Origin of the sequence: Pseudomonas sp. PDM15, from assembly GCF_014851565.1 — a bacterium.
Taxonomy (GTDB): Bacteria; Pseudomonadota; Gammaproteobacteria; order Pseudomonadales; family Pseudomonadaceae; genus Aquipseudomonas.
The window spans coordinates 1-56145 of sequence record NZ_JACVAA010000005.1; the positions used below are offsets into that span (position 1 = coordinate 1).

Below are 56145 nucleotides of genomic sequence, written 5' to 3' on the forward strand. Positions count from 1 at the left end.
CGCCTACGCTGATCCAGACCGCCGAGTTCGACGTGCTGCGTGACGAGGGCGAGGCCTACGCGCGCAAACTGGACGCCGCCGGCGTCACCGTCACCGCGGTGCGCTACAACGGCATGATCCACGACTATGGCCTGCTCAACCCGCTGGCCCATGTCCCGGCCGTGCAGGCCGCCATGCGCCAGGCTGGCGCCGAGCTGAAGCAGCACCTGCAGCAGTAAACGGCAGGCGGAAAAAAGAAGCCCCGGCATTGCCGGGGCTTCTTCTATTTATACGGGCAGATCAGAACTGCAGATCGGACAGGCGCCATACATCGAAGGCGGGAGTCTCGTAGGGGTGGGCCTTCTTCATGGCCTTGACCACGTCGTGGATAAGCTCGTCGGCCACCACCATCTCCACCTTCCACTCCGCCACTTCCTCGCTATGGCCTGGCTGGCCGATGAAGGGGTTGCTACCCTCCAGCGGGCGGAATTGGCCCTTGCCCAAGGTCTGCCAGCAGCAGCTGTCGTACTGTCCAATGCGTCCTGCACCTGCCGCGAATGCCGCGACCTTGACTTCTTCCAGATGGCTTTCCGGTACATAGAAACAGAATTTGTACATCCAGCCCCTCCGAGCATCGACGAATACAGCGACCCGAGAGCCGCACTGCCAAGGCAATAATGGCATTTTGCCTCATCACCCGCACGTGGCCTAGTTCGCAACTGTGCATTGGAGTTCGTCGCGGGCAAATCGTCCATTTCCAGGCTAGAGCCATTGGCCATAAGGCGAAGCGGGTTAATCACCCTTGGCGAAGCGGCGCCAGCGCGCCTTCAGGCCTTGAGCCGGAGGGCTGTGACTGCCGTCGCAATAGGGCATACGCCGCGACTGCCCACAGCGACAGAGCAGCACAAACTGCTGACGCACGGGTTCGAGCAGCAACCCTTCGGCGCAGCCGGCAGAACAGTCGGGAAGCACGGGTGAGCGCCCGCAGCGGCACAGCAGATGAGTCTCGCCAGGGTTGACCTGACGTACTTCGGGGAGGGAGTTATCTTCGGAGCCTGACATCGCCAGCCTCGTCGAGAAGCCCTCCCCCGCAGGACGCGGGAGAGAGCATGCGCTGCGCTATCAGTCGACCCAAACGCGGGCGTTGCGGAACATGCGCATCCAGCCGCCGTCTTCCTGCCACTCGTCCGGGCGCCAGGAGTTCTGCACGGCGCGGAAAACCCGCTCCGGGTGCGGCATCATGATGGTCACGCGGCCGTCGCGGCTGCACAGACCGGTGATGCCGCGCGGCGAGCCGTTCGGGTTGGCCGGGTAGTTCTCGGTGACCTTGCCGTAGTTGTCGATAAAGCGCAGAGCCACGGTGCCGGACAGATCCGACTCTAGCAGCGCCTCCTCGCTCTCGAACTCGGCGTGGCCTTCACCGTGGGCGATGGCGATCGGCAGGCGCGAACCGGCCATGCCCTGCAGGAAGATCGACGCCGACTCCTGCACCTGGACCATGGCCACGCGGGCCTCGAACTGCTCCGAGCGGTTGCGCACGAAGTGCGGCCAGAACTCGGTGCCCGGGATCAGCTCGTGCAGGTTGCTCATCATCTGGCAGCCGTTGCACACGCCGAGGGCGAAGCTGTCCTTGCGCGCGAAGAAGGCGGCAAAGCCATCACGGGCACGGCTGTTGAACAGTGCCGACTTGGCCCAGCCCTCGCCGGCACCGAGCACGTCGCCATAGGAGAAGCCACCGCAGGCCACCAGGCCCTTGAACTGCTCCAGGCTGACGCGGCCGCTGAGGATGTCGCTCATATGCACGTCAATTGCGGAGAACCCTGCGCGGTCGAAAGCCGCGGCCATTTCCACCTGGCCGTTGACACCCTGCTCGCGCAGCACCGCGACCTGCGGCCGCACACCCTTCTTGATGTAGGGCGCGGCGATGTCCTGGTTGACGTCGAACGACAGCTTGGTCGACAGGCCCGGGTTGTCCTCGTCGAGGATCAGGTCGAACTCCTGCTCGGCGCCCTGGGCGTTGTCGCGCAGGCGCTGGATCTGGAAGCTGGTCTCGGCCCACTGGCGCTGCAGCATGCGGCGCTCGCCGCCGAATACCGGCTCGCCGTTGAAGCTGATGGCCACGTCGCTGCCGTTGACCGGCTGGCCGATCACCGCCACGCAGTCGTCGAGACCGGCGGCGCTGAACTGGGCGAGAACTTCCGGAGTGGCGTCCTGGCGCACCTGGATCACCGCCCCCAGCTCCTCGTTGAACAGCACGGCGGCCAGTTCGGAGGCCTCGTCGGCCAGCCCGTCGAGGAACAGGTTGAGACCACAGTGGCCGGCGAAGGCCATTTCCAGGGCGGTGGTCAGCAGGCCACCGTCGGAACGGTCGTGGTAGGCCAGGATGTGGCCATCGGCGTTGAGGCCCTGGATCACGGCGAAGAAGGCCTTGAGGTCTTCGGCGTCGTCGACGTCCGGCACGGCCTGGCCGAGCTTGGCGTAGGTCTGCGCCAGGATCGAGCCGCCCACGCGGTTCTGGCCGCGGCCGAGATCGATCAGGATCAGATCGGTCTCGCCCTTGTCCAGACGCAGCTGCGGCGTCAGGGTCTGGCGAATGTCGGCGACCGGGGCGAAGCCGGTGATCACCAGCGACAGCGGCGAGGTCACGCTCTTGTCGACGCCCTCGTCCTGCCAGCGGGTCTTCATGGACATGGAGTCCTTGCCCACCGGAATGGTGATGCCGAGCGCCGGGCACAGCTCCATGCCGACCGCTTTCACGGTGTCGTACAGGCGCGCGTCCTCGCCCGGGTGGCCGGCGGCGGCCATCCAGTTGGCGGACAGCTTGATGTCGGAGATCTTCTCGATACGCGAAGCGGCCAGGTTGGTGATGGTCTCGCCCACCGCCATGCGGCCGGAGGCCGGCGCGTCGAGCAGGGCCAGCGGCGTACGCTCGCCCATGGCCATGGCCTCACCGGTGTAGACGTCGAAGCTGGTGGCGGTTACGGCGCAGTCGGCCACCGGCACCTGCCACGGGCCGACCATCTGGTCGCGAGCGACCAGGCCGGTGATGGTGCGGTCGCCGATGGTGATCAGGAAGCTCTTGCTGGCCACTGCAGGGTGGCGCAGCACGCGGCTCACGGCCTCGTCGATATCGACGCTGGCGGCGGCGAAGTCATCGCCCTGGTCCGCCTCGCGGGTGACGCTGCGGTGCATGCGCGGCGGCTTGCCGAGCAGTACCTCCAGCGGCATGTCCACCGGCTTGTTGCCGAAGTGGCTGTCGGACACGGTCAGGTGCGGCTCGGCGATGGCCTCGCCGACCACGGCGAACGGGCAGCGCTCGCGCTCGCAGATGGCCTTGAAACGCTCGAAGTCGGCGGCGTCCACGCTCATCACGTAGCGTTCCTGCGACTCGTTGCACCAGATTTCCAGCGGGGCCATGCCCGGCTCGTCGTTCGGTACGGCGCGCAGCTCGAAGCGACCGCCACGGCCGCCGTCGTTGATCAGCTCCGGCAGGGCGTTGGAGATGCCGCCGGCGCCAACGTCGTGGATGAACTTGATCGGGTTGTCGGCGCCCAGCTGCCAGCAGCGATCGATGACTTCCTGGCAGCGACGCTCCATTTCCGGGTTGTCGCGCTGTACCGAGGCGAAGTCCAGGTCGGCGGAGCTGGCGCCGGTGGCCATGGAGGAAGCGGCGCCGCCGCCCAGGCCAATCAGCATGGCCGGGCCGCCGAGCACGATCAGCTTGGCGCCGACCGAGATCTCGCCCTTCTGCACATGGTCTTCACGGATGTTGCCCATGCCGCCGGCGAGCATGATCGGCTTGTGGTAGCCGCGCACTTCTTCGCCACGCGGCGAGTTCACGGCCTGCTCGAAGGTACGGAAGTAGCCATTCAGGGCCGGACGGCCGAATTCGTTGTTGAACGCGGCGCCGCCCAGCGGGCCCTCGATCATGATGTCCAGCGCGGTGACGATGCGCTCGGGCTTGCCGTAGGGCTTCTCCCAGGGCTGCACGAAACCGGGGATGTTCAGGTTGGAGACGGTGAAGCCGGTCAGGCCGGCCTTGGGCTTGGCACCGCGACCGGTGGCGCCCTCGTCGCGGATCTCGCCGCCGGAGCCGGTGGAGGCGCCGGGGAACGGGGCGATGGCGGTCGGGTGGTTGTGGGTTTCCACCTTCATCAGGATGTGCACCGGCTCGACGGTGGCGCCGTACTCGCGGGTATCCGGATTGGGGAAGAAGCGCCCGGCCGTGTGGCCGACGATGACCGAGGCGTTGTCCTTGTAGGCGGACAGCACGCCATCGCTGTGCATCTGGTAGGTGTTCTTGATCATGCCGAACAGCGACTTGTCCTGGCTCTCGCCGTCGATGTCCCAGCTGGCGTTAAAGATCTTGTGACGGCAATGCTCGGAGTTGGCCTGGGCGAACATCATCAGTTCGACGTCGTGCGGGTTGCGGCCCAGCTCGGTGAAGCTCTTCACCAGGTAGTCGATCTCGTCCTCGGCCAGGGCCAGGCCCAGCTGGACGTTGGCCTGTTCCAGAGCGGCGCGGCCACCACCCAGAATATCCACGGCGGTCAGCGGCTTGGGCTGGGCGTGGCTGAACAGGCCGGCGGCGTCTTCCAGGGTACTCAGCACCAGCTGGGTCATGCGGTCGTGCAGCAGGGCGGCAGCGGCCTGGATATCGGCCTCGCTCAGCTCGCCGCTGACGTAGTAGGCCACACCGCGCTCCAGGCGCTCGATCTTGGCCAGGCCGCAGTTGCGGGCGATGTCGCTGGCCTTGCTCGACCAGGGCGAGATGGTGCCGAAGCGCGGAATGGTCAGGAACAGCTTGCCGCTGGGCTCCTGCACCGGAACGCTCGGGCCGTACTTCAGCAGCCGGGCCAGTACCTGCTCTTCATCGGCGGTAAGTACTCCGGTGACTTCGGCAAAATGCGCGAACTCGGCGTACAACCCGGTCACGGCGGGGACCCTGGCGGTCAGTTGCGAAAGCAGTTTGCCGTGACGGAAGGCGGAAAGAGCGGGCGCGCCGCGCAGGATCAACATGGAGAACAGCCTCTGAGAAGGGGGTGTACTTCGAACCTGCCACGGGCCCCCGGGAGCAGGTTCTTTGAGGCCGTGCATTCTAGCCTAAAGCACCCGCCGACGGCACCCTGAGCACACAGGATCCGGCGCATCTAACAGAGCGCCGAAATACTGTCGAGATATGGCACCCGTTGGGCTTTGCGTATACTGCGCCGATGTTTGCCCACATTGTGTTGCGCATCCGCACGACCGCCTGCTTGTTGGCGACCGCGATCTTCCTGCTGCTCGCGGGCTGCGATGCTTCTCCGGAAGCGGCGCAGCCCAGCACCCTCGAGCGGGTACAGGAGGAGGGCGTGCTTCGCGTGATCACCCGCAACAGCCCGACGACCTACTTCCAGGACCGTGCCGGCGAGACCGGTTTCGAGTACGAGCTGGCCAAGCGCTTCGCCGACAATCTGGGCGTCGAGCTGAAGGTCGAGACCGCCGACAACCTCGACGACCTGTTCGTCCGCCTCAACCAGAGCAACGGCCCGGTGCTGGCCGCCGCCGGCCTGGTCGCCAGCGAAGGCCGCAAGGCCCAGGCCAACTTCTCCCGCGCCTATCTGGATGTCACCCCGCAGATCATCTATCGCGATGGCCAGCGCCGCCCCAGCCGCCCCGAGGAGCTGATCGGCCGGCGTATCCTGGTGCTCAAGGGCAGCAGCCACGCCGAACAGCTGGCCGAACTGAAGAAGACCCTGCCCGAGCTGCAGTACGAGGAGTCCGCCGATGTCGAGGTGGTCGACCTGCTGCGCATGGTCGACGAAGGCCAGGTCGACCTGACCCTGGTCGACTCCAACGAACTGGCGATGAACCAGGTGTACTTCCCCAACGTGCGTGTCGCCTTCGACCTCGGCCAGGCGCGCAGCCTGGGCTGGGCGGTGGCGGCCGGCGAGGACGACAGCCTGCTGCGCGAGGCCAACCACTTCCTCGCCCTTGTCGAGGAGAACGGCAGCCTGCAGCGCCTCAAGGAGCGCTACTACGGCCACGTCGACGTACTCGGCTACGTCGGCGCCTACACCTTCGCCAAGCATTTGCAGCAGCGCCTGCCGCGCTACGAGCAGCAATTCAAGCAGGCCGCCGAGAAGCACAAGGTGGACTGGCGCCTGCTGGCCGCCATCGGCTACCAGGAGTCCCTGTGGACCGCCGACGCCACCTCCAAGACCGGCGTGCGCGGCCTGATGATGCTGACCCAGGCCACCGCCCAGGCCATGGGCGTGGTCAACCGCCTGGACCCTAAGCAGAGCATCGCTGGCGGCGCCAAGTACTTCACCTTGGTGCACAGCGGCCTGACCGAGGAGATGAGCGAGCCGGACCGCACCTGGTTCGCCCTGGCCGCTTACAACATCGGCATCGCCCACCTGTCGGACGCCCGCAAGATGGCCCAGGCCGAAGGCCTCAACCCGAACAAGTGGCTGGACGTACAGAAGATGCTGCCGCGCCTGTCGCAGAAGCGCTGGTACAGCAAGACCCGCTACGGCTACGCCCGCGGCGGCGAGACCGTACACTTCGTGCGCAACGTGCGGCGCTACTACGACATCCTCAACTGGGTGACCCAGCCGCAGCTGGAAGGCGCCCGCGTCGCCGAGAGCGGCCTGCATGTGCCGGGCGTAAACAAGACCATTCCCAAGGAAGAGCCGACTCAGCTCTGATCGGCCGAATCAGCGATCCCCTGCCCGCCGTGCCTTGAAGAAGGCACTGAGCATTTCCCCACACTCCTGCGCCAGCAACCCTCCCTCGATCAGCACGCGATGGTTGAGGAAGTCCTGGGTGAAGAACTGGCCGCGACTGACCGCCACTCCGGCCTTGGGCTCGGTGGTGCCGTAGACCACCCGGGCGATGCGCGAATGCACGATCAGCCCGGCGCACATGCTGCAGGGCTCCAAGGTGACGTACAGGGTGCTGCCAGGCAGGCGGTAGTTCTGCACGGCCTGGGCGGCGGCGCGGATAGCCACCATCTCCGCGTGGGCGCTGGGGTCTGAGGTACTGATCGGGCAGTTGAAGCCGCTGCCGATCACCCCGCCGTCCTGCACCAGCACCGCGCCCACCGGCACCTCGCCACGCTCGGCGCCCTGCCGGGCCAGCTCCATGGCCTGGCGCATGAAACGCTCGTCGTGGCTGCGGTCGATGATCTTCGGTTGGCGCATCAGACCACCTCAATGGCGGCCATCAGGCCGGTTTCCATGTGATCGATCACATGGCAGTGGAACATCCACACTCCTGGATTATCGGCGACGAAGGCGATGCGCGCCGTCTCGTTCTTGCCCAGCAGGTAGGTGTCGGTGAAGTACGGCACTATGTCCTTGCGGTCCGAATCCAGCACCTTGAAGCTCATGCCGTGCAGGTGAATGGGGTGCTGGTACTGGGCCATGTTGCGCAGCACGAAGATGTAATGGCCGTCCTTCTTCAGGCTGGCAATGGGGCGGTCGGCACAGGCCTTGTCACTGATGTCCCAGGCCTGGCCGTTGATCTGCCAGTAGCGATAGCTGCCGCCGCGCTGTACATCGCCGGAGAGCATGGCCGCCCATTCGAAGTTGAAGCGCAGGGTCTCGGCCTGGCTCAGGTCCGGCTCGCTCACCGGGTTGGCCGGCAACGCCGGCGGCCAGCCCGCGGGCGCCTCGCTGCTGGCAATGCTTCTGATGGTCGCCAGGCGCAGCGGCCCGTTGCGCAGCGGCAGTTCCTGACCCGCAGCCGGCACCTTCAATGCCAGATCGATGCGCATGCCCGGCCCCAGCCAGTAGTCCTTGCCCAGCGCGCGCGGCGCCACGGGGTTGCCGTCCAGTGCATAGATGCGCGCCTCACCGCCCGGCAGGTTGAGGCGATAGGTGATGGTGCTGTCGACGTTGATCAGGCGCAGACGCACCACCTGCACGGCCGGCAGTTCGATGGTCGGCAGCGGTTGACCGTTGATGGTCGACAGACGGCCGCGGGTGCCCTCGCGGGCTGCCTGGCGCGGCACCAGGAACTCGGTGAAGGCGCCCTGCTCGTCCACATGCCAGGTCTTCAGGCACAACGTGCGCTCATGAACGAAACCGCTTGGCTCGCACTCCTCGACGATCAGCGGGCCGACCAGGCCGCGGCCCAGCTGCTCTGTGCTGGAGGTGTGCGGGTGATACCAGTAGCTGCCGGCGTCCGGGCAGATGAAGTCGTAGTCGAAGTACTCGCCGGGTTTGACCGGCAGCTGCGAGACATAGGGCACGCCGTCCATGTCCAGCGGTAGGCGGATGCCGTGCCAGTGGATGGTGGTGTCGACGTCCAGCCTGTTGATGAAGCGCACCCGCAGGCGCTCGCCCTGTTTGCAGCGCAGCTCCAGGCCGGGCGCCTGGCCGCCATAGGCCCAGGCCGGGGTCTGGTGGCCCGGTACCAGCTCCAGGTCCAATGGCGCGGCGATCAGCTCGTAGTCGTGGGTCGCCACGTTCTCCGGGCGCCCCAGCCAGTAGCGCACGCCACCGGCGCCGAGGCCGGCGACGCCCAGCCCCGCCAGGCCGGCAAGTATCTGTCTGCGGGTAAACGACATGCGCCGACGACTCCTGAGAAAGCGGGCCGACCATCTGGCCCTGAAACGACATAGTTTCTCATTAACTGCAGGCGCTGTGTGCAGCCAGAGCCCTGGAACGCGCGGCCGATTGCCGCAACTCTCTGTGCAGGCCACGGGTCTACCGGCAAATCCCAAGTGGAGCGCGCAGCATGCCCGAAGGCCCCAGCATCCTGATTCTGCGCGAGGAGACCGAGCGCTTCGCCGGCCAGCGCATCCTGCGTGCGGAGGGCAACAGCAAGGTCGACCTGCAGCGCCTGCAAGGCCAGCGGGTGAAGGCCCTGCGCAGCTGGGGCAAGCACTTCCTGATCGAACTGGAGCACGTCGTGGTGCGCATCCACCTGCTGCTGTTCGGCAGTTACCGCATCGACGAGCGCAAGGATGCCGCGCCGCGCCTGAGCCTGGGCTTCGCCAATGGCGAGCTGAACTTCTATGGCTGCTCGGTGCAGTTCCTGCAGCCGCCGCTCAGCGAACATTACGACTGGCGCTGCGACACCCTTTCCGATGACTGGGACGCCGAGCTGGCCCTGGTCAAGCTGCAGGTGATGCCCGCCACCCTGGCCTGTGACGCGATCCTCGATCAGCAGGTGTTCGCCGGCGCCGGCAATATCTTCAAGAACGAAGTGCTGTTTCGTATCCAGGTGCACCCGCTGAGCCCGCTGGGCGCCCTGCCCGCCGACAAGCTGAAGGAACTGGTGAGCGAGGTGCGCCAGTACGCCTTCGACTTCCTCGCCTGGAAGAAGGCCTTTGTGCTCAAGCAGCACTGGCAGGCGCATCGGCAGAGCCGCTGCCCGCGCTGCGCCATCCCGTTGAGCAAGGCCAAGCTGGGGCGTACCCAGCGCCAGAGCTATTACTGCGAGCAGTGCCAGCGGCGCTACGCCTGAACCAGCAGCCACACACCACAGCCGATCAGCAGCGCGCCGCTGATGCGGCGCCAACCGGCGCCCAGGGGCAGCGCCTTCTCCGCCAGCACCAGCATACTGAGCAGCGCCATGCCCCACAGGCTCATGGCACCAAGCACCAGCAGGATCAGCATCAGCGCCCAGCAGCAGCCCAGGCAGTAGAGGCCGTGGTGCAGGCCGGTCAGCCAGGCGCCGCCCAGCCCAGGGCGGGCATTGTGCTGGAGGAACTGCAGCGGACTCTGGCAATGCTCGAGACAGGCAGCTTTGGCCCGACTCAGCTGGTACAGGCCGGCCACCAGCAGCACCAGCCCGCCAAGCGCAGGCGGCAGGCGCAGAGTCATGGGCTCGAGCACAGCGACGCGCTCGCCGAGCGCCTGAAGCCCCGTCAGCAGCAGGGCGAAGCCGCCCCACATCAGCCCGTAGGCCGCGCAGAACAACCAGAGCTTGGCCACGCGCTGGCGATCCCGCTGCAGGCAGCGGCGATACAGCAGGATCATCGGCAGGGCCGCCGGCAGCATCATCGCCTGCATCATCACCAGCCACATGAGCAGGGCCAGCAGCCCTTCCCCGGACAACCACTGGGTCGGCGGCATTTGCATGTCGCCCATGGCCTCCATCAGCGCCACCTGGCGTGCCTGCCAGTACCAGGCCAGCGCGCTGAGCAGCAATACGCTGGCCGCGGCGACCAGCGCGCCCCAGTCCAGCCGGCTAGCCGCGGATGATGCCATTGGGCCCCATGTGCAGGTCATAGAGCATGGCGTTGCTGCCGGAGTGCTGCAGGGCGATGGCGCCCGTGGTGCGGAAGGTGGCGCTGGCGCAATCCGTCTCGCTGAACTCGAAGCCTTCGGGCAGCACCACCCGAGCGCGGTGTATCGAGCCATCCACCGGGTTGCGGATCGGCTCGGCGCGGCCATCGATCTGGCCGGGCACGCGGATGCTGGCGGTCAGGGCGACGCGGTCGGTGCGCACCTCGACCGGCAGGAACTGCGGCTCATGCATGGTCTCCACCGTGCTGGCGAAGATGGCGAAAAAGGCCGTGGGCTCCTGCTCTTGGCCGCTGAGGATGGCCAGCAGCGCCTGGCGCTGGGCCTCGCTGGCCCGCTCGTCGATGAACGCTTGGCACTGGCCGTGGCCCTCGTGAACGGGCCCGGGCCAGGCGAAGGTGCAGGCCACATGCAGATCATCCAGCGCAACGTCGCCGAAGTGCCCCTCGAGGATATGGAAACCCACCGCCGCCTCGCAGGTGCCGTGGGTCGGCAGCGCGTTGAACTGGCAGGGGCAACCGTACGCGCAGTTGCACAGGTCAACGCCTGCACCGCGCAATCGCCAATCGACATGGACCATGACTCCATCCTCGCGAATGAGCGCATCACCCCTTCAGCTTGGTCCGGGGTGAGCCGCCTCGTTAGATGGAATCGGCATCGCGCCGGGGGCTCTGAGAGACAGGCCCTATAAACGAAAGGACAGCAACGAAAAGGGCAGCTTGCGCTGCCCTTCCGGTCACTCCCACTCGATGGTGGCAGGCGGCTTGCTAGACACGTCGTAGGTGACGCGGGAGATGCCGGAGATCTCGTTGATGATGCGGTTGGACACCTTCTCCAGCAGCTCGTAGGGCAGGTGCGCCCAGCGTGCGGTCATGAAGTCGATGGTCTCCACCGCGCGCAGGGCGACGACCCAGGCGTAGCGACGGCCGTCACCGACCACGCCGACCGATTTCACCGGCTGGAACACCACGAAGGCCTGGCTGGTCTTGTGGTACCAGTCGAAATTGCGCAGCTCTTCGATGAAGATGTGGTCGGCCAGACGCAGCAGGTCGGCGTATTCCTTCTTCACCTCGCCGAGGATGCGCACGCCCAGGCCCGGGCCCGGGAACGGGTGGCGGTAGACCATGTCGTAGGGCAGGCCCAGCTCCAGGCCGATCTTGCGCACCTCGTCCTTGAACAGTTCGCGCAGCGGCTCGACCAGGGAGAACTGCATGTCCTCCGGCAGGCCGCCGACGTTGTGGTGGGACTTGATCACGTGGGCCTTGCCAGTCTTGGCGCCGGCCGACTCGATCACGTCCGGGTAGATGGTGCCCTGGGCGAGGAACTTCACGTCCTTGAGCTTGGTGGCTTCCTCATCGAACACCTCGATGAAGCTGCGGCCGATGATCTTGCGCTTCTCTTCCGGATCGCTGACACCGGCCAGGCGACCGAGGAACAGCTCTTCGGCGTTGGCGCGGATCACCTTGACGCCCATGTTCTCGGCGAACATGGCCATCACCTGGTCGCCTTCCTTGTGGCGCAGCAGGCCGTTGTCGACGAACACGCAGGTCAGCTGGTCGCCGATGGCCTTGTGCAGCAGGGCTGCGACCACCGAGGAGTCGACGCCGCCGGACAGGCCCAGCAGCACCTTGTTCGAGCCCACTTGGGCGCGCACGGTGGCGATGGCGTCTTCGACGATGTTGGCCGGGGTCCACAGGGCTTCGCAGCCGCAGATGTCGAGGATGAAGCGCGAGAGGATGCGACCGCCCTGCTTGGTGTGGGTCACTTCCGGGTGGAACTGCACGCCGTAGTATGCACGGCTGTCGTCGGCCATGGCGGCGATCGGGCAGCTCGGGGTGCTGGCCAGGATGTGGAAGCCGGCAGGCATGGCGGTGACCTTGTCGCCGTGGCTCATCCACACGTCCAGACCCAGCACGCCGTCGGTGTCCACATGGTCTTCGATGCCGTCGAGCAGGCGGGCCTTGCCGACGATGTCGACACGGGCGTAGCCGAACTCGCGCAGGTCGGAACCTTCCACTTTGCCGCCGAGCTGCTCGGCCATGGTCTGCATGCCGTAGCAGATGCCGAAGATCGGCACGTTCAGATCGAACACCGCCTGCGGCGCGCGCGGGCTGTTCGCTTCATGCACCGACTCCGGGCCACCGGCGAGGATGATGCCGCGCGGGGCAAAGGCGCGGATGTCGGCGTCAGCCATGTCGAACGGATGGATCTCGCAGTACACGCCGATTTCGCGCACGCGGCGGGCGATCAGCTGGGTGTACTGAGAACCGAAGTCGAGGATGAGGATGCGGTGGGCGTGAATGTCGTGGGCCATGGCCGTCTCTCGTAGCGGAAGTCACAAATGACACGGGGCTGATCAGTCAGCCCCGTGTCGATTCATTGCAGTGGATTAACCCACGCGATAGTTCGGGGCTTCTTTGGTGATCTGTACGTCGTGCACGTGCGACTCGGCCATGCCGGCGCCGGTGATGCGCACGAACTCCGGCTTGGTGCGCATTTCCTCGACGGTGGCGCAGCCGGTGTAGCCCATGGAGGCGCGCAGGCCGCCCATCAGCTGGTGCACGATGGCGCTCATCGCGCCCTTGTACGGTACGCGGCCTTCGATACCTTCCGGCACCAGTTTCTCGGCACCGGCCGAGGAGTCCTGGAAGTAGCGGTCGGACGAGCCCTGGGCCTGGGCCATGGCGCCCAGCGAGCCCATGCCGCGGTAGGCCTTGTAGGAACGACCCTGGAACAGTTCGACTTCGCCAGGGGCTTCTTCGGTACCGGCCAGCATGGAGCCGATCATCACGGCGGAAGCGCCGGCGACGATGGCCTTGGACAGGTCACCGGAGAAACGGATGCCACCGTCGGCGATCAGCGGAACACCGGTACCGGCCAGGGCGGCGGCGACGTTGGCCACGGCGCTGATCTGCGGCACGCCGACGCCGGCGACAATACGGGTGGTGCAGATGGAACCCGGGCCGATGCCAACCTTGACGCCATCGGCGCCGGCGGCGACCAGGGCCTTGGCGGCGTCACCGGTGGCGATGTTGCCGCCGATCACCTGAACTTCCGGGAAGTTCTCCTTGACCCAGCGTACGCGGTCGATCACACCCTTGGAGTGGCCGTGGGCAGTGTCGACGATGATCACGTCGACGCCGGCGGCGACTAGTGCGCCGACACGGTCGCCGGTATCGGCACCAGTACCGACGGCGGCGCCGACGCGCAGGCGACCTTGGTCGTCCTTGCTGGCCAGCGGGTAGGCCTTGGCCTTCTCGATGTCCTTGACGGTCATCATGCCCTTGAGGGTAAAGGCGTCGTCGACGATCAGGACTTTCTCGATGCGGTGCTTGTGCAGCAGCTCGCGCACGGCTTCCTTGGTGGCGCCTTCCTTGACGGTGACCAGGCGCTCTTTCGGCGTCATCACGTCACGCACCAGGGCGTCCAGGCGGTTCTCGAAGCGCACGTCGCGGGAGGTGACGATGCCGACCAGGTCGCCGTTGGAGAGCACAGGCACGCCAGAGATGTTGTGCTGGCGGGTCAGTTCGAACAGGTCACGTACGGTGGCGTCGGCCTCGATGGTGATCGGGTCCTTGACCACGCCGGCCTCGAATTTCTTGACCTTGCGCACCTCGGCAGCCTGCTGCTCGATGGTCATGTTCTTGTGGATGATGCCGATGCCGCCTTCCTGGGCCATGGCGATGGCCAGGCGCGCTTCGGTGACGGTATCCATCGCGGCGGACAGCAGCGGGATGTTCAGCTCGATGCCACGGGTCAGGCGGGTCTTCAGGCTGACGTCCTTGGGCAGGACTTCGGAATAACCGGGGATGAGCAGAACGTCGTCGAAGGTCAGTGCTTCTTGGCTGATGCGCAGCATGGCGGGGCTCCCGGGAGGGAAAAATAAGAAGCGCGGCATTATACCTAGCCACCCGCCATCACTCAATGCGCGGTTTCACCCACTCAGCTCTTTACCTGAACCTGGGCCAACGGCTGGCCCACGCGCTCAGTCAGCTCCTCGAGAAAGGCTGGGCGGAAACCCGCAGGGCCCCAGCCATTGAAGATCAGGCCGAGGTTGGAGAAGGCGCAGGGCTGCAGGAACAGGAAACCGTTGATGTCGTCTTCATGCCCACATTCGGGACAGGTGAAGTTGTCGGTCTGCCCGGGCATCCACTCCTCCAGGCTGGCGAACAGCGCCTCGCCGATCTCCTGGCGGCACTCCGCGCAGCCGGCTTCCTCAAGGAACCCCTCGGTGGGCGTATAGATGCAGCGCTTGGTGACTATCTCCAGGCCATTGAGCGGCTGACCATACGGAAGTAGCTCGGGACGCTGGACGATCTGCCGCGCACCCGGCGCGATGGCGTGGGCCATGCCGCGCGCGCCACGGCCGCAGGTGGTCGGCAGCTGCTCGACGATGTCGCGCTTGACCAGCCAGCGCAGCACGCCCCAGGCCTTGGCCTCATGGCCGGGCAGGCTGGAGATGCGCGGAACGAGAATGATCTGATCGCTCATGACTACACCAGGGCGAAAAACGGCTGCGCAGCTTAATGACCATGCGGCGCCGGTCAAGCGCCTATGGCTGTTTCAGTAAAGCCTTTATCATGCCGCCATGCTCAATGATCCCTTCCAGCGCCTCGGTCTTGACCGCGACACCCTCAGCGTCAGCCAGCTCAACAACCGCGCACGGCTGTTGCTGGAGGACGTGTTCGCCCAGGTCTGGGTCGAGGGCGAAATCTCCAACCTGGCCAAGCCCGCCTCCGGACACCTCTACTTCACCCTGAAGGACAGCCAGGCCCAAGTGCGCTGCGCGCTGTTCCGGCAGAACGCCAGCCGCGTGCGCCAGGCGCTGCGCGACGGTCTGGCGGTGAAGGTGCGCGGCAAGGTCTCGCTGTTCGAGGGCCGCGGCGACTACCAGCTGATCCTCGACACGGTGGAGCCAGCCGGCGACGGAGCGCTGCGCCTGGCCTTCGAGGCGCTGAAAGAGAAGCTGTCCGCCGAGGGCCTGTTCGCCACCGAGCGTAAGGTCGCCCTGCCCGCTCACCCGCAACGCATCGGCATCGTCAGCTCGCCGACCGGCGCGGTGATCCGCGACATCATCAGCGTATTCCGCCGCCGCGCGCCGCAGGTGGCGCTGACCCTGATCCCCACCGCCGTGCAGGGCCGCGAGGCCACCGCGCAGATCGTCCGCGGCCTGCAACTGGCCGACCGCGCCGGCTTCGACGCGATCATCCTGGCCCGTGGCGGCGGCTCGCTAGAGGATCTCTGGTGCTTCAACGAGGAGGCGGTGGCGCGCGCCGTGGCCGCCTGCGTTACGCCGATCGTCAGTGCCGTCGGCCATGAGACCGATGTGTCGATCAGCGACTTCGTCGCCGACGTGCGCGCCCCGACGCCCTCTGCTGCTGCCGAGCTGCTGGCACCGGACAGCTCCGACCTGCAGCGCCGCCTGGACAGCCTAAGCCGCCGCCTGGCGCTGACCCTGCAGACCCGTCTGAGTCGCGAACAGCTGCGTCTGGAAAGCCTGACCCGGCGCCTGCGCCATCCCGGCGAACGTCTGCGCCAACAGGCCCAACGCCTGGACGACCTGGACATGCGCCTGCGCCGCGCCTTCGCCCAGCAGTCCACCAGCCGCCACGAGCGTCTGGCACGCCTGGAAGCCCGCCTTAACGCCCAGCATCCCGGCCGCGCCCTGGCCCTGCTGCGCCAGCGCCTGGACAGCCTGGCCGAGCGCCTGCCACGCGCCACCCAGGCGCGCCTGCGCGAGCAACGGCAGCAACTGCAGAGCCTGGCCCAGACCCTGCACATCGTCAGCCCGCTGGCCACCCTGGGCCGCGGCTACAGCATCCTGCTCGACGAGCGCGGCCAGGCCGTGCGCGCAGCCAGCCAGACCCGCCCCGGCCAACGCCTCAAGGCCCGGCTGGGCGAAGGCCAGCTCGATGTACGGGTCGAGGACAACCACCTCACCCCGGTCACCCTCTCGCTTCTGGACTGACAATTGCGCCCGCTCATCACCCTGCTGCTCTGCCTCGCCCTGCCCGCTCATGCCGATGGCTTTATCACCCGCCTGCTGAACAAGCCGGTGCCCGGCGGCGTGGCCGTACTTGATCTCGGCGACTCGGCCACCGCGCCGCAGGCGCGCTACCAGGGCAAGCCGGTACTGGTGGTGAAGGAAGAAGGCAAGCGCTGGATCGCCATCGTCGGGATCCCGCTGACGGTCAAGCCCGGCCCTCAGCAGATCGAGGCAAACGGCCAGGCCCTGAGCTTCCAGGTCGGCACCAAGCACTACCGCGAACAGCGCATTACCCTGAAGAACAAGGAACAGGTCAACCCGAGCCCTGCCAACCTCAAACGCATCGAGCGCGAGCTGGCCGAGCAGACTCAGGCTTACCAGCAGTTCAGCACCCGCCAGCCGAGCAACCTGCTGTTCGACAAGCCGGTCCACGGCCCGCTGTCCTCGCCCTTCGGTCTGCGCCGCTTCTTCAATGGTGAGGAGCGCAACCCACACTCCGGGCTGGACTTCGCCGTTGGAGTCGGCACGCCGATCAAGGCCCCGGCCGCCGGCAAGGTGACGTTGATCGGCGACTACTTCTTCAACGGCAAGACGGTATTCGTCGACCACGGCCAGGGCCTGATCAGCATGTTCTGCCACCTGTCCAAGGTCGACGTACAGCTGGGCCAGGAGCTGCCGCGCGGTGGCATCGTCGGCCGCGTTGGCGCCACCGGCCGCGCGACAGGTCCGCACATGCACTGGAACGTCAGCCTCAACGACGCCCGCGTCGACCCGGCGATCTTTATCGGCGCGTTCAATCCCTGATTTCTCGCGCAATAAAATCCAGCAGAAAAACTGAATGCAGCAATATTTATTTAATCCAGCAAAATCAGCGCAAGTAATCCGCGTTTCCCGCACAACCCTTGCCAGCTTTAACCTCCAGCAGTAGGGTTATTAGCATGAACACGGCCCACACCCTCATTATTCTGCGTCAACACGCCTGCCAGCGCCTGGTCAGCCCACGACTGCGTGGCTGAATCCGCCTCCGACGCACACCTTCGATTTCGCGATTCTCCGGCCTGCCGCCGACCCAAGGATTACCTCCGATGACCATGCTCAAAGACCCGTCCAAGAAATACCGCCCGTTCACCCAAGTGCAGTTGCCCGACCGCACCTGGCCGGACCAGATCATCGACAAGGCGCCGATCTGGCTGTCCACCGACCTGCGCGACGGCAACCAATCGCTGATCGAGCCGATGGACGCCGAGAAAAAGATGCGCTTCTTCAAGTGTCTGGTCGCCGTGGGCCTGAAGGAGATCGAAGTGGGCTTCCCGTCCGCCTCGCAGACCGACTTCGACTTCGTCCGCGAGCTGATCGACGGCGGCCACATCCCTGACGACGTGACCATCCAGGTGCTGACCCAGGCCCGCGAGGACCTGATCACCCGCACCTTCGAGTCGCTCAAGGGCGCCAAGAAGGCCATCGTCCACTACTACAACGCCACCGCACCGAGCTTCCGCCGCATCGTCTTCAACCAGGACAAGGCCGGCGTGGTCGAGATCGCCACCAGCGCCGCGCGGATCATCAAACGCCTGGCCGCCGCGCAGCCGGAAACCCAGTGGGGCTTCGAGTACTCGCCGGAAGTGTTCAGCTCCACCGAAATCGACTTCGCCGTCGAAGTGTGCAACGCAGTGATCGGCGTGTTCGAGCCAACTCCGGCGCATAAGCTGATCCTCAATCTGCCGGCCACCATCGAGTGCGCCACGCCGAACAACTATGCCGATCAGATCGAGTGGTTTGGCCGCCATGTCGCCCGTCGCGACAGCGTGCTGATCAGCGTGCACACCCACAACGACCGCGGCACCGGCGTGGCTGCCTCGGAGCTGGCCGTGATGGCCGGTGCCGACCGCGTGGAAGGCTGCCTGTTCGGCAACGGCGAGCGCACCGGCAACGTCTGCCTGGTGACCCTCGCGCTCAACCTCTACACCCAGGGCGTCGACCCCGAACTGGACTTCTCCGACATCGATGCCGTGCGCAAGGTGGTGGAAGAGTGCAACCAGCTGCCGGTGCATCCGCGCCACCCGTACGTCGGCGACCTGGTCCACACCGCCTTCTCCGGTTCGCACCAGGATGCGATCCGCAAGGGCTTCGCCCAGCAGGACCCGGAAGGCGTCTGGGAAGTGCCGTACCTGCCGATCGATCCGGCCGACATCGGCCGCGACTACGAGGCGGTGATCCGCGTGAACAGTCAGTCCGGCAAGGGCGGCATCACCTTCCTGCTCGAGCAGGAATACGGCATCAGCCTGCCGCGTCGCATGCAGATCGAGTTCAGCCAGGTGGTGCAGCGCGAGACCGACCGCCTCGGCCTGGAGATGACCGCCCAGCAGATCTACGGCCTGCTGCAGAGCGAGTACCTGCAAGCCGACAGCCCGTACGAGCTGAAGAGCCATCGCCTGCAGGAAGAGAACGGCATCTGCACCGTCGACGTCGACGTCAGCTACGAAGGCGAAGCCCGGCGCAAGCACGGCACCGGCAAGGGCCCGCTGGAGGCGCTGGTTGCCGCGCTGCCGCAGAACATCGAGATCATGGACTACCACGAGCACGCCATCAGCGCCGGCACCAACGCCCAGGCCGTGGCCTATATCGAGGTACGCCTGAACGGTGGCCGCCCGCTGCACGGCATCGGCATCGACGAGAACCTGACCACCGCGACCTTCCGCGCCCTGTTCAGCGCCCTCAACCGCGCGCTGGCTCAGTCCGAGGTACAGGCGGCCTGAGCGAGGCGCGTTTGAACCAGGGGGCTGCGGCCCCCTTTTTCATGCCCGCATCTCTGGGCATGGATTCGGCAGGATTGGGCAAACCGGCCTCCCTCCCCCTGCACTAACCTCTCCTTCGGCTTACCGATCCGCCAAGGAGAATCCCATGAGCAAGACCCTCGCCTTTGCCGCCCAGGCCCCGCACACCCCGCTGGCGCCTTTCGAGATCCAGCGCCGCGCCGTCGGCCCGGACGATGTGGCCATCGACATCCTCTATTGCGGCGTCTGCCACTCGGACCTGCATACCGCGCGCAACGAATGGCACAACACCCTGTACCCCTCGGTGCCGGGCCACGAGATCGTCGGCCGCGTCACCGCCGTCGGCAGCAACGTCTCCAAGTTCAAGGTCGGTGACGTGGCCGGTGTCGGCTGCATGGTCGACAGCTGCCGGCATTGCGCCTCGTGCAAGGAGAATCTGGAGCAGTACTGCGAGAGCGGCTTCACCGGCACCTACAACGGCCCGGTATTCGGTGGCGAGAACACCTTCGGCGGCTACTCCCAGCACATCGTGGTGGAGCAGCGCTTCGTCCTGCGCATCAGCCATACCGACCCCGCCCAGCTGGCTGCCGTAGCGCCGCTGCTGTGCGCCGGAATCACCACCTATTCGCCGCTGCGTCAGTGGCAGGTCGGCCCGGGGCAGAAGGTCGGCATCGTCGGGCTGGGTGGCCTCGGCCATATGGGGGTGAAGATCGCCGCCGCCATGGGCGCCCGCGTGGTGCTGTTCACCACCTCGCCGAACAAGCGCGAAGACGCCCTGCGCCTGGGCGCCAGCGAAGTGGTGGTGTCGAAGAACGCCGAGGAGATGGCTGCCCACGCCAACAGCTTCGACTTCATCCTCAACACCGTGGCCGCGCCGCACGACCTCAACCCCTTCCTCAACCTGCTCAAGCGCGACGCAACCATGACCCTGGTCGGCGCCCCGGACTCGCCGCACCCGTCGCCGGACGTGTTCGGCCTGATCTTCAAGCGCCGCCGCATCGCTGGCTCGCTGATCGGCGGTGTCGCCGAGACCCAAGAGATGCTCGATTTCTGCGCCGCCCACGGCATCGTCTCGGACATCGAGATGATCCCGATCCAGTCGATCAACCAGGCCTACGAGCGCATGCTCAAGAGCGATGTGAAGTATCGCTTCGTGATCGAAATGGCCAGCCTGCAGGCCTGAGAAACGACAACGCCGGGCTCGGGCCCGGCGTTGTCACCTCTGCAACTGGTCAATCCAGGCTGAAGCCATCGGCGTCCAGGTAGGCCGGGAAGCGCTCGCGATAGGCGGCCAGCTCGGCGGCCGCCAAACGCACGCGGAACACGCCAGCTGCATCGCCCGCAGCCAGCAGGGTTTCGCCCTGGAAGTCCAGCACTTGGGAATCACCACTATAGGGATGGCCATTGCCGTCGCCGCCGATGCGGTTCACCGCGGCCACGTAGCACAGGTTCTCGATGGCCCGCGCCGGCAGCAGGCGGTTCCAGTGGTGGCGGCGCGCGCCCGGCCAGTTGGCGGTGTACAGCAGCAGATCGGTGTTGTGCGGGTCGCGGCTCCATACCGGGAAGCGCAGGTCGTAGCAGATCAGCGGGCGCACCTGCCAGCCCTTCACCTCCAGCAGCACCTGCTCTTCACCTGCGCTGTAGTGCTTGTGCTCGCCGGCCATGCGGAACAGGTGGCGCTTGTCGTAGTGGGCCAGCGAACCATCCGGGCGCGCCCACAGCAGGCGATTGCGGTAGCTGCCGTCAAAGGCCTGGATGATCAGGCTGCCGGTAACCACGGCGTCGACACGTCGGGCCTGCCCACACAGCCAGGTCGTGGTCGGACCGTCCTCCGGCTCGGCCAGCTCGGCCGAGTGCATGGAGAAGCCGGTGCTGAACATCTCCGGCAGCACTACCAGGTCGGCGCCGCGCGCCTGTTCCAGCAGCGGCTCGAAGCGCGCGCGGTTGGCCGCGGCGTCGTGCCAGTCCAGTTCGCTCTGGATCAGCGCCAGTTCCAGGTCGGGCAGCTGGCTCAGATCGCGCATAGCTTTTCCGCTGCCAGGCGCAGCGTCTCCTCGCGTTTGGCAAAGCAGAAGCGCACCAGGCGCATCTCGCTCGGTGCCTGTTGGTAGAACACCGACACCGGGATCGCCGCCACGCCGTGTTCGCGGGTCAGCCATTCGGCCATGGCCACGTCGTCCAGGTCCGGGCGGATCGCCGAATAGTCGGCCAGCTGGAAGTAGGTGCCTGGCGCGCGGGTGAAGCGGAAACGCGAGCCGGCCAGCAGGTCGCAGAACAGGTCGCGCTTGGTCTGGTAGAAGGCCGGCAGCTCCTCGACGTGCTCGGGATTGGACTCCATGAAGTCGGCCAGGGCGTGCTGCAGCGGGGTCACGCCGCAGAAATTCACGTATTGGTGGATCTTGCGCAGCTCAGCGGTGAGCGCCGGCGGCGCCACCACGTAGCCGGTCTTCCAGCCGGTGACGTGGTAGGTCTTGCCGAACGAGCTGACCACGAAGGCGCGGGCATACAGCTCCTCGTGGGCCAGCACGCTGGCGTGGCGGACGCCGTCGAAGATCAGGTGCTCGTAGACCTCGTCGCTGATGAGGTGGATATCGCGGCCGCGGATCAGTGCGGCCAGACGATCCAGATCGTCACGACTGAGCAGCGCGCCGCTGGGGTTGTGCGGCGAGTTGAGGAAGATCAGGCGGGTACGTTCGGTGATGGCATCGGCCAGGCGCTGCCAGTCCACAGCGAAGTCCGGCAGGGCCAGCGGCACATGCACGCAGCGGCCGCCGGCCAGTTCCACAGAGGGTTCGTAGCTGTCGTAGCAGGGGTCGAGGACGATGGCCTCGTCGCCCGGATGGATCAGCGCCTGCACCGCGCAGAAGATCGCCTCGGTGGCACCGGGAGTGATGGTGATCTCGCTGTCGGCATCGCGCTGCACGCCATAGCTACGGGCGATCTTGGCCGCTACCTGTTGGCGCAGGCTCGGCAGACCAGTCATCGGCGAATACTGGTTGCGCCCTTCCAGCACATGGCGGGCTACGGCCTCGCGCAGGGCCTGTGGGCCATCGAAATCGGGAAAACCCTGGGACAGATTGATGGCGCCGACTTCCGCGGCGAGCTGGGACATGCAGGTGAAGATGGTGGTGCCGACATTGGGCAGCTTGCTGGCGAGCATCGGGACTTCCTGCTGGCTTGAGGCGAGTCGCGAGGATAGCCGATGGCCCGCTCAGGATGCAGCAGCGGCATCAATGAAAAAGGCACAGAAGCCGAAGCTGCTGCGCCTTTGTCTGGAACGCCGGTGAATCAGCGTTTCTTGTCCTTGCGCTTCTTCTCGGCCTTCTTGTGGTGGCTCATCAGGCGGCGTTTCTTGTTCACCTGACGGTCGGTGAGGGTGTTCTTCTTGCCCTCGTAGGGGTTGTCGCCCCCCTTGTACTCGATGCGGATCGGCGTGCCGACCAGCTTGAGCACGCGGCGGAAGGTGTTTTCCAGGTAGCGCGTGTAGGACTTCGGTACCGCATCGACCTGGTTGCCGTGGATCACGATCAGCGGCGGGTTGGCACCACCCAGGTGAGCGTAGCGCAGCTTGATGCGGCGGCCGCTGACCATCGGTGGCTGGTGTTCCTGCACCGCGTCCTCGAGGATCTGCGTCAGGCGGCTGGTCGGCCAGCGGGTGATCGCCGACTTGAACGAGGCCTGCACCGACTTGTACAGGTTGCCCACGCCGGTGCCGTGCAGGGCGGAGATGAAGTGGATATCGGCGTAGTCGACGAAGAACAGCCGGCGCTCCAGCTCGGTCTTCACGTAGTCGCGCTCGCCGGGCTCCATGCCGTCCCACTTGTTCAGGGCGATCACCAGGGCGCGGCCGGATTCGATGGCGAAGCCGAGCAGGTTGAGGTCGTGGTCGACCACACCTTCGCGGGCATCCATGACGAAGATCACCACGTTGGCGTCCTTGATCGCCTGCAGGGTCTTCACCACCGAGAACTTTTCCACTTCCTCGTGGATCTTGCCGCGCTTGCGCACGCCGGCGGTGTCGATCAGCGTGTACTTCTCGTCGTTGCGCTCGAACGGGATGTAGATGCTGTCGCGAGTGGTGCCGGGCTGGTCATAGACCACCACGCGCTCCTCGCCGAGCATGCGATTGACCAGGGTCGACTTGCCGACGTTGGGGCGGCCGATGATGGCGATCTTGATGCCATCCTTCTCACTCGGCCCGGGAATGCGCTTGGCTTCCTCGCCCTCGGCGACGTTCTCGTCGAAGGCATCGTGGTCCTCGTCACGCGGGTATTCACCGAGCGTCGTTTCCAGCAGCTGGGTGATGCCGCGGCCATGGGCGCCGGCGATCGGCAGGGCTTCGCCCATGCCCATCGGGGCGAATTCGGCGCGGGCGATGTCCGGATCGATGTTGTCGATCTTGTTCACCACCAGGTAGCTGCGCTTGTTGCGCTTGCGCAGGTGCTCACCAATCATCTGGTCGCTGGCGGTCAGGCCGGCACGGGCGTCGACGAGGAACAGCACCACGTCGGCCTCTTCGATGGCCAGCAGCGACTGCTCGGCCATCTTCTCGTCGATGCCCTCCTCGTCGCCGGTGATGCCGCCGGTGTCGACCAGGATGTAGCTGCGCCCTTCCCACTTGGCATCGCCATATTGGCGATCGCGGGTCAGGCCGGCCAGGTCACCGACAATGGCATCGCGGCTGCGGGTCAGGCGGTTGAACAGAGTCGACTTGCCCACATTGGGACGGCCCACCAGGGCGATTACCGGAACCATTGGGCTCCTCCACAGCTAAATCCAGAAAACACAAAGGCCGCTGCCGTAGAACGGCAGCGGCCGGACATTGCAAAACAGCTTAGCGGATGGTCAGGCCGACCAGCTTGCCGCTGTTGCCGTAGGCGTAGATCCAGTCACCGACCACCAGCGGACGGGCACGCAGGCCGTCGCCGTCGATCTTCTTGCGGCCGACAAAATGACCGTCCACCTGGCTCAGCAGGTGCAGGTAGCCTTCGAAGTCACCGACTGCCACGTAGCTGGAGAAAACTTCCGGGGACGACAGCTGGCGGCGCTGCAGGGCGTCGTTGTTCCACAGGGCGGAATTGGAGCCCTCGTCGACGCCTTCCACGGCGCCGCTGGCCAGGCTGACGTAGACGCTGCCGAAGCCCTGGGCCAGGCCCACGTAGCTTGAGGCTTCGCGGTTCCACAGCGGACGACCGCTTTCCACGTCGATGGCCGCGACATTGCCCTGGTAGGTCACCACGTACAGGGTGCCACCGGAGAGCAGCAGGTTGCCGTCGATATCGACCACGCGCTCCAGCTCGGAACGGCCTTGCGGCACGGCCACGCGCTGCTCCCAGACCGGGATGCCGCGGCTGGCGTCGAGGGCCAGGACCTTGCCGGTGGACAGGCCGGCCATCACCAGGCGGTTGGTCATCACCGGGCTGCTGGTGCCACGCAGGGTCAGCACGGCCGGGCTGTTCTCGTAGATCCAGCGCTGCTCGCCGGTGCTGACATCGAAGGCGATCAGGCGATCGTCCTGGGTCTGCACCACGACGACGTCGCCGTTGGTGGCCGGCGCGGACAGCACTTCGCTGGTCACGCGGGCACGCCACTTTTCTTCGCCGTTGCTGGAGTCCAGCGCGACCACTTCACCTTTCAGGGTGCCAACCAGCACCAGACCGTAGCCGGCGCCGACACCGCCGGAGATCGGCAGGTCCAGTTCGACTTCCCAAAACTTGTCGCCGGTCAGGCGATCCAGGGCGACCACTTCGCCATCGGCAGAGGCGGCGTACAGACGCTCGCCATCGGCGGCGGGGGTCAGCTGGTTGTACAGCTCGCCCTGGCCATCACCGATGGAGCGGCTCCACTGGGCGTCCAGGCGTACTTCTTCCTGGATATCGGGCAGCTCGGCCGGCGGCAGTTCCTTCTTGCTGTTGCTGCTGCAACCCACGGCCACTACGGCCAGGGCCAGCACTGCGGCATTCTTCCAACGCATCACGTCAGGCATCCCCTTTCGCCAGGTCGTCGAGCTTCATCTGCAGGCCGCCGACAGCGGCGTCCTCGGACAGAGAATCCTTGGCCTTCTGATAGGCCGCATGGGCTTCATCGCTGCGGCCGAGCTGCACCAGCAGGTCGCCCTTGAGTTCTTCGCGGCTGGCCTGCCATGCCTTGTCAGCCTCGCCTTCGAGCAGCTTGAGGCCGTCTTCGGTCTTGCCCTGGGCAGCCAGCACACGGGCCAGACGCTGACGCGCCAGCTCGCCGATGGTGGCATCGGCCGGCTTGTCGACCAGCGGCTTGAGCTCGGCCACAGCGTCATCCAGCTTGGCGTTGTCCACCGCCACCTTGGCGACGAACAGGCTGGCGTACTGGGCGTAAGCGCTGCCGCCGTACTCGGACTTCAGCTTGTCGGCCAGTTCGGTGACCTTGCCGGCGTCCGGCTGGCCGGTGGGAGTGAGGGTGGTTTCCAGCAGTTGCTGGTACAGCGCCCCGCCACCCTGGGCCTGATTGGTCTGGTATTGCTGCCAGGCCTGCCAGCCGACCACGATGGCCAGGGCCAGGGCACCACCAGTCAGCAGGGGTTTGCCATTGCGCTGCCACCAGTCCTTCATCTGCGCAATTTGTTCTTCTTCAGTCATGCTCACCCCAATAACTCCTTGATTCTCTTTATTCTCAGGCCTGCAGGCAGGCGGCCAGATGCTGTGCCAACGCATCCCAGCCAATGTTCTGTTGTTCTGCGTCGTCGCGCAGGGGCTTGCAACCTACCACGCGGGCGGTCAGTTCGTCCTCACCCAGAATCAGGGCGAAGCGCGCGCCGCTCTTGTCGGCCTTCTTGAACTGGCTCTTGAAGCTGCCAGCGCCACTGTTGACCAGCAGACGCAGACCGGGAATAGCATCGCGCAGGCGCTCCGCCAGGCCCAGGCCGGCGAGCTCTGCAGCCTCGCCGAAGGCGCACAGATAGACATCCGCTGGGCTGTTCAGCTCGGCCGGCAGCAGCTCCAGGGTCTCCAGCAGCAGGACCAAACGCTCGACGCCCATGGCGAAACCGACACCCGGCGTGGCCTTACCGCCCAGCTGGGTAATCAGGCCGTCGTAACGACCGCCGGCACACACGGTGCCCTGGGCGCCGAGCTTGTCGGTGACCCACTCGAACACGGTGCGGTTGTAGTAGTCGAGACCGCGGACCAGCTTGTTGTTGATCTCGTAGCGAATGCCGACCGCATCCAGGCGCGCCTTGACGCCCTCGAAGTGCCGGCGCGACTCCTCGTCGAGATAGTCGGCCAGGGTCGGCGCGCCGATCAGCAGGGCCTGGGTCTGGGCATTCTTGCTGTCGAGAATGCGCAGCGGGTTGGTGGTCAGGCGGCGCTGGCTGTCTTCGTCGAGCTGCTCGAAGCGCTCGTTGAGATAAGCCACCAGGGCGTCTCGGTACGCCGCGCGTGCCTCGCTGGAACCCAGGCTGTTGAGCTGCAGAGACACCGCATCGGCCAGGCCAAGCTGCTGCCACAGGCGCGCGGTGAGCACGATCAGCTCGGCATCGACGTCCGGCCCCGGCAGGTTGAAGGCTTCCACGCCGATCTGGTGGAACTGGCGATAGCGGCCCTTCTGCGGCTTCTCGTAGCGGAACATCGGGCCGGCGTACCACAGCTTCTGCACCTGGCCGCCACCGGTCAGTCCGTGCTCCAGCACGGCGCGCACGCAGCCGGCGGTACCTTCCGGACGCAGGGTCAGCGATTCCTCGTTACGGTCGAGGAAGGTGTACATCTCCTTGTCCACCACGTCGGTGCCCTCGCCGATACCGCGGGCGAACAGCTCGGTGAACTCGAGGATGGGCAGGCGGATTTCCTTGTAGCCGTAGCCATCGAGCAGGCCGGCCAGGGTGCCTTCCAGGTAGCGCCAGGCAGGCGTCTGCTCCGGCAAGATGTCGTTCATGCCACGGATGGCTTGTAAGGTCTTGCTCACGAATATTCCTTGTCAGCCGCGGGCGATAACGGCCGCGTCGGCCTCGGCCTTTTCGGCCGCCTTGCGGCGGATCAGCTTCTCCAGCTCATCCACCAGATTGTCGTTGTTCAGCTTCGAGGCCGGGGCGCCATCAATGTACACCAGGTTGTTCGGCGTACCGCCGGTGAGGCCGATATGGGCCTCCTTGGCTTCGCCCGGGCCGTTGACCACGCAGCCGATCACGGCGACGTCGAGCGGCACCAGCAGATCTTCGACCCGCTGCTCCAGCTCGTTCATGGTCTTGACCACGTCGAAGTTCTGCCGCGAGCAGCTCGGGCAGGCGATGAAGTTGATGCCACGCGAGCGCAGACGCAGGGACTTGAGGATGTCGTAGCCGACCTTGATCTCCTCCACCGGATCGGCGGCCAGGGAGATGCGAATGGTGTCGCCGATGCCCTCGGCCAGCAGCATGCCCAGGCCGACCGCGGACTTCACGGTGCCGGAGCGCAGACCGCCGGCCTCGGTGATGCCCAGGTGTAGCGGCTGCTCGATCTGCTTGGCCAGCAGGCGGTAGGCCGCGACGGCCATGAATACGTCGGAGGCCTTCACGCTGACCTTGAAGTCGGGGAAGTTCAGGCGATCCAGGTGCTCGACATGACGCAGTGCGGACTCCACCAGCGCCTCGGGCGTCGGCTCGCCGTACTTCTTCTGCAGGTCCTTCTCCAACGAGCCGGCGTTGACGCCGATGCGGATCGGGATGCCCTTGTCGCGCGCAGCCTCGACCACGGCCTTGACCCGGTCTTCGCGACCGATGTTGCCGGGGTTGATGCGCAGGCAATCGACGCCCAGTTCGGCCACACGCAGTGCGATCTGGTAATCGAAGTGGATATCGGCCACCAGCGGCACTTTCACCTGCTGCTTGATCTTGCCGAATGCCTCGGCCGCCTCCATGGACGGTACCGAGACGCGCACAATATCGGCGCCGGCGTCTTCGAGACGACGGATCTGGCCGACGGTGGCCTCGACGTCACAGGTCTCGGTGTTGGTCATGCTCTGCACGGCAATCGGCGCATCGCCGCCAACCGGTACCGAGCCGACCCAAATCTTGCGGGACAGGCGACGCTTGATGGGAGATTCGCAATGCATGATCTGGCTCACTGCCCCAGTTTGAGGCGGGCGGTTTCACCGTGGGTGGAGGAAGCGACATCGACCGGCTGGCCATTGACCAGTACCACGGCGCCGCGGGCATAACCCAGGCGCAGCTCCAGCGGCGCCTTGCCGACCAGCTCGACGCTGTCGCCACGACGCTTGAGGGCACTGAGCAGCACCTTGCCATTGGCATCGGTGAGCTGGGTCCAGCAATCGGCGGTGAACTGCAGATTGACCAAGGCCTCGCCGGAAGCGGTAACCGGAGCACTGGCGACCGGAGCCGTCGGCTCGGCAGCTGGTGTGGCTGGAGCCGGAACCTGCCCCGTCACAGCCGGCTGGGTCAGTTGCGGCGCAGCGACGGCAGGAGCCTGCTGTTCGGCATTGGCCGACGCCTGAGGCGCGGCAGGCACAACTGGTGCTGGCTGAGCGGCAGACTCTACCGGAGCAGCAGGAGTGGTCTCGGCACTCGGCGGCGCTTCGGAAATGGATGCAGGATCGACCGCAGGAGGCATATCGGCGATGGGGGCCTCGGCCTGAGCTTCGGCTACTGCCTGATCCTCCGGCTCGTCCAGCGGATGGATCTCGGTGGTGCCGTCGGCGGCCTCTACCTCCACATGCTCGATGGGAGCCTTGACCAAGCCGGCGCCCAGGCGTGCGGTCTCGCCCTGCCACCAGAAGAAGCCAACACCGCCCAAAGCGGCCAGCGCCACGATACTGAAGATCTTCACGAGGCTTTGCGAAACTCGGGCTGGCTCTTCGATACGCGCCAGACTGGCGACGCTACTGCCATTGGCATCGGTGCCGGTATACTGGTCAAAATCGCTGACAAGGCGGGTTGGATCCATGCCCATCAGCTTGGCGTAGGCACGGATATAGCCACGCGCGAAGGTATGCCCCGGCAACTGATCGAAGGCACCAGCCTCCACATTACGCAGAGCCTGGGCAGTCAGGTTCAGCTGCACGGCGACATCGTTCAGCGCCAGGTTTCGGCTTTCGCGCACCTTGCGCAGCGTCTCTCCCGGATTGACCCGGGGCGCGGCAGCAACTTCAGGATGCGTAGCTTTCATCACTGCTCCGACAGATATTGCTGGTATTCCGGGGTGCCCGGATAGAGGCGTTTCATTTGTAGACCGAGGCTGGCGGCTTGGTCGCGGTCCTCGAAGACTTTGGCCAAGCGAATACCTAAGAGCAGACTCTGTGGATTCTGCCGGGCCTGCTGGCTATATCCGGCATAGTAGCTTCGAGCAGCTACGTAGTTTTTGTCCTCATAGGATAACTGTGCCATCTGAAGCAACGATGTAGCACGTTGACTATTAAGACGCAGAGACTTCTCGAAATGCTGCTTGGCTTCTTCGCGCTTCCCCAGCTGGAGCGCAGTCAGGCCAAGGTTCTCGAATACTCGCGAGCGCTCTCCATACAAGGTGTCCTCGGATGCCTGGAGGTACTGGGTATAGGCTTCCTGATAACGCTTCTGCTCGAATAGAAAACCACCGTAGTTATTCAGAAAACGGGCATCGCCCCCCCCTTGAGAGATCGCCTTACGATAATGCTGATCAGCCAGCCGTGGTTCCATTTCGTACTGATATACCACTGCCAGAGCTGCATGCGTCTCAGCATTAGAGGGATCTAGCTCTAGAGCTTTGCGCAGAGGTTCTTTAGCCTTTTCCGTGGAGCCCTGCTGCAGATGACCTATACCCAATTGAATATAGGCATCCCGTGCCGCATCCCGGCCTTCTTGGGTGCTAAGCGGATCCACCGCCCCGCCAGTTCTCACACATCCAGCCAGGAGGCACAAAAGAGACAGATACAGCGCAGCGCGCAAGGTCATGAATTACTCCCCCTTCAATTTCGATTGGCAGCATCGCGAGGCTCTGCGGCCTCGTTACCCAGCTGGCGTACGGCGATATAACGCTCACTGCGACGGGTACGGTCCTGCACTTGCCCGACCAGCTGCCCGCAGGCGGCGTCGATATCGTCGCCACGGGTGGTGCGCACGGTGACATTGAAGCCGGCCTTGTGCAGCAAATCCTGGAAGCGACGGATGGCGTTGTTGCTCGGCCGCTCGTAACCGGAGTGGGGGAAGGGATTAAACGGAATCAGATTGATCTTGCAAGGGAAATCCTTGAGAAGTGCGATCATCTGCGCAGCATGTTCCGGCTGGTCGTTGACGTCCTTGAGCAGGGTGTACTCGACGGTCAGGAAACGCTTCTCGCCCAGACCTTCGATGTAGCGGCGACAGGCCGCCAGCAGCACTTCCAGCGGATACTTCTTGTTGAGCGGCACCAACTGGTTGCGCAGCTCATCGTTCGGTGCGTGCAGCGACAGGGCCAGGGACACGTCGGTGACGGTCGCCAGCTTGTCGATCATTGGCACCACGCCAGAGGTGGACAGGGTCACCTTGCGCTTGGAAATGCCGTAGCCCAGATCATCCATCATGATCTGCATGGCCGGTACGACATTGTCGAAATTCAGCAGGGGCTCGCCCATGCCCATCATCACCACGTTGGTGATGGCACGGTCGATCTTGGCCGGTACGGTGCCGAAGGATTTATTGGCGATCCATACCTGGCCAATGATTTCTGCGGCAGTCAGGTCGCTGTTGAAGCCCTGCTTGCCGGTGGAACAGAAACTGCAATCCAGCGCGCAGCCGGCCTGGGATGACACACAGAGGGTGCCACGGCCGCCTTGCGGGATGTATACGGTCTCGACGCAGCTGCCGGATGCCACGCGCACCACCCACTTGCGGGTGCCATCGCTGGAGATGTCCTGGCTGACGATCTCAGGACCGCGAATCTCGGCGCAGGCGCTGAGTTTTTCGCGCAGGGCCTTGCCGAGATTGCTCATGGCGTCGAAATCCTCGACACCAAAATGGTGAATCCACTTCATGACCTGACCGGCACGGAAGCGCTTCTCTCCGATGCTCTCGAAGAAGCTTTCCATCTCGGGCTGGGTCAGCCCCAGCAGGTTGGTCTTGGCAACATCAGTCATGGATTCACCCTCGCCTTTCCGCTATTAGCGAATGCGAGCGCACACCTCGGTGGCGGAGAAGAAGTACGCGATTTCGCGAGCGGCGGAAGCCTCGGAATCGGAACCGTGTACGGCGTTCTCGTCAATGGAAACGGCGAAGTCGGCGCGAATGGTGCCGGCAGCAGCTTCTTTCGGGTTGGTGGCGCCCATCAGCTCACGGTTTTTCAGGACGGCGTCTTCGCCTTCCAGGACCTGGACGATGACCGGACCGGAGGTCATGAAGGCAACCAGGTCCTTGAAGAAGCCGCGCTCGCTGTGCTCGGCGTAGAAGCCAGCGGCTTCGCGCTCGGACAGCTGAACCATCTTGGAAGCAACGACGCGCAGGCCGGCCTTCTCGAAACGGGTGGTGATTTCACCAATGACGTTTTTGGCAACGGCATCCGGCTTGATGATGGAGAAAGTGCGTTGAACGGCCATGTGAAGCTCCAGAAAGTTAAGCGAAAAATTAAACCCGCGAATTATACGCGGGTTAGGGGGAAATGCGTAGGGCCGCGCCCTGAAGCGGTGCGGCGGCTCAGTCGAGCTCTTCGATCCACGCCGCCTGGATGGCTTCCAGCACCTTCTCGCCACCGCGCTGCGGGTCATCGGCGAAATCCGGCAGGGCCAGCACCCAGCGGTGCAGATCGACGAAGTTGACGTAGCGCGGATCGACATCGGCCTTGCTCTCGGCCAGCTCGATGGCGATATCCAGCACGTCGGTCCATTTCAGACTCATGTCGGCTCCTTGACTCAGTGCGGCGCTTCGGCAGCGTGGTTGAGCGAGTATTTCGGGATCTCGACGGTCAGGTCTTCGGTGCCAACGACAGCCTGGCAAGCCAGCCGCGATTGCGCCTCAAGACCCCAGGCCCGATCGAGGAAGTCTTCCTCCAGCTCATCCGCCTCTTCCAGCGATTCGAAGCCCTCGCGAATGATGCAGTGGCAAGTGGTGCAGGCGCATACGCCGCCGCAGGCACTCTCCATCTCGATGTGATGCTCGTGAGCCAGATCGAGAATGGAAGTACCAGGCTCGGCCTCCACGACCATGCCGTCAGGACAGAACTTCTCGTGCGGCAGAAAAATGACCTGTGGCATCAGTTATCCTCGATTTCATTCAGATTGCGCCCCGCCAGGGCGGCTTTCACCGTCGAGTCCATTCGCCGAGCGGCAAAGGCGTCGGTAATCTGCGACAAACGCTTGGTCTGCTGCTCGATGGCATGCGCATCGTCGCCAGCCGCCAAAGCACGCAGCTCTTCCATGGCCGCCAGAATGGCGATTCGCTCGCCTTCGTCGAGCAGGCGCCGGCCATCAACCTCCAGCGCCGACTGCACGGCCTCGAGCAGGCGTTCGGCCTCAACCTGCTGCTCGCGCAGAGCACGAGCCGCCTTGTCGCCACCGGCATTGCTGAAGGAGTCCTGCAGCATGCGCGCGATTTCGCCATCGGTCAGACCGTAGGACGGCTTCACCTGGATGCTCGCTTCCACACCAGAACCCAATTCGCGCGCGGCGACACTGAGCAGGCCATCGGCATCGACCTGGAAGGTCACGCGAATCTTTGCCGCCCCGGCAACCATTGGCGGAATGCCACGCAGTTCGAAGCGCGCCAGGGAACGGCAGTCCTTGACCAGCTCGCGCTCGCCCTGCAGCACCTGGATGGCCATGGCGCTCTGGCCATCCTTGTAGGTGGTGAAGTCCTGGGCACGCGCCACCGGGATAGTGGTGTTGCGCGGAATGACCTTCTCCATCAGCCCGCCCATGGTTTCCAGCCCCAGGGACAGCGGAATCACGTCGAGCAGCAACAGCTCCTCGCCATTGCCACGCTGATTGCCAGCCAATGTGTCGGCCTGGATGGCGGCGCCAATGGCCACCACCTGATCCGGGTCGATATCGGTCAGCGGCTGACGACCGAACAGCTCGCCCACCGCCTCGCGCACACGCGGCACTCGAGTGGAGCCACCAACCATGACCACCGCCTCGACCTCCTCGATCTCGATGTTCGCGTCGCGCACCGCGCGACGGCAGGCCTTGAGACTGCGGGCGATCATCGGCTCGATCAACGCCTGGAACTGCGCCCGGCTCAGCTCGCCAGACCAGCCATCGTGAGCCACCGACACGCTATCAGCCTCGGTAAGCGCCTCTTTCGCCGCACAGGCAGCCTGCAGCAGACGGCGCTGGGCCGCCGGATCGAGATCATGAGACAGACCGGCCTGCTCGATGATCCAGCCAGCGACGGCATGGTCGAAGTCATCGCCGCCCAGGGCGCTGTCGCCGCCGGTCGCCAGCACCTCGAACACGCCGCGAGTCAGGCGCAGCACGGAAATATCAAAGGTACCGCCACCGAGGTCGTAGATCGCCACCACCCCCTCGGCACCCTTGTCCAGACCATAGGCAACGGCAGCTGCCGTCGGTTCGTTTAGCAGGCGCAGCACGTTGAGATTGGCCAGGCGCGCGGCATCCTTGGTGGCCTGACGCTGGGCATCGTCGAAATAGGCCGGCACGGTGATCACCGCACCGACCAACTCGCCACCCAGCGTCGCCTCCGCACGCTCGCGCAGGGCACGGAGAATCTCCGCCGACACTTCCACCGGACTCTTGGCACCTTGCACCGTCTCGATGAACGGCATGTGCGACTCGCCCTCGGCGAAGCGATAGGGCAGCTGATCGCCGAGCTGTTTGACGTCTGCCACACCGCGCCCCATCAGGCGTTTGACCGACAGCACGGTGTTCAGCGGGTCCAATGCGGCAGCGGCCTTGGCGGAGGCGCCCACCTCGACGCGATCGACGTGATAGCGCACGGCGGACGGCAGGATCACTCGCCCTTCGGCATCGGCCAGCGGCTCGGAAAGACCGCTGCGTACGGCGGCGACCAACGAATTGGTAGTGCCCAGGTCGATGCCCACCGCCAGACGGCGCTGGTGGGGTTGCGGGCTCTGCCCGGGCTCGGCGATCTGCAGTAGGGCCATGGTGCTCTAGATGTCAGGCGCGCAGCGCAAGGCTGCGCCGGGTTAGTCGTCGAGGCGCTCTTCCAGATCGCGCACTTCGTGGGCCAGCTTGTCGAGAAACTGCATGCGACGGACCAGGCGCTCAGCCTCTTCGCGTCGCGCGGCATCGTTCCAGCAGGCGGAGAAATCTTCGTCCAGCTCGTCCTGAGCCGCTTTCAAGCGGCTCTTGAATGCCGCCACACCGACTAGGTCGGCGCTGTCCTGCAGGTCTTCCAGCTCCTCGCGCCAACGCATCTGCTGGAGCAGGAACTCGGGATCCTGCACCGTCACTTCCAGCGGCAGCACGCGACCACCCAGCGCCAGCAGGTAGAGCGCGCGACGCGGCCCGCTCTTCAGGGTCTGGTAGGCCTCGTTGAGGCTGGCCGACCGCTCCAGCGCCAGGCGCTGCTCGCGCTCGCCAGCATCGGCGAAGCGATCCGGATGCACGGCCTTGGCCAGCTCGCGATAGCGCGCGGACAGCTGCGCCTGATCCACACGGAACGTGGGCTGCAGCTCGAACAGGGCGAAATGACAGGGACTACCCACAACCAGCCTCAGACGTTGAAGCTCTCGCCGCAGCCGCATTCGCCGCGCACGTTGGGGTTGTTGAACTTGAAGCCCTCGTTGAGGCCTTCGCGGACGAAGTCCAGTTCGGTGCCATCCAGGTAGGTCAGGCTCTTCGGATCGATGATCACCTTGACCCCGAAGCTTTCGAACACCTGATCCTCGCCTGCCACCTCATCGACGAACTCCAGCACGTAGGCCAGGCCCGAACAACCGGTGGTACGTACGCCGAGGCGAATGCCCTCGCCCTTGCCACGCCCGTCGATCGAGCGCTGCACATGGCGAGCGGCGGCTTCAGTCATGGTAATGGCCATTAGCGACTCCCCGGGATCAGAGCAGACCTTTCTTCTGCTTGTAGTCGTGCACGGCGGCCTTGATGGCATCTTCGGCGAGCACGGAGCAGTGGATCTTCACCGGCGGCAGGGCCAGTTCTTCGGCCAGTTGGGTGTTCTTGATCGACTCGGCTTCGTCCAGAGTCTTGCCCTTCATCCACTCGGTGGCGAGGGAGCTGGAGGCGATGGCCGAACCGCAGCCGTAGGTCTTGAATTTGGCGTCTTCGATCACACCCTGCTCGTTGACCTTGATCTGCAGACGCATCACGTCGCCGCACGCCGGAGCGCCGACCATGCCGGTACCGACATTCGGGTCCTCGGCATCCATCTTGCCGACGTTGCGCGGGTTTTCGTAATGGTCGATGACCTTTTCACTGTATGCCATGTTGCAAATCCTCTCTCATCAGGTGCCGCTCTACAGGCGACTCGAAAATCAGTGTGCCTGCCATTCGACCTTGGAGATGTCGACACCTTCTTTGAACATGTCCCACAGCGGCGACAGCTCACGCAGCTTGTTCACCGCACCAGCCACTTTGCTGGCCGCGTAATCGACTTCTTCCTCGGTGGTGAAGCGACCGAAGGTGAAGCGGATCGAGCTGTGCGCCAGCTCGTCGTTGCGACCCAGGGCGCGCAGCACGTAGGACGGCTCCAGCGAGGCGGAGGTACAGGCGGAACCGGAAGAAACCGCCAGGTCCTTGAGCGCCATGATCAGCGACTCGCCTTCGACGTAGTTGAAGCTGAGGTTCAGGTTGTGCGGCACGCGCTGGGTCAGGCTGCCGTTGACGTACAGCTCCTCCATGCCCTCGAGCTGCTTGTAGAAGCGATCACGCAGCGCCAGCACGCGCTGGTTTTCCTGCGCCATCTCTTCCTTGGCGATGCGGAAGGCCTCGCCCATGCCGACGCACTGGTGCGTGGCCAGGGTGCCGGAACGCATGCCGCGCTCGTGGCCGCCACCGTGGGTCTGAGCCTCCAGGCGCACGCGCGGCTTGCGGCGCACGTACAGGGCGCCGACGCCTTTGGGGCCGTAGGTCTTGTGGGCGGAGAAGGACATCAGGTCGACCTTCAGCTTCTCCAGGTCGATCTCGACCTTGCCGGTGGACTGGGCCGCATCGACGTGGAACAGCACACCGCGGGAGCGGGTCAGCTCACCGATGGCGGCGATGTCGTTGATGGTGCCGATCTCGTTGTTGACGTGCATGATCGACACCAGAATGGTGTCCTCGCGCAACGCCGCCTCGACCATAGCTGGAGTCACCAAGCCATCTTCGCCGGGCTCGAGATAGGTCACTTCGAAGCCTTCGCGCTCCAGCTGGCGCGCGGTGTCCAGCACCGCCTTGTGCTCGATCTTCGAGGTAATGATGTGCTTGCCCTTGGTGCTGTAGAAGTGCGCGACACCCTTGATGGCCAGGTTGTCGGACTCGGTAGCGCCGGAGGTCCAGACGATCTCGCGCGGGTCGGCGTTGACCAGCTCGGCGACCTGGCGGCGGGCGTTCTCGACCGCTTCCTCGGCCTTCCAGCCGAAGACGTGGGAGCGCGATGCCGGGTTGCCAAAATTGCCATCCACCAGCAGGCACTCGCTCATCTTCTGCGCCACGCGCGGATCGACCGGAGTGGTGGCGGAGTAATCGAGGTAAATCGGCAATCTCATCAGGTATCTCCTATTCAGGCAGGCGCCCTGCTCACTCGATGGCGGACGCTTCGATCTTGTCCAGCTGCGGCGTCCTGCCGTTACAACGACGCTGATCCTGACGCTGAGCGACTTCCTGCACTTCGCGCCGGGTCACCAGATCAGCCAGGCTGATGCCGCTGAGAAATTCGTGAATCTGCTGACTGAGGTCGCACCACAGATGGTGGGTCAGACAGGTGTCGCCGGAGTGGCAATCGCCCATGCCCTGGCAACGGGTAGCGTCGACCGATTCGTTCACCGCATCGATCACCTGCGCCACCTGGATCACCCGCATGTCGCGCGACAGCTGATAGCCTCCGCCCGGACCACGCACGCTGCTAACCAGGTTGCCACGGCGCAACTTGGCGAACAGCTGCTCCAGATAGGACAGGGAGATGCCCTGCCGCTCGGAGATGTCCGCCAATGACACAGGCCCGCTCTGGGCATGCAGCGCCAGATCGAGCATGGCTGTGACGGCGTAGCGGCCTTTGGTGGTCAGACGCATGGTTATCGCACCACGGGTAAACTGAGTTGCCGCAAGTATCCTCTTTTCCGACTATTTAGGTCAACTATAAGACCGATTAAAACAGTCGGGTATAGCGGCAATCCGGGGCGCGAATGATAGCAGACTATGCGTCCTCAGGCAGCCGGCTTGTCGCCCTGCTCCTTGCATACGTCGGCGAAGTCCTCGTCGCGCAGCGCAGGCAGCTCCTTGGCACAATAATCACTGCCCAGGGCCTTCAGCGCGCCGCACATACCCTCTAGACGCGAGTCGACCGCCTGCAGGTGATCGAGCAACTGACCAATCGCCCGCGCCACCGGGTCCGGCATGTCCTGGCCGACACCATAGGCATCGAAACCGAGTTTCTCGGCCATGGCCTGACGCTTAGCCTCCTGCTCGTCATCGACCTTGGCGATGATCCGCCCTGGAATGCCGACCGCCGTGGCTCCAGCCGGCACGGCCTTGGTCACCACGGCATTGGAGCCGATCTTGGCACCCGCCCCGACCGTGAACGGGCCCAGCACCTTGGCACCGGCGCCAACTACCACACCATCTTCCAGCGTGGGATGGCGCTTACCCTTGTTCCAGCTGGTGCCACCCAGGGTCACCCCCTGATAGAGGGTGACGTCGTTGCCTATCTCGGCCGTCTCGCCGATGACGATGCCCATGCCGTGATCGATGAAGAAGCGCCGCCCGATCTTCGCCCCCGGATGAATCTCAATGCCGGTCATCCAGCGCCCGAAGTTCGATACCAGGCGCGCCAGCCATTTCCAGCCCGCGCCCCACAATGCATGCGCCACACGGTGCAACCACACCGCGTGAAGCCCCGGATAGCAGGTCACCACCTCGAAAGCGTTGCGCGCCGCCGGATCACGATGAAAAACACTCTGGATATCTTCGCGCACACGCTCAAACATCGTCTTTTCTCCGCTTGTGGGACTCGCCACGCACCGCCTTCTGGGTTTCCGTGAGGACGCCGCGCAGGATATTCATTTCCAGCTTGCTGATGCCCGAGCGCCCATATAGGCGGCGCAGGCGTGACATCAGGTGACGCGGATTGGCCGGATCAAGGAAGCCGATCTCCACCAGCGTACTCTCCAGATGACCGTAGAACAGCTCCAACTCATCCGTGGTCACCGGCTGGGTATTGAGCATCGCCGTGGTTTCCAGCTTGTTCATCTTGGTCGGCTGCCCCTCGGCCGCAAGCCAGGCCATGCGCACCTCGTAGGCCAGCACTTGCACGGCCGCCGCCAGGTTCAGCGAGCTGAACTCAGGATTGGACGGGATATGCACGTGGAACTGGCAGCGCTGCAGTTCGTCATTGGTCAGGCCGGCGTACTCGCGACCGAACACCAGCGCCACCTCGCCACCCAGCTCTACCTGCTGCAGCGCAGTAGTCGCGCACTCGCGCGGATCCAGCAGCGGCCAAGGAATGCGTCGATCACGCGCACTGGTACCTAGCGCCACACTGCAGCCGGCCAGCGCCTCCTCCAAGGTGGCCACGACGACGGCGTTATCGAGGATATCGTTGGCGCCAGAGGCCCGCGCAACCGCCTCGCTGCTGGGAAAGTCTTCAGGATCGACTAATACCAGACGCGACAGGCCCATGTTCTTCATGGCCCGCGCGGCACCGCCGATATTGCCGGGATGGCTGGTATTGACCAGCACTACGCGAATGTTCTGCAGCAACGCCAGCTCCGCCCAAGAATGCGAAAGGGCCATGAATGTTACAGAAGGCCCCAGCCCAGCGCCATGCACAACGACGAGCCGGCTGCACAGAAAAAGCTAGTCTGCTAGAATGGCCGGCTTTCTTCTTTAACGATCCAGGTGAACCTTCCATGCAGCCCATGCTGAATATCGCGCTGCGCGCTGCGCGCAGTGCCGGCGAACTGATCATCCGCTCCGTCGAACGCCTGGATGTCATCTCGGTCAACGAGAAAGATGCCAACGACTACGTCAGCGAAGTCGATCGCGCGGCCGAGCAGACCATCATCCAGGCGCTGCAGAAGGCCTACCCGACCCATGGCTTCCTCGGCGAGGAAGGCGGCAGCATCGCCGGCACCGGCGATGGCGCCGACTACCAGTGGATCATCGACCCGCTGGATGGCACTACTAACTTCCTACGCGGTGTACCGCACTTCGCCGTCAGCATCGCCTGCAAATACCGCGGCCGCCTGGAGCATGCCGTGGTGCTCGACCCGGTGCGCCAGGAAGAATTCACCGCCAGCCGCGGCCGCGGCGCTGCCGTCAACGGTCGCCGCATCCGCGTCAGTAATCGCAAGAGCCTGGACGGCGCCCTGCTCGGCACCGGCTTTCCGTTCCGCGCCGAGCAGGTCGACAACCTGGACAACTACCTGGGCATGTTCCGCAGCCTGGTCGGCCAGACCGCCGGCATCCGCCGCGCCGGTGCCGCCAGCCTTGACCTGGCCTACGTCGCCGCCGGCCGCTACGACGCCTTCTGGGAGTTCGGCCTGTCCGAATGGGACATGGCCGCAGGCGCCCTGCTGATCCAGGAAGCAGGCGGCCTGGTCAGCGACTTCAGCGGCGGCCACGACTTCCTCGAGAAGGGCCAGGTGGTTGCCGGCAACACCAAGTGCTTCAAGGCCGTGCTGACCGCCATTCAGCCGCACCTGGCACCGTCGATGAAGCGCTGATCGCCAGCCAATGAAAAAGCCGCCCTAGGGCGGCTTTTTTGTTTCAGGTCGCGCTTACTGGGCGACCTGCGATTGCTGCACCAGCACCAGCTGGCCATCCTTGTTGACCGGAATCTGGCTGCCCGGATCGCGGCCCATGCGCACCTGACCGACCTTGCCATCCAGCTGGTATTTCACGTCATAGCCCACCAGCTTCTCGCTGGTGTCGGTCACGGTGTTACAGCGGGTCTCGGTGGTGGTGTAGGTGTCACGTTCCTGCATGCCCTCCTGCACCTTGTTACCGGCATAGCCACCACCGACGGCGCCGGCCACGGTGGCAATCTTCTTGCCGTTGCCGCCGCCCACCTGGTTGCCAAGCAAACCACCCACCACCGCACCGATGGCGGTACCGGCGATCTGGTGCTGGTCCTTGACCGGCGCCTGACGGGTCACAGCCACGTCCTTGCAGACCTCGCGAGGAGTCTTGACGGTCTCCTTGATCGGCTGCACGGCCAGCACCTCGGCATACTGAGGACCGCCCACCAGGCTATAGGTGGCCACAGCACCGCCAGCGGTGACACCCACCGCGCCCAGCACTGCACCTACGATCATCGACTTGTTCATGGGGTCCTCCAGAGACTTCGGTTACCAGGCATTTTACGCCCTATTCCCTGCCTTGGATCAGGCCGGGCCGGGCGAGTTCCCGCTTCGCTAGCCAGCGCAACGAGAACTGCGACGAAACGCACGCCCATAAAACACGAAGCCCGGCACTGGGCCGGGCTTCGGGCAATCGGCGAAGCGACTCAGGGACGCTCGTCCACCTCTTCAGCAACCGCCGGCGGAATAAGATCCTCCGTGGTCAGGTTCAGCCAGATCAGCACCACGTTGGCGATATAGATCGAGGAGTAGGTGCCGGCAAGCACACCAACGAACAGGGCGATGGAGAAGCCCCACAGGTTGTCGCCGGCGAATACCAGCAGCGCGACGATCGCCAGCAGGGTGGAGATCGAGGTCGCCATGGTGCGCAGCAGGGTCTGGGTGGTCGAGATGTTGATGTTCTCGATCAGGCTGGCCTTGCGCAGCACGCGGAAGTTCTCGCGCACCCGGTCGAACACCACGATGGTGTCGTTCAGCGAGTAACCGATGATCGCCAGGACCGCCGCCAGCACCGTCAGGTCGAAAGTGATCTGGAAGAACGACAGGATGCCCATGGTCACGACCACGTCGTGCACCAGCGAGGCGATGGCACCCACGGCGAACTTCCACTGGAAGCGGAAAGCCACGTAGATCAGGATGCCGCCGAGAGCCAGCAGCATGCCCAGGCCACCCTGGTCACGCAGCTCCTCGCCCACGGCCGGACCGACGTACTCGACCTTCTTCACCTGCAGCGAATTGTCGCCACTGGCCGCCTGCAGCACGGAGGCCACCTTGTTGCCGAGCTGCGGGTCATCGCCCTGCAGGCGCACCAACACATCGGTGGTGGCGCCGAAGTTCTGCACCACGGCATCGGCATAACCTGCGGCCGCCAGTTGCTCACGCACCTGACTGAGGTCTGCCGGCTTGTCGTAGCTCAGCTCGATCTGGCTGCCGCCGGTAAAGTCGAGACCGAAGTTGAGCCCCTTGAAGAACCAGCTACCAAGGGCGATGAGGGTCAGGAGCATGGTCAGGGCGAACGCGAAATTGCGCACACCCATGAAGTTGATAGTTCCGAGTTTCATGACTGACTGCCCCTTAGATCCACAGCTTCTTGAAGTCGCGACCGCCGAAGATCAGGTTGACCATCGCGCGGGTCACCATGATGGCGGTGAACATCGAAGTGACGATACCCAGCGACATGGTCACGGCGAAGCCCTTGACCGGGCCACTGCCCATGGCGAAGAGAATGCCGCCGACCAGCAGGGTGGTCAGGTTGGCATCGAGGATCGCCGAGTAGGCGCGGTCGAAGCCCTCGTGAATGGCGCGCTGCACCGACATGCCATTGGCGATTTCCTCACGTATGCGCGAGAAGATCAGCACGTTGGCGTCCACCGCCATACCCATGGTCAGCACGATACCGGCGATACCCGGCAGGGTCAGGGTCGCGCTCAGCGCGGACATCAGCGCCAGCAGCAGAACCATGTTGAAGCCCAGGGCCACGGTCGCCAGCACGCCGAAGAAGCGGTAGATGGCGATGATGAAGATGGACACGAAGATCATGCCCCAGATCGACGCATCGATACCCTTGGCGATGTTGTCGGCACCCAGGCTCGGGCCGATGGTGCGCTCTTCGGCGAAGTACATCGGCGCGGCCAGGCCACCGGCACGCAGCAGCAGCGCCAGCTCGGAGGACTCACCCTGGCCGTTAAGGCCGGTGATGCGGAACTGGCTGCCCAGCGGCGACTGGATGGTCGCCAGGCTGATGATCTTCTTCTCTTCCTTGAAGGATGGCACCGCCACTTCCTTCTCGACACCATCGACGACCTGCTTGACGTAGCGGGTCAACGGCTTCTGCTCGATGAAGATCACCGCCATGCTGCGCCCCACATTGTTGCGGGTGGCACGGTTCATCAGCTCGCCGCCATGGCCATCCAGACGGATATTCACCTGCGGGCGACCGTTCTCGTCGTAGCTGGCCTGGGCATCGGTGACCTGGTCACCGGTGATGATCAGGCTGCGCTCCAGCGCCACGGCCGGGCGACCGGGCTCGCGGAACTCGAAGGGTTCGGTGGAGGCGCGCGCCGCGTCGACGTCGGCCTGCAGACGGAACTCCAGGTTGGCGGTTTTGCCGAGAATACGCTTGGCCTCGGCAGTGTCCTGCACACCCGGCAGCTCGACCACGATGCGGTTGGCGCCTTGGCGCTGTACCAGCGGCTCGGCCACGCCCAGCTCGTTGACCCGGTTGCGCACGGTGGTGAGGTTCTGCTTGATCGAGTACTCGCGGATTTCCGCGCGTTTGGCCTCGGTCAGCGCCAGACGCAGCACCTGCTGGTCGTTGCGCTCGGTAGTGGTCTGCTCGAAATCGTTGAAGCTGCTACGGATCAGCTCGCGGGCTTTTTCCAGCGACTCGCTGTCGGCGAAGCCGAGCTGGATAGCACCGTCCTGCTGCGGCAGGCTGCGGTAACGCACGCGATCCTTGCGCAGGAGGCTCTTGATCTCGCTCTCGTAGACCTTCATGCGCGCGTCCATGGCCTTGTCCATGTCCACTTCCAGCAGGAAGTGCACACCACCGGACAGGTCCAGACCCAGCTTCATCGGGCCGGCGCCCAGGTTGCGCAGCCACTGCGGCGTGGTCGGCGCCAGGTTCAGCGCGACCACATACTCGTCACCGAGCAGCTTGCGCACCAGCTCCTTGGCCGGCAGCTGATCATCCTTCTTGGTCAGACGCAGCAGCGCGCCCTGCCCCTGCTTGGCACCCAGCTGGGCGGACTTGACCGCAATGCCGGCATCGCCCAACGCCTTGCCGATGCGATCGAGGTCGGCCTGGCCGATCTCCAGCGCCGTGCTGGCACCAGTAATCTGGATGGCCGGATCATCCGGATACAGATTGGGTGCGGAATAGATGAAGCCGACCGCCAGCACAGCCAGGATCAGCAGGTACTTCCACAGAGGATATTTGTTGAGCATGACGCCGCCCGTTATGACACGGGGCGCCTTAGGCGCCCCGTAGTGGTGAACGAAGAATCGTTAGATGGACTTCAGAGTGCCCTTCGGCAGGGTCGCCGCGATGGCCTGCTTCTGGAACTTCAGCTCGACGTTGTCGGCGATCTCAACCACCACGAAGTCGTCGGTAACCTTGTTGACCTTGCCGATGATGCCGCCGCTGGTCACTACCTCGTCGCCCTTCTGCAGGCCGCCGAGCAGATTCTTGTGCTCCTTGGCGCGCTTGGCCTGGGGACGCCAGATCATCAGATAGAAGATGACCATGAAACCGACCAGCATCAGGATGCTCATCATGTCACCGCCGGGCGCGGCGCCTGCCGCCGGGGCTGCGGTGTCGGCATAAGCAGCGGGGATCAGAAAACTCATGGAAAACTCCTATTGCGAGGTCTTGAAGCTATTGTTTTCGGGCTATTTTTCGCGAGCACCCGGGCTTCTTTTGCACGGGCGTCGGCTGCCATCGCGAGTAGATGGGTGCGCCGCGCCGAATTTCAAGCGGCAGGCCGGCGAATCACCGATCAGGGCTCCAGCGGCGGCGTCGGCAGGCCGCGCCGGGCGTAAAAGGCGTCGACAAAGGCGGCCAATGTACCCTGTTGAATTGCCTCGCGCAAACCAGCCATCAGGCGCTGGTAATGGCGCAAGTTGTGGATGGTATTGAGCATGCTTCCCAGCATTTCGCCGCATTTATCCAGGTGGTGCAGATAGGCGCGGGAGAAGTGGCTGCAGGTGTAGCAATCGCAGCTCGGATCCAGCGGCGACTCGTCGTGCTTGTGTCCCGAGTTGCGGATCTTGACCACGCCGGTCTCGGTGAACAGGTGGCCGTTGCGCGCGTTGCGGGTTGGCATCACGCAGTCGAACATGTCCACCCCGCGGCGCACGCCCTCGACCAGGTCTTCCGGCTTGCCCACGCCCATCAGGTAGCGCGGCTTGTCGGCCGGCAGCTGCGGCGGCAGGAAGTCCAGCACGCGAATCATCTCTTCCTTCGGCTCGCCCACCGAAAGACCACCGATGGCCAGACCGTCGAAGCCGATCTCGCACAGACCCTCCAGCGAGCGCATGCGCAGCTCTTCGTGCATGCCGCCCTGGACGATGCCGAACAGCGCCGAGGGGTTGCCCTCGTGAGCGTTCTTCGAGCGCTTGGCCCAGCGCAGCGACAGCTCCATGGAGCGCTTGGCCACATCGAAGTCGGCCGGGTACGGGGTGCACTCGTCGAAGATCATCACGATGTCCGAGCCCAGGTCGCGCTGTACCTGCATCGACTCTTCCGGCCCCATGAACACCTTGGCGCCGTCCACCGGCGACGAGAAGTAAACGCCCTCCTCCTTGATCTTGCGCATGGCGCCCAGGCTGAACACCTGGAAGCCGCCGGAATCGGTGAGGATCGGTCCCTGCCACTGCATGAAATCGTGCAGGTCGCCGTGTTTCTTGATCACCTCGGTACCCGGGCGCAGCCACAGGTGGAAAGTGTTGCCGAGGATGATCTGCGCGCCGATGTCGCCGACATCGCGCGGCAGCATGCCCTTGACCGTGCCGTAGGTGCCCACCGGCATGAAGGCCGGGGTTTCCACCACGCCGCGCGGGAAGGTCAGGCGGCCCCGACGGGCACGGCCGTCGGTGGCTAGCAGCTCGAAGGACATATGGCTCATGGGGTCTCCTCGGGACCGCGCGGGGCGGGATTGCGGGTGATGAACATGGCATCACCGTAGCTGAAGAAGCGGTACTGCTGCTTCACGGCCGCCGCGTAGGCGGCCATGGTCTGCGGGTAACCGGCGAAGGCCGAGACCAGCATCAGCAGGGTCGACTCCGGCAGGTGGAAATTGGTGACCAGGGCATCGACCACATGGAAGCGCTTGCCCGGGTAGAGAAAGATGTCGGTGTCGCCGCTGAAGGCCTTCAACTCACCATCGCGAGCCGCACTCTCCAGCGAGCGCACGCTGGTGGTACCGACGGCGATCACCCGCCCGCCGCGTGCACGACACGCAGCCACGGCATCCACCACGTCCTGGCCGACCTGCAGCCACTCGCGGTGCATGTGGTGATCCTCGATGCGCTCGACCCGCACCGGCTGGAAGGTGCCGGCACCAACATGCAGGGTGACGAAGGCGGTCTCGATGCCTTTCTCGCGGATCGCCACCAGCAACTCCTCGTCGAAGTGCAGCCCGGCAGTCGGCGCAGCCACGGCGCCGGCCTTGGCGCGGTCGGAATAGACAGTCTGGTAACGCTCGCGATCGGAGGCGTCGTCGGCACGGTCGATATAGGGCGGCAGCGGCATATGGCCGACCCGATCCAGCAGCGGCAATACCTCTTCGCTGAAGCGCAGCTCGAACAGTGCATCGTGGCGGGCGAGCATCTCGGCCTCGCCGCCACCTTCTATATGGATCAGTGAACCCGGCTTGGGCGACTTGCTGGAACGCACGTGGGCCAGTACGCGATGACTGTCCAGCACCCGTTCGACCAGGATTTCCAGCTTGCCGCCGGAGGCCTTCTGGCCGAACAGCCGTGCCGGGATCACCCGGGTGTCGTTGAACACCATCAGGTCGCCGGGGCGCAGGTATTCGAGCAGATCGGCGAACTGCCGATGGGCCAGCGCACCGCTCTCGCCATCCAGCACCAGCAGGCGGCTGGAACGGCGCTCGGCCAGGGGATGACGGGCGATCAAGGCATCGGGCAGGTCGAAATGGAAGTCGGCAACACGCATGAGGTCAGTCTCGCAGGGGGCGCAGAGCTTACCGGAAAGCGGGCCCGCGGACCACGCACCGGGCGACTGAAGGCACGCTCAATGCGGATCACCGCCATGCTTGTCCTGCTCCAGGGTTTCCAGCAGGGCGATCTGCATCCGCGAGTGCAGGCGAATCAGCCAGCGCCACAGCAGGGTGATCGCCGCCACCGCCACCAGGCCGATGATCAGCAGCGCCTCGCCGGTAGGCAGGATGCTGGCGGACAGCGCCATCAGCAGCACCATGATCAGGGCGAGGGACAGCAGCGGGATCACTTCGGCTATCACCTTACGCACACGGACAGTGTGGCGCCCAGCCTTCTCCGGGCGCACGCCGAGCTCGGCCAGGAGCATCGCCAGCGCCTTCAGCTTGCGGTACGCCGCCACCAGGAACGGCAAGGACAACAGCAACGCGCCACCCCACACCAGCGACTTCTGCAGGTTCTGCGCGGCCACCCAGGGCTCCAGGTAGGCCGCCAGCGGCACGGCGAAATAGCCGGCACTGAGGAAGATTGCCACCACCAGCGCGATATTGATCGCCACCTGCACCAGGATGCGCCGGATCATGCCCAGCAGCATCACGTTCTGCCCCTGGGGCTGGATGCTGCCCAGCCAGTCGCCGTACAGACCGAAGACCCGCGCGACACGCTCAGGCACCAGCCCCGCCAGCTTGTTGGAGAAGGGGTCGGCGGCACGGATCAGATAAGGTGTGGTCAGGGTGGTGATGGCCGAGACAGCCACCGCCACCGGATAAAGGAAGTGACTGGTGACCTGCAGGGTCATGCCCAGCGCGGCGATGATGAAGGAGAACTCGCCAATCTGCGAAAGGCCCATGCCGACGCGTAGCGAGGTGCGCCCATCGTTGCCGGCGATAAAGGCGCCGAGACTGCAGGACACCATCTTGCCGACGATCACCGCGACGGTGATCACCAGGATCGGCCAGGCATACTCGACGAGAATCGCCGGATCGATCAGCAAACCGATGGCGACGAAGAAGATCGCGCTGAACATGTCGCGCACCGGCTCGATCAGCCGCTCGATCTGCGGCAGCTGACGCGACTCGGCCATGATCGCGCCGATCAGGAACGCGCCCAGCACCATGCTGTATTCCAGCTTGACCACCAGCAGGCAGAAGCCGAAGCACAGGCCCAGCACGGTGACCAGCAACATCTCGTTGCTCTCGAACTTGGCCACGTAAGCGAGGATGCGCGGCACCAGCAGGATGCCGATGACCAGCGCCACGACCATGAACAGCGACAGCTTGCCGACCGTGGCGAACACCTCACCGGCCTCCACCGAACCGCTGACGGCGATGCCGGACAGCAGGGCGATGATGCCGATGCCAAGGATGTCCTCAACAATCAGCACACCGAAGATCAGCTGGGCGAAGCGCTCGTTCTTCAGCTTCAGGTCACTCAGCGCCTTGACGATGATGGTGGTCGAGGAGATGGCCAGGATGCCGCCGAGGAACAGCGAGTCCATCTTGCTCCACCCGAAGAAGCTGCCGATCTCGTAGCCGATCCACAGCATCAGGCCGATTTCCAGCAGGGCCGCGATGAAGGCGGTGGCGCCGACGTTGAATAGTTTGCGCAGGCTGAACTCGAGACCCAAGAAGAACATCAGGAAGATCACGCCCAGCTCGGCGAGAATCTTGATCGTCTCCTCGTCGTGGATCAGGCCGAAGGGCGGCGTATGCGGGCCGATGATGAAGCCGGCAAGGATGTAGCCCAGCACCACCGGCTGACGCAGGCGATGGAACAGCACGGTGACCACGCCTGCGACCAGCATGATCACGGCCAGATCCTGGATGAAACTGATGGCATGCATCGTGGCGCCCCTCCTGTGAAAACCTCCCCGGCGCCACGCTGCTGCGGCCACCACGAAACCTACCTCAGAGCCTAACAGCTTGATTTGGCGGACTTATCAGTACCATTCAGGGAATTTGTAAGCACAGATGGCAGGGCATTGACGTCGAAGCCAGCGCGATTGACCACCCCCTGACGCCTCCCTATACTGCGCGCCCATCGTGCCTCGGTGGCGGAATCGGTAGACGCGGCGGATTCAAAATCCGTTTTCGAAAGAAGTGAGAGTTCGAGTCTCTCCCGGGGCACCACGATATTCCCTCCTCAATTGCCTGCAAGGCCTCTGGAATCAGCTATTCCAGGGGGGTTGGCAAACGTATTTGAGTTAGCGTAGAGTTGGTCAACTGTGTTTGCATGGGTCGCCTTGAATCGTGACCTGGTGCAGTAGATCCTAAGATCCGCTACATCCCGCTCGACTTCTCTTACTCTCTGCAACCAGTTCCAGCCCTCTCGCGTCACAAGCTCGCGAGGCTGTCATCTAACTCTAGTTTCAAGGAAATAAGACAATGTCGAATCGTCAAACCGGCACCGTCAAGTGGTTCAACGACGAGAAGGGCTTCGGCTTCATCACTCCTGAGAGCGGTCCGGATCTGTTCGTGCACTTCCGCGCTATCGAAGGTTCGGGCTTCCGCAGCCTGAAAGAAGGCCAGAAGGTCACCTTCGAAGCCGTGCAAGGCCAGAAAGGCATGCAAGCTGACAAGGTCCAGGTTCTGGGCTAATCGCTGCTGCTGCGAAGAGCCCCTGATGGCGACATCAGGGGCTTTTTTGTGCCCGGTGTTTTTGTCCCGGGTGACGACACCCCGTACAATCCCGCGCAGTCTTTTCTTCCCGAGCTGTCCATGCCCAAGCACATGCTGCGCCCCCAGGGCGAATTCCCCGGCGCCGACCTGCCCCGCCGCTTCGCCGCGATGTTCTACGACTTCCTGCTGTGCGTGGCCCTGGTCATGGTGGTGGGGCTGCTCTACCAGCAGGGCCTGCTGCGCCTGATCTACGGCAGCGAGCGCCTGATGCAGCTGTCCCAGGCCGGCGCGCTGGATAACGACCCCATGCTGGCGAGCCTGGCACTCCTCAGTCTGTTCGGCTTCTTCGCCAAGTTCTGGACCCACAACGGCCAGACCCTCGGCATGCAGGCCTGGGGCCTGCGCATCCAGAACGCCGACGGCTCGGCCATAAGCCTGTGGCAGGCGCTGCTGCGCTTCGTCATCGCCATTGGCTCCTGGCTATGCCTGGGCCTGGGCTTTCTATGGGTGCTGTGGGACAAGGACAAGCGCAGCTGGCACGACATCTACTCGGAGAGCCGCGTCGTGCAGCTACCCAAGGGCATCCACAAGCAGGGCAAGTAAGACTCAGGCCCCAGCCAGTCCCGGCAACAGCACATTGCTTACCAGCCAGGTCGTGGCCAGCGCACCCGCCACGCAGAGCAGCGCACCACCCGCCGCCTGCCAGTAGAAGCCACGCGCCAGCTCATCCTCGCCCCCATTGGAGAGGATGAAGGGGAAAGACTCTCCCGGCTTGCGCAGCTGATGATGTACCGGCATCTCGCCGCGCCCCGCCTGGCGGCGCTGCGCCTCGACCCGCGCCGACTCGCGCATGCGCTCCCACTCGGCTGGGTCCAGCTGGCCATCGGCGTTGCTGTCGAAGCGCTGCAGCATGCCGGCGAAATCGCTCTTCCACTCGCGCACCACTGCCCCCTGGGCCAGGGTCAGGTCGAACGCCTCGGCGCCGCCCAGAGTACGGAAATCGCCAATGGCGTAAAGCGGCTGCCCGGCATGCAGACGTTCCTCGGTATAGCGATAGCGACTGCCGGCGGAAAACAGCATGCCGAGCAGCCCGCCGCCTTCGCTCAAACCGCGCGGATGACGCTCGCTGCCACTCCACACCTGGCGCGTGCTCGGCCGCACTTCGGCGCCTTTGGGGTTGATCAGGCATTCGCCGGTGGCATCCTTCAGACGCACCAGGCCTTCGCTGACACCACTCTCGATCACTCGCCAGCGACGGTTCTTGCCGTCGCCGGAATACTCCTCGATCTTGAAGCGCCACCACAGGCACGCAGTGCCGGTGAGTGGTGCTCGCAGTTGGCCATCAGGGAGTTCATGCAGCACACCGTAGAGCTCGACATAGCCCTGGGCCGCCGAGCGGATCTTCGAGGTTGGCGTGTTGAGCAGGAAGCGCGCCTCGGACAGGCGCTTGATGCACCACCAGCCGCCGCCGACGCACGCGCCGACGCTGAAGGCCATGCTGATGGCCAGACCAGGAACATCCATCAGTTGAACAGCGACTTGAGGTCGACGTCGGCCTTTTCTTCCTCGCTGAACTGAAGCAACTCGGCTTCCTTGAAGGCGAACAGGCGCGCCAGGATCACGTCGGGGAACTGCTCGATGCGCACGTTGTTCAGGTTGACCGCTTCGTTGTACAGCTCGCGGCGATCGGCGATGGCGTTCTCCAGGCCGGAGATGCGCTGTTGCAGGTGCTGGAAGCTGTCGTTGGCCTTCAGGTCCGGGTAGTTCTCGGCCAGGGCGAACAGCTGGCCGAGGCCGGCGCGCAGGCTGCTCTCGGCCTTGCCCAGGGCGCCCACGTCGTGCTGCTCGCGAGCGCTGGCCACGGCGCTGCGGGCGGCGATCACCCGCTCCAGGGTGGTGCGCTCGTGCTGCATGTACTGCTTGCAGGTCTCCACCAGCTTGGGCAACTCATCGTGGCGCTGCTTGAGCAGCACGTCGATGTTCGACCAGGCCTTGCTCACGCCGTGCTTGAGACGCACCAGGCCGTTATAGAGAACCACCGCCCAGGCGGCGAGGAGAAACAGCAGGACGAGTACGGCAACGGCAGTGAGGCTCATGGACAACGCTCCTTGTGAATTGCCGGCATTCTAGCGACACCATGACTCACGTCTACAAGGGTGACGAACGGAAACGCCCTTTGCATTTAATGAAAATCTTTCGCATTATTGTGCGGTTTTCCCGCCTTCCAACACTAAGAAGCAAAGGACTCCGCCATGACTCGTATGCCCCTGGCAACCGCCAGCCTGCTGGCCCTCGCCATTTCCCTCGCCGGCTGCGGCGACGACAAGAAAGAGGCCACCGCTCCGCAAGCTGCCGCTCCGGCTGCCGCCACCGCTACTGCCGCTGCTGGCAAGGTAGACGAAGCCGCCGCCAAGGCCGTGGTCGGTCACTACGCCGAACTGGCCTCCGCCGTGTTCAGCGACGCCGCCAGCACCGGCAAGCAACTGCAGGCCGCCATCGACGCCCTGCTGGCCAAGCCCAGCGAAGAGACCCTGAAAGCCGCCAAGCAAGCCTGGCTGGCCGCGCGCGTACCCTACATGCAGACCGAAGTGTTCCGCTTCGGCAACGCCGTGGTCGACGACTGGGAAGGCCAGCTGAACGCCTGGCCGCTGGACGAAGGCCTGATCGACTACGTGGCCAAGGACTACCAGCACGCTCAGGGCAACCCGGGTGCCACTGCCAACATCATCGCCAACACCACCATCCAGGTCGGCGAAGACAAGATCGACGTTACCGAGATCACCAGTGCGAAGCTGGCCGAGCTGAACGAGCTGGGCGGTTCCGAAGCCAACATCGCCACCGGCTACCACGCCATCGAGTTCCTCCTCTGGGGCCAAGACCTGAACGGCACCAACCCGGGCGCCGGTGCTCGTCCGGCGAGCGACTTCGTGGTCGGCGCTGGCGCCACCGGTGAGCACAACGAGCGTCGTCGTGCCTACCTCAAGGCCGCCACCGACCTGCTGGTTGCCGACCTGGACGAAATGGTCGGCCAGTGGAAAGCCGGCGTCGCCGACAACTACCGCGCCAAGCTGGAAGCCGAGCCGGCCGAGAGCGGCCTGCGCAAGATGCTGTTCGGCATGGGCAGCCTGTCCCTCGGCGAGCTGGCCGGCGAGCGCATGAAGGTCGCCCTGGAAGCCAACTCCACCGAAGACGAGCACGACTGCTTCAGCGACAACACCCACAACTCGCACTTCTACAACGGCAAAGGCGTGCGCAACGTCTACCTGGGCGAGTACAAGAAAGTCGACGGCACCACCCTGACCGGCCCGAGCCTGTCCTCGCTGGTCGCCAAGGCTGACGCCCAAGCCGACAGCACCCTGAAGGCCGACCTGGAAGCCAGCGAAGCCAAGCTGCAGGCCCTGGTCGACAGCGCCGAGAAGAACAACGTGCACTTCGACCAGCTGATCGCCGCCGACAACAAGGATGGCCAGCAGATCGTTCGTGACGCCATCGCCGCCCTGGTCAAGCAGACCGCTGCCATCGAGAAGGCCTCGGCCGCTCTGGGCATCAGCGATCTGAACCCGGACACCGCCGATCACCAGTTCTGATACCCGCAGAGCTGTCCAGGACGGATGCGCCCACAAGGCGCATCCGTTTTTTTATGCCTGCCGTTTCTCACCGGCGGCCCGCGACGCGCAACACCGCTCCCGACGTTTATGCCCGCGACAATCCGGCTTCGGCATAAACGCTAATTCCTCTTATTTGACTTCCCTTAGCCTGCTAAGATTACCCGCCTGATTGGCCGTCCAGGTTTTCGCCGATGCCCTCCCCGCTGCGCCTCTGCCTTCTGCCGCTGGCTTTTGCCCTGGCGGCCTGTGAGCGCACGCCGCCTCCCGCCGAGCCGGGCGAGGCGCTGTCCGGAGGTGCCACCACGGTGCGCCAGAGCGACCAGAACGCCTTCTCCCTGCCCTCCGCCAACCTCGCGCCATCGCGGCGTCTGGACTTCGCCGTGGGCAACAGTTTCTTCCGCAATCCCTGGGTGATCGCCCCGGCCACCACCACGGCGCGCGATGGCCTCGGCCCGCTGTTCAATACCAACGCCTGCCAGAACTGCCATATCAAGGACGGTCGCGGCCATCCGCCGGAGCGCGATGCGCTCAGCGCCGCCTCCATGCTGGTGCGCCTGTCCATCAAGGGCGACGACTCGCCGACCCACACCGAGCTGCGCCAGCGCCTGGGCGTGGTGCCCGAGCCGGTATACGGCGGCCAGCTGCAAGACATGAGCAACCCCGGGGTGGCGCCCGAGGGCAAGGTGCGGGTCGAGTACGACCTGCAAGCGGTGACGCTCGCCGACGGCACCGTCGTCGAGCTGCGCAAGCCGCGCCTGGTCATCAGCAAGCTGGGCTACGGCGCGCTGCACCCGGACACCCTGTTCTCCGCCCGCGTGGCGCCGCCGATGATCGGCCTCGGCCTGCTGGAAGCGATTCCCGAGGCGGCGATCCTGGCCAATGCCGACCCGGACGACCGCGACGGCGATGGCATTCGCGGCGCTCCCAATCGCGTCCATGACGATGCCAGCGGCCAGCAGGTACTCGGCCGCTTCGGCTGGAAGGCCGGCCAGCCCAGCCTCAACCAGCAGAACGTGCATGCCTTTGCCGGCGACATGGGCCTGACCACCGAGCTGCTGCCGCATGACGACTGCAGCGTCGCCCAGACCGACTGCCGCGCCATGCCCGACGGCGGCGAGCCCGAGGTCAGCGCCAACATCCTCGCCAACGTACTGTTCTACACCCGCAACCTGGCGGTCCCGGCGCGCCGCGGCGTGGACGAACTGGAAGTGCGCCGCGGCAAGCAGCTGTTCATCAACGCCGGTTGCCAGCGATGCCACACTCCGAGCTTCGTCACCGCCGCCGACGCCGCGGAGCCGGAGCTGGCCAACGAGACCATTCGCCCCTATACCGATATGCTGCTGCACGACATGGGCGAAGGCCTGGCCGATGGCCGCCCGGAGTTTCAGGCCAGCGGCAGCCAGTGGCGCACCGCGCCGCTGTGGGGTATCGGCCTGACCCAGGCCGTCAATGGCCACACCCAGTTCCTCCACGACGGCCGCGCGCGCAACCTGCTGGAGGCCATCCTCTGGCACGGCGGCGAGGCGCAGAACGCCAGGCAGGCCGTCATCGATTTCGATGCCAGCGAGCGCGGTGCGCTGCTGGCCTTCCTCAACTCCCTGTAAGGAGCCCGGAATGCCCCGTTCCCCCCTCGTCATCGCCCTGCTCGCCCTGGGTCTCGCCGCCTGCAGCCCGCAGGACCCGCAACAGCGCACCAGCGCCACCCTGGTCGACGGCGTGCTGCTGCCCGCATACAGCGCCTGGCACCAGTCCAACCAGCAGCTGGCCGAGAGCGCCAAGGCATTCTGCGCAGGCAAACAGGAGCTGGGCGCCGCGCAGCAGGCATTCCTTACCGATGTCGCCAGCTGGGCCGCCCTTCAGCCGCTGCTGCTCGGCCCGCTGGCCGAAGGCAACCGCGCCTGGCAGGTGCAGTTCTGGCCGGACAAGAAGAACCTGGTGCAGCGCCAGGTCGAAGCCCTGCTGAAGAACAAGCCGCAGCTGACCCAGGCCGACGTGGAGAAGGCCAGCGTGGTGGTACAGGGCCTGACCGCCTATGAATACGTGCTGTTCGACGCGGGCATCGATCTCTCCGATGCCGCGCAGAAGACCCGTTACTGCCCGCTGCTGACCGCTATCGGCGAGCATCAGCAGAAGCTCTCCGCCGACGTCCTCGGCCAGTGGCAGGCCGAAGGCGGCATGGTCGCTCAGCTCAAGGAATTCCCCAACGCCCGCTACGCAGAGGCACCCGAGGCCGTGGCCGAACTGCTGCGCGCCCAGGTCAACGCCATCGACGGCCTGAAGAAGAAGCTCGGCGCCGCCCTCGGCCGCCAGAGCAAGGGTGTACCGCAGCCGTACCAGGCCGAGTTCTGGCGCAGCAACGCCAGCCTGGCCAGCCTCGCCGCCAGCGTCGCCAGCGCCGAGCGCCTGTGGCTGGGCGGCAACAAGGACGGCGTGCGCAGTCTGCTCGGCGACGACCAGCAAGCCCTGGCGGCCAACATCGACCAGCAGTACGCCACCACCCGCCAGCAGCTGGCCGCGCTGCAGCGCCCGCTCGGCGAGCTGCTCGCCGACGAGGCCGGCCGTAACGAGCTGAACGCCTTCTATGACGAACTCAACAAGCTGCACCGCCTGCAGGGTGGCGAGCTGGCCAAGGCGCTCGGCGTGCAGCTGGGCTTCAACGCCCACGACGGTGACTGAATGAAGCGCAGAGCCTTTCTCGGCCTGGGTGGCCTGGCCCTGGCCGCCGGCGCGCTGACTACTGGCGCATTGGGCGGCTGGAAGCTGATCAGCCATGGCCCGCAGCCGCTGCTGCTGTCGGCCCGTGACGACAGCGACGGCCACCACTACGCAGTGGGCTACCGCCTGGACGGCAGCAAGGCCTTCGCCACGCGGGTGAGCGAACGCTGCCATGACGTGGTGCCGCACCCCAGCCTGCCGCTGGCGGTGTTCGTCGGCCGCCGGCCGAGCCGCGAGAGCTATCTGATCGACACCCGCGACGGCCGTCTGCTGCAGACCCTGGCCTCGCCGGTCGAGCGCCACTTCTATGGCCACGGCGTGTTCCACCAAGACGGCGAGTGGTTCTACAGCACCGAGAACGACACCAGCCAGCCCGGCCGTGGCGTGCTCGGCGTCTACCGCCTGCAGGGCGAGCGCCTGGAACGGGTGGCCGAGCGCAGCACCCACGGCCTGGGCCCGCACCAGCTGCTGTGGCTGCCTGGCGGCGAGGAACTGGTGGTGGCCAACGGCGGCATCCGCACCGAGGCCGACAGCCGGGTGATGATGAACCTCGACGCCATGGAGCCGAGCCTGGTGCTGATGCACCGCGACGGCACGCTGATCAGCAAGGAGCAGTTGCCCGAGCGGATGAACAGCGTGCGCCACCTGGCCGTGGCCGCCGACGGCACCATCGTCTCTGGTCAACAGTACGAGGGCGACCCGCAGGATGTGGCGCCGCTACTGGCGATCAAGCGTCCCGGCCAGCCCTTCCAGCCTTTCCCCCTGGGCGAGGCGCAGCGCCAGGCGATGAACCAGTACACCGCCAGCCTGGCGATCCACGACGAGCTGCGCCTGCTGGCGCTGACCGCACCGCGCGGCAACCGCTTCTTCATCTGGAACCTGGACAGCACCGAGCTGCTGCTCGATGCACCGCTGCCGGACTGCGCCGGCGTGGGCGCGGTGGCCGACGGTTTCGTGGTCACCTCCGGCCAGGGCCGCTGCCGCCTGTACGACTGCCGCGGCGAGCAGATCGCCGTGCGCCCGCTGGAACTGCCGGCAGGGCTCTGGGACAACCATTTGCGCCTGGCCTGAAATGGCCGTGAAGGCTAAAGGCCAGCGCGGCGCGGCCAACCTATACTGAACTGCACGTTGCACTCGCGCCGGAACT

Annotated in this window: 54 protein-coding genes and 1 tRNA gene; 15 read left to right on the forward strand and 40 right to left on the reverse strand. The window is 64.9% G+C overall.

What is annotated here, in order from left to right; translation table 11 throughout:
- On the forward strand, nt 1-218 hold a 218-nt coding region (locus tag IB232_RS14640), incomplete at its 5' end, for an alpha/beta hydrolase (protein WP_192399365.1).
- Nucleotides 219-279: 61 nt separating this feature from the next.
- Here IB232_RS14640 and IB232_RS14645 read toward each other — a convergent pair.
- From IB232_RS14645 to purL, 3 genes are all read right to left on the reverse strand, one after another.
- The gene (locus tag IB232_RS14645; protein WP_192399366.1) at nt 280-597 is read right to left on the reverse strand and encodes a YqfO family protein; all 318 of its coding nucleotides are present in this window, start codon (nt 595-597) and stop codon (nt 280-282) included.
- 174 nt (nt 598-771) lie between these two features.
- Complete coding sequence (locus IB232_RS23980) at nt 772-1041, reverse strand: CDGSH iron-sulfur domain-containing protein (RefSeq protein WP_192399367.1); 270 nt, start codon at nt 1039-1041, stop codon at nt 772-774.
- 60 nt (nt 1042-1101) lie between these two features.
- Entirely contained in the window at nt 1102-4998 is a 3897-nt protein-coding gene (purL, locus tag IB232_RS14655) for a phosphoribosylformylglycinamidine synthase (RefSeq protein ID WP_192399368.1), read from the reverse strand.
- Between the two features lie 194 nt (nt 4999-5192).
- Between purL and mltF the strand changes: the two genes are divergently transcribed.
- Nucleotides 5193-6668, forward strand: a complete 1476-nt coding sequence (gene mltF, locus IB232_RS14660) for a membrane-bound lytic murein transglycosylase MltF (protein ID WP_192399369.1) — start codon at nt 5193-5195, stop codon at nt 6666-6668.
- A gap of 9 nt (nt 6669-6677) precedes the next feature.
- On the opposite strand, the gene tadA is transcribed toward mltF, so the two are convergent.
- A complete protein-coding gene (gene tadA, locus IB232_RS14665) occupies nt 6678-7163 on the reverse strand; it encodes a tRNA adenosine(34) deaminase TadA (protein WP_192399370.1) in 486 nt (161 codons plus the stop codon).
- On the reverse strand, nt 7163-8533 hold the full coding sequence (locus IB232_RS14670) for a multicopper oxidase family protein (RefSeq protein WP_192399371.1): 1371 nt from the start codon (nt 8531-8533) through the stop codon (nt 7163-7165). Before IB232_RS14670 ends, tadA begins: the two co-directional genes overlap by 1 nt.
- Before the next feature lie 170 nt (nt 8534-8703).
- On the opposite strand from IB232_RS14670, the gene IB232_RS14675 reads away from it, so the two are divergent.
- Nucleotides 8704-9435, forward strand: coding sequence for a DNA-formamidopyrimidine glycosylase family protein (locus IB232_RS14675; protein ID WP_192399372.1), 732 nt, complete (start codon nt 8704-8706; stop codon nt 9433-9435).
- Here the strand turns inward: IB232_RS14675 and IB232_RS14680 are convergent.
- From IB232_RS14680 to IB232_RS14700, 5 genes are all read right to left on the reverse strand, one after another.
- Nucleotides 9426-10181, reverse strand: coding sequence for a DUF2182 domain-containing protein (locus tag IB232_RS14680; RefSeq protein ID WP_192399373.1), 756 nt, complete (start codon nt 10179-10181; stop codon nt 9426-9428). The two genes, IB232_RS14675 and IB232_RS14680, sit on opposite strands and share 10 nt — an antisense overlap.
- Complete coding sequence (locus tag IB232_RS14685; protein ID WP_192399374.1) at nt 10162-10797, reverse strand: DUF1326 domain-containing protein; 636 nt, start codon at nt 10795-10797, stop codon at nt 10162-10164. Before IB232_RS14685 ends, IB232_RS14680 begins: the two co-directional genes overlap by 20 nt.
- 156 nt (nt 10798-10953) lie before the next feature.
- Nucleotides 10954-12531: a glutamine-hydrolyzing GMP synthase gene (guaA, locus tag IB232_RS14690; protein WP_192399375.1), complete on the reverse strand. Its 1578-nt coding sequence runs from the start codon at nt 12529-12531 to the stop codon at nt 10954-10956.
- A 75-nt stretch (nt 12532-12606) separates the two neighbouring features.
- The gene (guaB, locus tag IB232_RS14695) at nt 12607-14076 is read right to left on the reverse strand and encodes an IMP dehydrogenase (protein WP_192399376.1); all 1470 of its coding nucleotides are present in this window, start codon (nt 14074-14076) and stop codon (nt 12607-12609) included.
- Between the two features lie 83 nt (nt 14077-14159).
- Nucleotides 14160-14708: a sugar ABC transporter ATPase gene (locus tag IB232_RS14700; RefSeq protein WP_192399377.1), complete on the reverse strand. Its 549-nt coding sequence runs from the start codon at nt 14706-14708 to the stop codon at nt 14160-14162.
- A 97-nt stretch (nt 14709-14805) separates the two neighbouring features.
- Here IB232_RS14700 and xseA point away from each other — a divergent pair, with 97 nt between their 5' ends.
- From xseA to IB232_RS14720, 4 genes are all read left to right on the forward strand, one after another.
- Nucleotides 14806-16185, forward strand: a complete 1380-nt coding sequence (gene xseA, locus IB232_RS14705; protein WP_192399378.1) for an exodeoxyribonuclease VII large subunit — start codon at nt 14806-14808, stop codon at nt 16183-16185.
- Nucleotides 16186-16188: 3 nt separating this feature from the next.
- Entirely contained in the window at nt 16189-17007 is an 819-nt protein-coding gene (locus IB232_RS14710) for a M23 family metallopeptidase (RefSeq protein WP_192399379.1), read from the forward strand.
- A 281-nt stretch (nt 17008-17288) separates the two neighbouring features.
- Complete coding sequence (gene leuA, locus IB232_RS14715) at nt 17289-18959, forward strand: 2-isopropylmalate synthase (RefSeq protein WP_192399380.1); 1671 nt, start codon at nt 17289-17291, stop codon at nt 18957-18959.
- 145 nt (nt 18960-19104) lie between these two features.
- Complete coding sequence (locus tag IB232_RS14720; RefSeq protein WP_192399381.1) at nt 19105-20160, forward strand: NAD(P)-dependent alcohol dehydrogenase; 1056 nt, start codon at nt 19105-19107, stop codon at nt 20158-20160.
- 49 nt (nt 20161-20209) lie between these two features.
- Here IB232_RS14720 and IB232_RS14725 read toward each other — a convergent pair whose 3' ends face one another.
- From IB232_RS14725 to trmJ, 21 genes are all read right to left on the reverse strand, one after another.
- On the reverse strand, nt 20210-21001 hold the full coding sequence (locus IB232_RS14725; RefSeq protein WP_192399382.1) for an amidohydrolase: 792 nt from the start codon (nt 20999-21001) through the stop codon (nt 20210-20212).
- Complete coding sequence (locus IB232_RS14730; protein WP_192399383.1) at nt 20989-22137, reverse strand: pyridoxal phosphate-dependent aminotransferase; 1149 nt, start codon at nt 22135-22137, stop codon at nt 20989-20991. Before IB232_RS14730 ends, IB232_RS14725 begins: the two co-directional genes overlap by 13 nt.
- 128 nt (nt 22138-22265) lie before the next feature.
- Nucleotides 22266-23732, reverse strand: coding sequence for a ribosome biogenesis GTPase Der (der, locus tag IB232_RS14735; RefSeq protein WP_192399384.1), 1467 nt, complete (start codon nt 23730-23732; stop codon nt 22266-22268).
- Nucleotides 23733-23811: 79 nt separating this feature from the next.
- Complete coding sequence (bamB, locus tag IB232_RS14740; RefSeq protein ID WP_192399385.1) at nt 23812-24963, reverse strand: outer membrane protein assembly factor BamB; 1152 nt, start codon at nt 24961-24963, stop codon at nt 23812-23814.
- Nucleotides 24956-25597, reverse strand: a complete 642-nt coding sequence (locus tag IB232_RS14745; protein WP_318652271.1) for a tetratricopeptide repeat protein — start codon at nt 25595-25597, stop codon at nt 24956-24958. Before IB232_RS14745 ends, bamB begins: the two co-directional genes overlap by 8 nt.
- A gap of 28 nt (nt 25598-25625) precedes the next feature.
- The gene (gene hisS / locus IB232_RS14750; RefSeq protein WP_192399387.1) at nt 25626-26912 is read right to left on the reverse strand and encodes a histidine--tRNA ligase; all 1287 of its coding nucleotides are present in this window, start codon (nt 26910-26912) and stop codon (nt 25626-25628) included.
- Nucleotides 26913-26924: 12 nt separating this feature from the next.
- A complete protein-coding gene (gene ispG / locus IB232_RS14755; protein WP_192399388.1) occupies nt 26925-28037 on the reverse strand; it encodes a flavodoxin-dependent (E)-4-hydroxy-3-methylbut-2-enyl-diphosphate synthase in 1113 nt (370 codons plus the stop codon).
- 8 nt (nt 28038-28045) lie between these two features.
- Entirely contained in the window at nt 28046-29107 is a 1062-nt protein-coding gene (locus IB232_RS14760; RefSeq protein WP_192399389.1) for a helix-turn-helix domain-containing protein, read from the reverse strand.
- Nucleotides 29107-29868, reverse strand: a complete 762-nt coding sequence (pilW, locus tag IB232_RS14765; protein ID WP_192399390.1) for a type IV pilus biogenesis/stability protein PilW — start codon at nt 29866-29868, stop codon at nt 29107-29109. Before pilW ends, IB232_RS14760 begins: the two co-directional genes overlap by 1 nt.
- A 14-nt stretch (nt 29869-29882) precedes the next feature.
- Nucleotides 29883-31028, reverse strand: coding sequence for a 23S rRNA (adenine(2503)-C(2))-methyltransferase RlmN (gene rlmN / locus IB232_RS14770; protein WP_192399391.1), 1146 nt, complete (start codon nt 31026-31028; stop codon nt 29883-29885).
- A 24-nt stretch (nt 31029-31052) separates the two neighbouring features.
- A complete protein-coding gene (gene ndk / locus IB232_RS14775) occupies nt 31053-31484 on the reverse strand; it encodes a nucleoside-diphosphate kinase (protein WP_043308688.1) in 432 nt (143 codons plus the stop codon).
- Nucleotides 31485-31581: 97 nt separating this feature from the next.
- On the reverse strand, nt 31582-31782 hold the full coding sequence (gene iscX, locus IB232_RS14780; protein WP_137971090.1) for a Fe-S cluster assembly protein IscX: 201 nt from the start codon (nt 31780-31782) through the stop codon (nt 31582-31584).
- A 14-nt stretch (nt 31783-31796) separates the two neighbouring features.
- Complete coding sequence (gene fdx, locus IB232_RS14785) at nt 31797-32138, reverse strand: ISC system 2Fe-2S type ferredoxin (protein ID WP_192399392.1); 342 nt, start codon at nt 32136-32138, stop codon at nt 31797-31799.
- On the reverse strand, nt 32138-34006 hold the full coding sequence (hscA, locus tag IB232_RS14790) for a Fe-S protein assembly chaperone HscA (RefSeq protein WP_192399393.1): 1869 nt from the start codon (nt 34004-34006) through the stop codon (nt 32138-32140). The genes fdx and hscA overlap by 1 nt, the downstream gene beginning before the upstream one ends.
- Nucleotides 34007-34048: 42 nt before the next feature.
- Nucleotides 34049-34570 carry a co-chaperone HscB gene (gene hscB / locus IB232_RS14795; RefSeq protein ID WP_192399394.1) on the reverse strand — a complete coding sequence of 174 codons (522 nt, stop codon included), beginning with the start codon at nt 34568-34570 and terminating at the stop codon, nt 34049-34051.
- A gap of 8 nt (nt 34571-34578) precedes the next feature.
- Entirely contained in the window at nt 34579-34902 is a 324-nt protein-coding gene (gene iscA, locus IB232_RS14800) for an iron-sulfur cluster assembly protein IscA (RefSeq protein WP_137971086.1), read from the reverse strand.
- Nucleotides 34903-34918: 16 nt separating this feature from the next.
- Nucleotides 34919-35305, reverse strand: a complete 387-nt coding sequence (gene iscU, locus IB232_RS14805; RefSeq protein WP_137971085.1) for a Fe-S cluster assembly scaffold IscU — start codon at nt 35303-35305, stop codon at nt 34919-34921.
- Nucleotides 35306-35353: 48 nt separating this feature from the next.
- Nucleotides 35354-36568: an IscS subfamily cysteine desulfurase gene (locus tag IB232_RS14810; protein ID WP_192399395.1), complete on the reverse strand. Its 1215-nt coding sequence runs from the start codon at nt 36566-36568 to the stop codon at nt 35354-35356.
- Nucleotides 36569-36599: 31 nt separating this feature from the next.
- A complete protein-coding gene (gene iscR, locus IB232_RS14815; protein ID WP_137971083.1) occupies nt 36600-37091 on the reverse strand; it encodes a Fe-S cluster assembly transcriptional regulator IscR in 492 nt (163 codons plus the stop codon).
- A gap of 134 nt (nt 37092-37225) precedes the next feature.
- Complete coding sequence (gene cysE, locus IB232_RS14820) at nt 37226-38005, reverse strand: serine O-acetyltransferase (RefSeq protein ID WP_192399396.1); 780 nt, start codon at nt 38003-38005, stop codon at nt 37226-37228.
- Complete coding sequence (gene trmJ, locus IB232_RS14825; protein ID WP_192399710.1) at nt 37998-38777, reverse strand: tRNA (cytosine(32)/uridine(32)-2'-O)-methyltransferase TrmJ; 780 nt, start codon at nt 38775-38777, stop codon at nt 37998-38000. Before trmJ ends, cysE begins: the two co-directional genes overlap by 8 nt.
- Nucleotides 38778-38926: 149 nt before the next feature.
- Here trmJ and suhB point away from each other — a divergent pair, with 149 nt between their 5' ends.
- On the forward strand, nt 38927-39742 hold the full coding sequence (suhB, locus tag IB232_RS14830; RefSeq protein ID WP_137971080.1) for an inositol-phosphate phosphatase: 816 nt from the start codon (nt 38927-38929) through the stop codon (nt 39740-39742).
- Between the two features lie 54 nt (nt 39743-39796).
- On the opposite strand, the gene IB232_RS14835 is transcribed toward suhB, so the two are convergent.
- From IB232_RS14835 to IB232_RS14865, 7 genes are all read right to left on the reverse strand, one after another.
- The gene (locus tag IB232_RS14835) at nt 39797-40345 is read right to left on the reverse strand and encodes a glycine zipper 2TM domain-containing protein (protein ID WP_192399397.1); all 549 of its coding nucleotides are present in this window, start codon (nt 40343-40345) and stop codon (nt 39797-39799) included.
- 179 nt (nt 40346-40524) lie between these two features.
- Nucleotides 40525-41439 carry a protein translocase subunit SecF gene (secF, locus tag IB232_RS14840; RefSeq protein ID WP_192399398.1) on the reverse strand — a complete coding sequence of 305 codons (915 nt, stop codon included), beginning with the start codon at nt 41437-41439 and terminating at the stop codon, nt 40525-40527.
- Nucleotides 41440-41452: 13 nt separating this feature from the next.
- Nucleotides 41453-43324 (reverse strand): protein translocase subunit SecD, encoded by a 1872-nt coding sequence (gene secD, locus IB232_RS14845; protein WP_192399399.1) that lies wholly within the window; start codon nt 43322-43324, stop codon nt 41453-41455.
- Between the two features lie 60 nt (nt 43325-43384).
- On the reverse strand, nt 43385-43726 hold the full coding sequence (gene yajC, locus IB232_RS14850) for a preprotein translocase subunit YajC (RefSeq protein ID WP_192399400.1): 342 nt from the start codon (nt 43724-43726) through the stop codon (nt 43385-43387).
- 149 nt (nt 43727-43875) lie between these two features.
- Nucleotides 43876-44994 carry a tRNA guanosine(34) transglycosylase Tgt gene (gene tgt / locus IB232_RS14855; RefSeq protein ID WP_192399711.1) on the reverse strand — a complete coding sequence of 373 codons (1119 nt, stop codon included), beginning with the start codon at nt 44992-44994 and terminating at the stop codon, nt 43876-43878.
- A gap of 5 nt (nt 44995-44999) precedes the next feature.
- Nucleotides 45000-46055, reverse strand: a complete 1056-nt coding sequence (gene queA, locus IB232_RS14860; protein ID WP_192399401.1) for a tRNA preQ1(34) S-adenosylmethionine ribosyltransferase-isomerase QueA — start codon at nt 46053-46055, stop codon at nt 45000-45002.
- 78 nt (nt 46056-46133) lie between these two features.
- Nucleotides 46134-47900, reverse strand: coding sequence for a cation:proton antiporter (locus tag IB232_RS14865; protein WP_192399402.1), 1767 nt, complete (start codon nt 47898-47900; stop codon nt 46134-46136).
- A gap of 201 nt (nt 47901-48101) precedes the next feature.
- Between IB232_RS14865 and IB232_RS14870 the strand changes: the two genes are divergently transcribed.
- The 3 genes from IB232_RS14870 to IB232_RS14880 all read left to right on the forward strand — a co-directional run bounded on the left by IB232_RS14870 (nt 48102) and on the right by IB232_RS14880 (nt 49278).
- Nucleotides 48102-48186, forward strand: a tRNA-Leu gene (locus IB232_RS14870).
- A 255-nt stretch (nt 48187-48441) separates the two neighbouring features.
- A complete protein-coding gene (locus IB232_RS14875) occupies nt 48442-48654 on the forward strand; it encodes a cold-shock protein (RefSeq protein ID WP_021700367.1) in 213 nt (70 codons plus the stop codon).
- Nucleotides 48655-48774: 120 nt separating this feature from the next.
- Nucleotides 48775-49278, forward strand: coding sequence for an RDD family protein (locus IB232_RS14880; RefSeq protein WP_192399403.1), 504 nt, complete (start codon nt 48775-48777; stop codon nt 49276-49278).
- Nucleotides 49279-49281: 3 nt separating this feature from the next.
- Here IB232_RS14880 and IB232_RS14885 read toward each other — a convergent pair whose 3' ends face one another.
- Both IB232_RS14885 and IB232_RS14890 read right to left on the reverse strand, forming a co-directional pair.
- Nucleotides 49282-50199 (reverse strand): GIDE domain-containing protein, encoded by a 918-nt coding sequence (locus IB232_RS14885; RefSeq protein WP_192399404.1) that lies wholly within the window; start codon nt 50197-50199, stop codon nt 49282-49284.
- Nucleotides 50199-50771, reverse strand: coding sequence for a LemA family protein (locus IB232_RS14890; protein ID WP_192399405.1), 573 nt, complete (start codon nt 50769-50771; stop codon nt 50199-50201). Before IB232_RS14890 ends, IB232_RS14885 begins: the two co-directional genes overlap by 1 nt.
- 156 nt (nt 50772-50927) lie before the next feature.
- Here IB232_RS14890 and IB232_RS14895 point away from each other — a divergent pair, with 156 nt between their 5' ends.
- From IB232_RS14895 to IB232_RS14910, 4 genes are all read left to right on the forward strand, one after another.
- A complete protein-coding gene (locus tag IB232_RS14895; RefSeq protein WP_192399406.1) occupies nt 50928-52262 on the forward strand; it encodes an imelysin family protein in 1335 nt (444 codons plus the stop codon).
- Between the two features lie 212 nt (nt 52263-52474).
- On the forward strand, nt 52475-53887 hold the full coding sequence (locus tag IB232_RS14900) for a di-heme oxidoredictase family protein (protein WP_192399407.1): 1413 nt from the start codon (nt 52475-52477) through the stop codon (nt 53885-53887).
- A 10-nt stretch (nt 53888-53897) separates the two neighbouring features.
- Nucleotides 53898-54959 carry an imelysin family protein gene (locus tag IB232_RS14905; protein WP_192399408.1) on the forward strand — a complete coding sequence of 354 codons (1062 nt, stop codon included), beginning with the start codon at nt 53898-53900 and terminating at the stop codon, nt 54957-54959.
- The gene (locus IB232_RS14910; RefSeq protein WP_192399409.1) at nt 54960-56069 is read left to right on the forward strand and encodes a DUF1513 domain-containing protein; all 1110 of its coding nucleotides are present in this window, start codon (nt 54960-54962) and stop codon (nt 56067-56069) included. It begins immediately after the preceding gene.
- The last annotated feature ends 76 nt before the right edge of the window (nt 56070-56145 follow it).

Excerpts from the sequence above, each read along its gene's own strand:
- IB232_RS14645 (WP_192399366.1), bottom strand. The coding sequence starts at position 597 with ATGTACAAATTCTGTTTCTATGTACCGGAAAGCCATCTGGAAGAAGTC.
- IB232_RS23980 (WP_192399367.1), bottom strand. The coding sequence starts at position 1,041 with ATGTCAGGCTCCGAAGATAACTCCCTCCCCGAAGTACGTCAGGTCAAC.
- purL (WP_192399368.1), bottom strand. The coding sequence starts at position 4,998 with ATGTTGATCCTGCGCGGCGCGCCCGCTCTTTCCGCCTTCCGTCACGGC.
- mltF (WP_192399369.1), top strand. The coding sequence starts at position 5,193 with ATGTTTGCCCACATTGTGTTGCGCATCCGCACGACCGCCTGCTTGTTG.
- tadA (WP_192399370.1), bottom strand. The coding sequence starts at position 7,163 with ATGCGCCAACCGAAGATCATCGACCGCAGCCACGACGAGCGTTTCATG.
- IB232_RS14670 (WP_192399371.1), bottom strand. The coding sequence starts at position 8,533 with ATGTCGTTTACCCGCAGACAGATACTTGCCGGCCTGGCGGGGCTGGGC.
- IB232_RS14675 (WP_192399372.1), top strand. The coding sequence starts at position 8,704 with ATGCCCGAAGGCCCCAGCATCCTGATTCTGCGCGAGGAGACCGAGCGC.
- IB232_RS14680 (WP_192399373.1), bottom strand. The coding sequence starts at position 10,181 with ATGGCATCATCCGCGGCTAGCCGGCTGGACTGGGGCGCGCTGGTCGCC.
- IB232_RS14685 (WP_192399374.1), bottom strand. The coding sequence starts at position 10,797 with ATGGTCCATGTCGATTGGCGATTGCGCGGTGCAGGCGTTGACCTGTGC.
- guaA (WP_192399375.1), bottom strand. The coding sequence starts at position 12,531 with ATGGCCCACGACATTCACGCCCACCGCATCCTCATCCTCGACTTCGGT.
- guaB (WP_192399376.1), bottom strand. The coding sequence starts at position 14,076 with ATGCTGCGCATCAGCCAAGAAGCACTGACCTTCGACGACGTTCTGCTC.
- IB232_RS14700 (WP_192399377.1), bottom strand. The coding sequence starts at position 14,708 with ATGAGCGATCAGATCATTCTCGTTCCGCGCATCTCCAGCCTGCCCGGC.
- xseA (WP_192399378.1), top strand. The coding sequence starts at position 14,806 with ATGCTCAATGATCCCTTCCAGCGCCTCGGTCTTGACCGCGACACCCTC.
- leuA (WP_192399380.1), top strand. The coding sequence starts at position 17,289 with ATGACCATGCTCAAAGACCCGTCCAAGAAATACCGCCCGTTCACCCAA.
- IB232_RS14720 (WP_192399381.1), top strand. The coding sequence starts at position 19,105 with ATGAGCAAGACCCTCGCCTTTGCCGCCCAGGCCCCGCACACCCCGCTG.
- IB232_RS14725 (WP_192399382.1), bottom strand. The coding sequence starts at position 21,001 with ATGCGCGATCTGAGCCAGCTGCCCGACCTGGAACTGGCGCTGATCCAG.
- IB232_RS14730 (WP_192399383.1), bottom strand. The coding sequence starts at position 22,137 with ATGCTCGCCAGCAAGCTGCCCAATGTCGGCACCACCATCTTCACCTGC.
- der (WP_192399384.1), bottom strand. The coding sequence starts at position 23,732 with ATGGTTCCGGTAATCGCCCTGGTGGGCCGTCCCAATGTGGGCAAGTCG.
- bamB (WP_192399385.1), bottom strand. The coding sequence starts at position 24,963 with ATGCCTGACGTGATGCGTTGGAAGAATGCCGCAGTGCTGGCCCTGGCC.
- ispG (WP_192399388.1), bottom strand. The coding sequence starts at position 28,037 with ATGCATTGCGAATCTCCCATCAAGCGTCGCCTGTCCCGCAAGATTTGG.
- IB232_RS14760 (WP_192399389.1), bottom strand. The coding sequence starts at position 29,107 with ATGAAAGCTACGCATCCTGAAGTTGCTGCCGCGCCCCGGGTCAATCCG.
- pilW (WP_192399390.1), bottom strand. The coding sequence starts at position 29,868 with ATGACCTTGCGCGCTGCGCTGTATCTGTCTCTTTTGTGCCTCCTGGCT.
- rlmN (WP_192399391.1), bottom strand. The coding sequence starts at position 31,028 with ATGACTGATGTTGCCAAGACCAACCTGCTGGGGCTGACCCAGCCCGAG.
- ndk (WP_043308688.1), bottom strand. The coding sequence starts at position 31,484 with ATGGCCGTTCAACGCACTTTCTCCATCATCAAGCCGGATGCCGTTGCC.
- iscX (WP_137971090.1), bottom strand. The coding sequence starts at position 31,782 with ATGAGTCTGAAATGGACCGACGTGCTGGATATCGCCATCGAGCTGGCC.
- fdx (WP_192399392.1), bottom strand. The coding sequence starts at position 32,138 with ATGCCACAGGTCATTTTTCTGCCGCACGAGAAGTTCTGTCCTGACGGC.
- hscA (WP_192399393.1), bottom strand. The coding sequence starts at position 34,006 with ATGGCCCTACTGCAGATCGCCGAGCCCGGGCAGAGCCCGCAACCCCAC.
- iscA (WP_137971086.1), bottom strand. The coding sequence starts at position 34,902 with ATGGCCATTACCATGACTGAAGCCGCCGCTCGCCATGTGCAGCGCTCG.
- iscU (WP_137971085.1), bottom strand. The coding sequence starts at position 35,305 with ATGGCATACAGTGAAAAGGTCATCGACCATTACGAAAACCCGCGCAAC.
- IB232_RS14810 (WP_192399395.1), bottom strand. The coding sequence starts at position 36,568 with ATGAGATTGCCGATTTACCTCGATTACTCCGCCACCACTCCGGTCGAT.
- iscR (WP_137971083.1), bottom strand. The coding sequence starts at position 37,091 with ATGCGTCTGACCACCAAAGGCCGCTACGCCGTCACAGCCATGCTCGAT.
- cysE (WP_192399396.1), bottom strand. The coding sequence starts at position 38,005 with ATGTTTGAGCGTGTGCGCGAAGATATCCAGAGTGTTTTTCATCGTGAT.
- suhB (WP_137971080.1), top strand. The coding sequence starts at position 38,927 with ATGCAGCCCATGCTGAATATCGCGCTGCGCGCTGCGCGCAGTGCCGGC.
- IB232_RS14835 (WP_192399397.1), bottom strand. The coding sequence starts at position 40,345 with ATGAACAAGTCGATGATCGTAGGTGCAGTGCTGGGCGCGGTGGGTGTC.
- secF (WP_192399398.1), bottom strand. The coding sequence starts at position 41,439 with ATGAAACTCGGAACTATCAACTTCATGGGTGTGCGCAATTTCGCGTTC.
- secD (WP_192399399.1), bottom strand. The coding sequence starts at position 43,324 with ATGCTCAACAAATATCCTCTGTGGAAGTACCTGCTGATCCTGGCTGTG.
- yajC (WP_192399400.1), bottom strand. The coding sequence starts at position 43,726 with ATGAGTTTTCTGATCCCCGCTGCTTATGCCGACACCGCAGCCCCGGCG.
- tgt (WP_192399711.1), bottom strand. The coding sequence starts at position 44,994 with ATGTCCTTCGAGCTGCTAGCCACCGACGGCCGTGCCCGTCGGGGCCGC.
- queA (WP_192399401.1), bottom strand. The coding sequence starts at position 46,055 with ATGCGTGTTGCCGACTTCCATTTCGACCTGCCCGATGCCTTGATCGCC.
- IB232_RS14865 (WP_192399402.1), bottom strand. The coding sequence starts at position 47,900 with ATGCATGCCATCAGTTTCATCCAGGATCTGGCCGTGATCATGCTGGTC.
- IB232_RS14875 (WP_021700367.1), top strand. The coding sequence starts at position 48,442 with ATGTCGAATCGTCAAACCGGCACCGTCAAGTGGTTCAACGACGAGAAG.
- IB232_RS14880 (WP_192399403.1), top strand. The coding sequence starts at position 48,775 with ATGCCCAAGCACATGCTGCGCCCCCAGGGCGAATTCCCCGGCGCCGAC.
- IB232_RS14885 (WP_192399404.1), bottom strand. The coding sequence starts at position 50,199 with ATGGATGTTCCTGGTCTGGCCATCAGCATGGCCTTCAGCGTCGGCGCG.
- IB232_RS14890 (WP_192399405.1), bottom strand. The coding sequence starts at position 50,771 with ATGAGCCTCACTGCCGTTGCCGTACTCGTCCTGCTGTTTCTCCTCGCC.
- IB232_RS14895 (WP_192399406.1), top strand. The coding sequence starts at position 50,928 with ATGACTCGTATGCCCCTGGCAACCGCCAGCCTGCTGGCCCTCGCCATT.
- IB232_RS14900 (WP_192399407.1), top strand. The coding sequence starts at position 52,475 with ATGCCCTCCCCGCTGCGCCTCTGCCTTCTGCCGCTGGCTTTTGCCCTG.
- IB232_RS14905 (WP_192399408.1), top strand. The coding sequence starts at position 53,898 with ATGCCCCGTTCCCCCCTCGTCATCGCCCTGCTCGCCCTGGGTCTCGCC.
- IB232_RS14910 (WP_192399409.1), top strand. The coding sequence starts at position 54,960 with ATGAAGCGCAGAGCCTTTCTCGGCCTGGGTGGCCTGGCCCTGGCCGCC.